Below are 45,110 nucleotides of genomic sequence, written 5' to 3'. Positions count from 1 at the left end.
CAGAGGCTTCTCGAAAACACAGGCGTTGGTAGCTCTTGCTCGCAAGCTCTGTCGAGTGGCGTTCGCCCTGATGAAGAACCAGAGCGAATATCGCTTAACCTGAAATTGCGGGGTTGCTACGCAACATAGAATCTCCCACATTGAAATGAGTGCTCTCGTGGGAGCGAGCCTGCTCGCGAATATCTGCCGCAACAAAAACTAGCGGACTGACACCTTCGCAGGCTTCACCACCGCCGGTTTCAATACCAGCCACAACGCCGCTGCAATCAATACCCCGCCATAGATGTGTGCCATCGACAGCGGCTCATCCAGCAACAACGCCCCCCACAACACACCGAACGGCGGGATCATGAAGGTCACGGTCATCGATTTCACCGGGCCGATCGAGCTGAGCAGGCGGAAATAGATGATGTAGGCAAACGCGGTGCAACCCAGGCCCAAACCAAGCAGCGATAGCCAGACGTGCCAGCCACCCCAACTGACCGGCGGCGCAGTGATCGCGCTGTAGGCGAACAGCGGCAGCAGGAACAGTGTCGCGCCGAGCATACTGCCCAGTGCCGATAAGCGGCTGTCCAGCCCACCGGCCTGGTCCAGCCAGCGCCGAGCAAGGAATCCGGCAAAACCATAACAAGTCGTGGCCAACAGGCAGGCGACGGCGCCCATCAGCAGTTGCAGATCGAAGGCCACGGGGCCGGCGCGCGTCAGCACGCCGACGCCGAACAGGCCGAGGAACACGCCGCTCAGCTTGGCTGCGGTGAGTTGTTCGCTGAAGAACAGCCCGCCAATCAAGACGCCCATCAACGGCGTGGTGGCGTTGAAAATCGCAGAGTACCCGGCCGGCAGCACTTGCGCCGCCACCGAATACAGCGTCGCCGGAATGCCCGAGTTGATCACCCCCAGCAGCATCACGGTTTTCAGCTTGCCCTTGAAATCCCAGCTGATGCGCATCAGCCCAAGGATCACCAGCAGCCCGGCAGCGGCGATCGACACGCGAAAGAACCCGGTCGGGATCGTGCCGATCGCCGGGGCAATGATGCGCATGAACAGAAAACTCGCGCCCCAGATAGCGGCCAGCGACAACATGCGGAAAATATCGACAGGGCTCACGGCGGGCTCCTTCCTTGATCGGGACGAGAGTGTTGCCGAGCGTCAGGATCATGGCAACCGCTATTCGGGCATTTAATTCTGCCTGCCGAATGATCTGCCCGAGAAACCGCCTCGACAGTCGGCCCTGTATCGGTTTTGGCCGAAATTGCGCTTTTCCTGCGAGCCGTTCCGTGACTAAGCTCAGACCAACCGAATTCGCGTCGAGGTTTCATCTATGCCGCAGCAATGGCCAGCCACCGACATCGCCCGCATGATCCTCGCCGGCTTCGACGATTACCGCGAGCATTTCCGGCGGATCACCGACGGCGCGCGCGAGCGCTTCGAACAGGCGCGCTGGCAGGAGGCGCAGGCCGCGTCAGCGGCGCGGATCAGCCTCTATGAAGAAAAGGTCGGCGAAACCGTTGCCCGCCTGCGCGAGTACTTCGATGAAGAAACGCTGATGAACGTCAGCTGCTGGCCACTGGTGAAAAGCGCCTACATCAGTGTCATCGACCTGCGCTTCGACGATGAGCTGTCCGAGACCTGGTACAACTCGATTTTCTGCGGGCTGTTCAGCCATGATCTGATCAGCGACGGCTGCATGTTCATCCACACCACGCGGCCAAGCCTGCGCCGTGCGCGGGCCGCTCAAACCCGTATCTACAAGCCGCAGGGGCAGTTGTCCAAGATGCTCGCGGACATCTTTGCCGACTATCGCTTCAACGAGGATTACGCCGATTTGCCCGGTGACCTGCTGCGGCTCGAAGCACAGCTGCGCGAGAATCTGCCGGACTGGGTGTGCAAAGATCCGGAGTTGAGCGTAGAGCTGTTTTCCTCGGTGCTCTACCGCAACAAAGGCGCTTATCTGGTCGGGCGCATCTACACCCGCGACGAACAGTGGCCGCTGGTGATCCCGCTGCTGCACCGCGAAGGGCGCGGGATTCAGATCGATGCGTTGATTACCGACGAAGCCGATGTGTCGATCATCTTTTCCTTCACCCGTTCCTACTTCATGGTCGATGTTCCGGTACCGGCAGAGTTCATCGGCTTTCTGCGGCGTATTCTGCCGGGCAAGCACATCGCCGAACTGTACACCTCGATCGGTTTCTACAAGCACGGCAAATCCGAATTCTATCGCGCGCTCATCAACCACCTGGCCAACACCGACGACCGCTTCATCATGGCCCCGGGCGTGCGTGGCATGGTGATGAGCGTGTTTACCCTGCCGGGTTTCAACACCGTGTTCAAAATCATCAAGGACCGCTTTTCGCCGTCGAAGAACGTCGACCGCGCCACGGTGATCGAAAAATACCGGCTGGTGAAAAGCGTCGACCGGGTCGGACGCATGGCCGATACCCAAGAGTTTGCCGACTTTCGTTTCCCGCTGAGCAAGTTCGATCCGGCGTGCCTCGAGGAATTGCTCGAAGTCGCGCCGTCCACGGTCTCGGTCGACGGCGACACCGTGTTGATCCGCCACTGCTGGACCGAACGGCGCATGACCCCGCTCAACCTCTACCTGGAAAACGCCAACGACGCGCAAGTACGCGAGGCGCTGGAAGACTACGGCCTGGCGATCAAGCAACTGGCGGCGGCGAATATTTTTCCCGGCGACATGCTGCTGAAAAACTTCGGCGTGACCCGTCACGGGCGCGTGGTGTTTTACGACTACGACGAAATCTGCTTTCTGACTGAGGCCAACTTCCGCCACATTCCGGCACCGCGCACGCCGGAGGACGAAATGGCCTCCGAACCGTGGTACTCGATCGGGCCGCTGGATGTGTTTCCCGAAGAGTTTCCGCCGTTCCTATTCGCCGATTCCGGGCAGCGCAAGTTGTTCGATCAGTTGCACGGCGAGTTGTACGACGCCGATTACTGGAAGGGCTTGCAGGAAGCGATTCGGGCGGGGAAGGTCATCGACGTCTTCCCATATCGGCGTAAGGGCCGCGATAGCGAATAACGGCCCAGTGCAGGAGCTGCCGAAGGCTGCGATCTTTTGATCTTGATCTTCAAAAGCAACGTCAAAAGATCGCAGCCTTCGGCAGCTCCTACAGGGGAAGCAGGTCAACCGCAGGCAAATCTGCCACAATCCGCCCCCTGCACTAATAGACGACCGAATTGCCTACCCGATGACCGACGAATCGCCTTCCATCGACAAACTGCTGAAAAACCTCGATCACGCCATGCTCGCCGACCGTCACCGGCTGCGGCGGCAGTTGCTTGAGCTGCGCAAGAAACCCGACGAGGCCAAACTGGCCCAGTGGGTGGCGCGGATGCAGGCGTCCTGTGATCAGGTGCTGGCGCGCCGTGCCAGCCTGCCGGTGATTCGTTACGACGACAGCTTGCCGATCGCGGCCAAGCGCGACGAGATCAAAAAAGCCCTGGAGCAACATCAGGTGCTGATCATCGCCGGCGAAACCGGCTCGGGCAAAACCACCCAGTTGCCGAAAATCTGTCTGGAAATCGGTCGCGGCCAGCACGGTCTGATCGGCCATACCCAGCCGCGCCGGATCGCCGCGCGCAGCGTGGCCAGTCGTGTCGCCGAAGAGCTCGGCACACCGCTCGGCGCACTGGTCGGCTACCAGGTGCGCTTCGAAGATCAGAGCGACGCCAACACCCTGATCAAGCTGATGACCGACGGTATTCTGCTGGCCGAAACCCAGAACGACCGCTACCTCGAACGCTACGACACGATCATCGTCGACGAAGCCCACGAACGCAGCCTCAACATCGACTTCCTGCTCGGTTACCTGAAAACCCTGCTGCCGCGTCGTCCGGATCTGAAAGTCATCATCACTTCGGCGACCATCGATCTGGAGCGCTTTTCCAGGCATTTCGATGATGCGCCGATCGTTGAAGTGTCGGGCCGTACCTTCCCGGTGGACACCTGGTATCGCCCGCTGACCCTGGAGCAGGACGAGGAGGGTAACCGGGTCGAGGATGACCTGACCGTCGATCAGGCGATCCTCGCCACTCTCGACGAAATCGCCGCCTACGAGCGCAGTGAACGCCGCAGTCCCGGCGATGTGCTGGTGTTTTTGCCCGGCGAGCGTGAGATTCGCGACGCCGCCGACATGCTGCGCAAGGCTCAGCTCAGGCACACTGAAATCCTGCCGCTGTACGCGCGCCTGTCGCCGGCCGAGCAGCAGCGGATTTTCCAGTCGCACCCGGGGCGCCGCGTGGTGCTGGCGACCAACGTTGCCGAGACCTCGCTGACCGTGCCGGGCATTCGTTACGTGATCGACAGCGGCACCGCACGCATCAGCCGCTACAGCTACCGCGCCAAGGTTCAGCGTCTGCCGATCGAGGCGATTTCCCAGGCCAGCGCCAATCAGCGCAAGGGCCGCTGCGGGCGGGTCGAGCCGGGTATCTGCGTGCGTTTGTACAGCGAGGAGGATTTCCTCGGTCGCCCGGAATTTACCGATCCGGAAATTCTGCGCACCAACCTCGCTGCCGTCATCTTGCAGATGCTGCACCTGCGTCTCGGCGAGATCACTGCGTTTCCGTTTATCGAACCGCCGGATGGCAAGGCGATCAGTGACGGTTTCAACCTGCTGCAAGAGCTTTCGGCGGTGGATCGCAACAGTCAGCTGACGCCGCTTGGCCGGCAATTGGCGCGCCTTCCAGTCGATCCGCGTATGGGCCGCATGCTCCTGGAAGCGGCCAGGCTTGGCAGTCTGCAGGAAGTGCTGATCGTCGCCAGCGCCATGTCGATTCAGGACCCGCGCGAGCGTCCGCCGGAGCGCCAGCAAGCGGCGGATCAGGCCCACGCGCAATGGAAGGATCCTGATTCGGACTTCGCTGGATTGGTCAATCTGTGGCGTGGTTTTGAAGAGCAGCGTCAGGCGCTGACCGCCAACCCGCTGCGCAACTGGTGCCGGAAGAATTTCCTCAATTACCTGCGTCTGCGCGAGTGGCGTGATTCGCATCGTCAGTTGAGCCTGATCTGCCGCGACATGCAGTTGAGCCTGAATAAAGAGCCGGCGGACTATCCGAAACTGCACAAAGCGGTGCTGGTCGGCCTGCTCAGCCAGATCGGCCAGAAAACCGAAGACGGCGATTACCTCGGCGCGCGGCAGCGGCGCTTCTGGATTCATCCGTCGTCGGGCATCGGCAAGAAGCGTCCGCAATGGCTGATGACCGCCGAACTGGTGGAAACCACCAAGCTTTACGCGCGCATGGTCGCCAAGATCGACGCCGACTGGATCGAGCCGCTGGCCGGACACCTGATCAAGAAAAACCACTTCGAGCCGCACTGGGAAAAGAAGCGCGGCCAGGTCGTGGCCTACGAACAGATCACCCTGTTCGGCCTGATCGTCGTCGGTCGCCGCCCGGTGCATTACGGCCCGGTCGATCCGGTGGTGTCCCGCGAGTTGTTTATCCGTGAAGGGCTGGTGCGCGGCGAAATCCAATCGCGGGCCAAATGCCTGAGCGCCAATCAGAAACTGCTCGAGCAGCTCGACGAATTGGAAGCCAAGGCTCGTCGGCGCGATATTCTCGCCGACGAGGAAACCCTCTACGCCTTCTACGATGCGCGTTTGCCGGCGGAGATCCACCAGACCGCGACCTTCGACAGTTGGTATCGCATCAACAGCCAGAAAGACCCGCAGTTGTTGATCATGCGCGAAGAGGATGTGCTGGCGCGCGAGGCCAGTGAAGTCACCGCCCGCGATTACCCGGACACGCTGCACATTGGCGATCTGGAGTTGGCACTGACTTACCACTTCGAACCGAATCACCCGCGCGATGGTGTGACCTTGCGCGTGCCGGCGCCGCTGCTGCCGATGCTGCCGCCGGAACGTCTGGAATGGCTGGTGCCGGGGCTGATCGAGGCCAAATGCATTGCGTTGGTGCGCAACCTGCCCAAAGCCCTGCGCAAGAACTTCGTGCCGGTGCCGGACTTCATCAAAGCCGCGTTGCAGCGCATGACTTTTGGCGAAGGATCCTTGCCGCAAGCGCTCGGTCGCGAGCTGCTGCGCATGACCGGCGCGCGGGTCAGCGATGAAGCGTGGGCGGAAGCGGCGCAGCAGGTTGAAAGCCATCTGCGCATGAACCTGGAGATCGTCGACGGCGAGGGCAAGTTCCTTGGCGAAGGTCGCGATCTGGCTGAGCTGACCGCACGCTTCGCCGAGGCCAGTCAAGCGGTGTTGGCTGTGCCACAAAGTGCAAAAAGCCAGCAACCGGTTGAGGCGAAAGTCTTCGCGCCAGTGGCGCAAAAGACTCAGCAGAAGATTGCCGGGCTATCGATGACGGTGTATCCAGCGCTGGTGGAAGAGGGCGGCACGGTCAAGGAAGGGCGTTTCTCCACGCCGGCTGAAGCCGAGTTCCAGCATCGCCGAGCCTTGCAGCGCCTGCTGATGCAGCAACTGGCCGAGCCGGCGAAATTTCTCCGTGGCAAGCTGCCGGGGCAGACCGAGTTGGGCCTGCTCTATCGCGAGCTGGGTCGGGTCGATGCGCTGATCGAAGACATTCTGCTGGCCAGCCTCGACAGCTGCATTCTCGAAGGCGAAGACCCGTTGCCCCGCGACGGCAGCGGGCTGGCGGCATTGGCCGAGCGCAAGCGCGGCAGCTGGACCGAGCACGCCGAGCGCGTCGCGCGGTTGACGTTGGAAATCCTCAAGATCTGGCACGGTCTGCAAAAACGCTTCAAGGGCAAGATCGATCTGGCGCAAGCGGTGGCGTTGAATGACATCAAGCAGCAGATCGGCAATCTGGTCTATCCGGGCTTCGTTCGTGAGACGCCGATGCAGTGGCTCAAAGAGTTGCCGCGTTACCTCAAAGCGGTCGAGCAGCGTTTCGAGAAGCTCGGCGCGCAGGTGCAGAAGGACCGGGTCTGGAGCGGTGAACTGGCCAGTCTGTGGGCGCAGTACCAGACCCGCGCCGCCAAGCATGCACAGGAAGGCAAACGCGATCCGCAGCTGGAGTTGTATCGCTGGTGGCTGGAGGAATATCGCGTGTCGCTGTTCGCCCAGCAGCTGGGGACGAAAGTGCCGATCTCCGACAAGCGCCTGAGCAAACAGTGGAGCCAGGTCGAGCCCTGACTTCGCGCCTTGCATCAATCCTGTAGGAGCTGCCGAAGGCTGCGATCTTTTGATCTTGATCTTAAAAAGCAAAATCAAAAGATCGCAGCCTTCGGCAGCTCCTACAGGGATCGCGTTGAGCAGGAGAAAGGCGCCAAAATTCTGGGTTTATGGCAAACTTCGCCACCATAACCCGCCGTTTTGCGGCCCAAAGCCTTTCGGTCGTGTCGCGCTGCGGAATAAAACGATGCCAGGTTTGCGTCCCCCGGATGGGAATAGACCCTTTGCGTGTTGGTACGACGGTTCCAGCACTTTCTGCCTGAACAGATTAGAGAAACGACCATGCATAACGTCGTCATCAGCGGCACCGGCCTGTACACACCGGCCAACAGCATCTCCAACGAAGAGCTGGTGCAGTCTTTCAATACCTACGTCGCCCAGTTCAACGCGGACAACGCCGAGGCGATCGCCAGCGGTGAAGTCCAGGCCCTGACCGAATCCAGCGCTGCGTTCATCGAAAAAGCCTCGGGCATCAAGAGCCGTTTTGTCATGGACAAGGACGGCATCCTCGATCCGCAACGCATGGCCCCGCGCCTGCCCGAGCGTTCCAACGAAGAATGGTCGGTGCTTTGCCAGATGGCCGTCGGTGCGGCTGAACAAGCCTTGCAACGGGCCGGCAAGACCGCCGCCGACATCGACGGCGTGATCGTCGCCTGCTCCAACCTGCAACGCGCTTACCCTGCCATCGCCATCGAAGTCCAGGAGGCATTGGGCATTCAAGGCTTCGGTTTCGACATGAACGTTGCTTGCTCATCGGCCACGTTCGGCATCCAGGCCGCCGCCAACAGCGTGCAACTGGGCCAGGCGCGGGCGATTCTGATGGTCAACCCGGAAGTCTGCACCGGTCACCTGAACTTCCGTGACCGCGACAGCCACTTCATCTTCGGCGATGCCGCAACTGCTGTGATCATCGAGCGCGCTGATCTGGCCACGTCCAGGTACCAGTTCGACGTGGTCAGCACCAAACTGCTGACCAAGTTCTCCAACAACATCCGCAACAACTTCGGCTTCCTCAATCGGGCGGCAGAAGAAGGTATCGGCGCCCGCGACAAGCTGTTCGTCCAGGAAGGCCGCAAGGTGTTCAAGGACGTGTGCCCGATGGTCGCCGAGCTGATTGGCGAACATCTGGAGGAGAACCGGCTCAACGTCGGCGATGTGAAGCGTTTCTGGCTGCACCAGGCCAACTTGAGCATGAACCATCTGATCGTGCGCAAGCTGCTCGGCCGCGAAGCCACCGAAGAAGAAGCGCCGGTGATTCTCGACAGCTACGCCAACACCAGCTCGGCCGGCTCGGTCATTGCCTTCCACAAGTATCAGGATGATCTGGCCTCAGGGTCGCTGGCGGTGCTCAGCTCGTTCGGCGCTGGTTACTCGATTGGTAGCGTGTTGCTGCGTAAGCGCTGATATAGGTTAATTTCCCCTTAATCGCGTCGATCTTTCCTACATTCGAAGCGGCTGAAACGCTGTAATTTTTCGGACATCGCGGCAGGTGCACACCTGCCGCGTTCATTTTCGAAGTCCGGACAAGGGGATTGATGGATGGCGGCTGACGACACCCAACTGCTCACGCGCTTGCTGGCGGGAGAGCAAAAAGCTTTCAAGGAACTGGTCACCACGTATCAGAGCGCCATGCGCGCGGTGGCATACGCCATTGTCGGCCAGCGTCATGTCGAAGAAGTGGTGCAGGATGCCTGGCTCTCGGTGGTGCGCCATCTCGCCAGCTTCGAGGGCCGTTCCAGCCTCAAGACCTGGCTGCTGACCATCACCGCCAATTCGGCCAAGAGCCGCTACAAGCTCAATCGCCGGGAAGTCCTGCTCGACGACCTGCCCGCGCCCCACGGCAGCATCGACGACGATCGGTTTTCTTCGAGCGACGGTCACTGGCTTATCGCGCCATTTGCCTGGCACCAGGACACGCCCGAAGCGCTGCTGACCGAGAGCGAGCTGCGCGAATGCCTCGAACACACGTTACTCAGTCTTTCCGAGCTGCAGAGCAGTGTCTTGCTGTTACGCGAACGCCAGGGCCTGGAGCTGGAAGAAATCTGTAATCTTCTGGAGATCTCGCTCTCCAATGTCCGCGTGCTGCTGCACCGGGCACGCTTGAAGGTCTTTGCGACCGTGGAACATTTTGAGGAGACAGGAGAATGTTGACCTGCAAGGAGCAAGTGGCACGATCCAGCGATTATCTCGACGGCCAACTAAGCTTTCGCGAGGCGCTGATGGTGCGTCATCACCTGCTGTTCTGCCGCAACTGCCGGCGTTTCATTCGTCAGATGCGCTTGATGCAGGCGACGCTGAAAGCAATGCCGGAACGCCCGGATGAAGATGTCGATGCACTGGCCGAACGCCTCGCGGCGCAACGCCGAAAAGATAACCCCCTGTAGGAGCTGTCGAGTGAACCGAGGCTGCGATCTTTTGATCTTGTTTTCAGGATCAAGATCAAAAGATCGCAGCCTTCGGCAGCTCCTACAGGGGGTTTTTGCATCCTGCAGAAATAACCCGGTGCGATTGAAACGAACGGATGATGGGGATCGTCCCGCCCGCACCGGGGTGGAGCAGCGGCAAGCTTCAAGCTTCAAGCTGCAAGTAAAGGCATCCACTCCCAGCTTGTAGCTTGTAGCTTGTAGCTTGCAGCTTGTAGCCGCCCTTCTTAGAACTTCGCTTCAGCATCCAGCTGCAGGGTGTTTGCGTCTGCGTCACGCTGGCCACGGCTGGCGAAGTCGGCCTTGGTCAGGAAGTACGTGGCGCCGACAGCGAAGTTCTTGTCGATGTCGTAACCAACCTTGAACTTGTGCCCGCGCGAACCGGTGGTGCCGTTGGCGAAGTCGGAGTCGGTGAAGGCGCCGACCACAGCGTTGCGCTGCACGTCGCGATAGTTGTAGTCGAGGTTGAAACCGAAGACCTTCGACTTGGCGCCGAGCAACCATGCAGTGTCCTGATCGGTCACGGCGTCGTTGTTCTTCACGTACTGACCGTAGAACGACAGCGGCATCGGCAGCCCACCGATGTCGACCTGGCTGAACCCTTCATACAGACGGAATTCGTTGTCGGCCGAGTTGCCGTTGACGGCCAGGGCGCACGGTGTGGAAGTGCCGGTGCAACGGCTGTCTTCATCGTTCTGGTAGGCGTAGACACTGCCGCCGACGGTCAGTTTCAGGTTGTCGGTGATGTTGAAGCGGCTGCCCAACTGGCCAGCGGTCAGGCGCAGGTCGTGGCGGAATTGCACGCCGTCGCCGTCGACGTTGTCCTTGAGGTTGTAGTTACCCAGGCTGCCGAACAGTTCGGCGCTGCTGCCCAGCGGATATTTGTAGGTAACGGCCAAGCCTTCCGGGTTGATGTCGCTGTCCCAGATCACGTCGCCCATGCTGACCCACGGTTGCAGCATCTTGCCGCCGATGATGTGCAGGTTCTTGATCTGATCAGGGTGGTAATCGATGTAGCCGAGGTCGAGCCAGATCTGCTTCTTGTCGAAGTAGTTGTCCTGGTCCTGGTTGGTCGAACGGGCGTCATCGCCGCCGCCGGTGGCGATGCGGATGCCGGTGTCGACTTGCGGGTTGATCTCGGTGTATGCGCCCAGACGGGCACGAATACGCTGGCGGTCCTTGTCGCGGCCACCGTTGTTCGGCTCGCCGTCGATCTTGATGGTTTCCTGACGGATGCGCACGTCGCCCTTGAACTGGGTCTTGGCCGCCCAGGCCAGTTTCTGATCGAACACGCTCTGTTCGTTGGCCTTCTTCGCAACGGCCGCTACTTGTTCGTTGGTTTCCTGCTGCGCCTGCCGGGCGATTTGCTGATCCTTCTGATCCTTGGCCAGTTCTGTTTGCAGCTCGATGTACTGCGCCTGGGAAATCGACCCGTTGGCCTTGAGCATGTCGAGCAGTTTGGCGTCGACTGCAGCACTGGCCGGAACGCTCATGGCCAGCAACAAGCCGCCGCACAGGGCCGCTGCAGTTTTCGTGGAAGCAAGACGCATAGCAATCTCCGAAGATGAAAGGGGATGGCTGAACCATCCTGGGCACAACCGACACGAAGGCCGGAAAACTGTGTCCGGGCTAGAACCCGGCGCTCTAAAAACAGGCGCCAGTATCGCGATCGTTTATGACAGAGCGGTGGCACAGTGATGGCAGGTTGATGACGATGCGTAACAGGCGTGAACTATTGATTCAGAGCGCTGTCGGCCAATTGAGCGTGTGCAACGGGTCGCGATCAGCGATACTCGCCGGGCTTTCTCGCCAAGCTGTGGAGTGCCAGTGGATGCCGTTGCAACGCCTGCAAAACCTGTCAGAAATCGCCCCGGCCACTTGGGATGCGCTGGTCCCGGACAACCAGCCGTTTCTGCGCCACGCCTTTCTCAGCGCGCTGGAAGACAGCGGCAGTGTCGGGCCGCATTCGGGCTGGCAGCCGGAGCATTTGCTGCACATCGAAGACAAGCGACTGATCGCCGCTTTACCGAGTTATCGCAAATGGCATTCCTTCGGTGAGTACGTGTTCGATCATGGCTGGGCCGACGCTTGTGCCCGTGCCGGTATCGATTACTACCCCAAGCTTCTGACGGCTGTACCGTTCAGTCCGGTCAGCGGTCCGCGCTTGTTGGCGGCGAAGGTCGAGGACGGTTTCGAACTGCTGAAAAGCCTGCCGGGCTATCTGGAGATCGAAGAGCTCTCCAGCGCGCATATCAATTTCACCGATCCGTTTACCGACGCGGCGATGGCCGGGCAAGCGGGCTGGCTGCAACGTATCGGTTGTCAGTATCACTGGCACAATCGCGGTTACCGCGACTTTAAGGATTTCCTCGACGTCCTCAGTTCACGCAAGCGAAAGCAGATGCGCAAGGAGCGTGACCAGGTGGCGGGGCAGGGTTTCGAGTTTGAATGGTTGCAAGGACGCGAACTGGACGAGGCGCAGTGGGATTTTGTTTACGCCTGCTATGCCAATACCTACGCGGTTCGGCGTCAGGCGCCGTACCTGACGCGCGAGTTCTTCAACCTGTTGGCCGAACGCATGCCCGAGTCGATCCGCGTGGTGCTGGCCAAACAGGGCTCACGGCCGGTGGCGATGGCTTTCAGTCTGGTCGGTGGCGACAGTTTTTACGGGCGCTACTGGGGGTGTCTGGCCGAGTTCGATCGGCTGCATTTCGAGACGTGTTTTTATCAAGGCATGGATTACGCGATTGCCCACGGCATCCAGCGCTTCGACGCCGGGGCTCAGGGCGAGCACAAATTGATTCGCGGTTTTGAGCCGGTCATCACTCATTCCTGGCATTACCTGCGCCATCCGGGGTTGAAAGCGGCGGTGAAGGATTTCCTTCAGCAAGAGCGCGCCGGCGTGTTGGCCTATGCCGAAGAAGCCCGCACCGCTTTGCCTTATCGCCAGACATAAAGCAAAAGATCGCAGCCTTCGGCAGCTCCTACAGGAACCGGTGTAGGAGCTGCCGAAGGCTGCGATCTTTTGATCCTGAAGGCTCAGTCGATGCCGACAAAGCCTCCGGTCTGGTGCGCCCACAGCCGCGCGTACAGACCACGATGCGCGAGCAGTTCGGCGTGAGTGCCGCTCTCGGCAATCTTGCCGTTCTCCAGCACCACGAGTCGATCCATGCGCGCAATGGTCGAGAGGCGGTGGGCAATGGCGATCACGGTTTTGCCCTGCATCAAGGTCTCGAGGCTTTCCTGAATCGCTGCTTCGACTTCCGAGTCCAGGGCCGAGGTGGCTTCGTCCATGATCAGGATCGGCGCGTCCTTGAGCAGCACCCGCGCAATGGCGATGCGCTGACGCTGACCGCCAGACAGCTTCACCCCGCGCTCGCCGACGTGCGCATCAAAACCGGTGCGGCCTTCAGCGTCGGACAGCAGTGGAATGAACTCATCGGCGCGAGCTTTGTGCACGGCATCCCACAGCTCGGCGTCGGTCGCGTCGGGCTTGCCGTAGAGCAAGTTGTCGCGAATCGAGCGGTGCAGTAGCGAGGTGTCCTGAGTGATCATGCCGATCCGCGCACGCAGGCTTTCCTGGCCGACTTCAGCGATGTTCTGCCCATCGATGAGAATGCGTCCGCCCTCGACGTCGTACAGGCGCAGCAACAGGTTGACCAGGGTCGATTTGCCGGCGCCGGACGGCCCGATCAGACCGATTTTTTCACCCGGTTTGATGGTCAGGTTGAGGTCGCCGATGATGCCTTTCTTCTTGCCGTAATGAAAATCGACGTGCTCGAAACGCACTTCGCCCGAGGCCACGGCCAGCGGTTTGGCTTGCGCGTGGTCGGTGACGCTGACCGGTTGCGAAATGGTGCGCAAACCGTCCTGGACCATGCCGATGTTTTCGAAAATGCCGGTGACAACCCACATGATCCAGCCGGACATGTTGACGATGCGGATCACCAGGCCGGTGGCCAGAGCGATCGCGCCGACGGTGATCAGCGATTGCGTCCACAGCCACAACGCCAGCGCCGTGGTGCCGACGATCAGCAGGCCATTCATGGTGGTAATCGCCACGTCCATGCTGGTGACCACACGCCCGGCCATCTGCGCTTTGACAGTCTGTTCTTCGATGGCTTCCCTGGCGTAGTGCTGTTCGAAGTTGGTGTGCGCGAACAGTTTCAGCGTGGCGATGTTGGTGTAGCCGTCGACGATGCGCCCCATCAGTTTCGAACGCGCATCCGAGGCTTCCACCGAGCGCTCTTTCACGCGCGGCACGAAGTAGTACAGCGCGCCGATGTAGGCGACGATCCAGGTCAGCAGCGGAATCATCAGGCGCCAGTCGGCCTCGGCGAACAACACCAGCGAACTGATCGCATAGATCACCACGTGCCACAGCGCGTCGACCGCTTGCACGGCCGAGTCACGCAGTGAATTTCCGGTCTGCATGATGCGCTGGGCGATGCGTCCGGCGAAGTCGTTCTGAAAGAAATTCAGGCTCTGCTTGAGCACGTAGCTGTGGTTCTGCCAGCGGATCATGCTGGTCATGCCAGGGCTCAGGGTCTGGTGTACCAGCAAGTCGTGAAGGCCGAAAAAAATCGGCCGCAGCACCAGCGCGACCACCAGCATCCAGGTCAATTCGAGGGCGTGGTCGCTGAAGAAATTCGGGTTGGGCGTACCCTGCGCCAGATCGATGATGCGGCTCAGATAGCTGAACAGCGCCACCTCGATCAAAGCGGCAAACAGGCCGACCACGAGCAGCGCGGCGAAGCTCGGCCAGACCTGCTTCAGGTAATAGGTGTAGAAGGGCCAGACGCGATCCGGCGGGGACGCCGTCGGGGCGTCGCGGAAGATATCGATCAGTTGTTCGAAACGGCGATAGAGCATCAGATAACCGCCCGGAATCCGGGCTCTCCTTTTATCAGTGCGAGCGGCGCAGGCTCAGCCCGGCGCCGCTCGATATGCCCGGCGAACTCAGTCGATGCGCTTGGCCGACTTGATGATCACAGGGTCGACAGGCACGTTCTGCATGCCTTGCTTGGTGGTGGTCTGCGAGTTGACGATGATGTCTACAACGTCCATGCCCTTGACCACTTTGGCGAACACCGCGTAACCGGCGTCGCGACCCGGATCGAGGAAGGCGTTGTCGGCAACGTTGATGAAGAACTGGCTGGTCGCCGAATCAGGGTTGGAAGTGCGCGCCATCGACAGGGTGCCGCGAACGTTGTGCAGGCCATTGCTGGCTTCGTTCTTGATCGACGCCTTGGTTTCTTTTTGTTGCATCTGTTGGGTGAACCCGCCGCCCTGAGCCATGAAGCCCGGGATCACACGGTGGAAAATGGTGTTGTTGTAGAAGCCGCTGTCGACGTATTCAAGGAAGTTCTTGGTGCTGACCGGCGCCTTGACCGGGTCCAGTTCGATTTCGATCTGGCCGTTGGTGGTGTCCAGCAGCACGTGGGGCGCCTTGGCCGGGGTAGCAGCCATCAGGTTGGCGGCAAACAGTACGGAGCCGGCGGCGAGGGCGAGTTTTTTCAGCATGGGTCAGTGATCCTGAGGGTGAAGGTCGGCTGTGGCCAGAAACGCCAGCAGCGTGTGATTGAAGCGTTCGGGTTGATCGAGCGGGGTGGCATGGCGCGAGTCGGCGATGACCACCAGCCGCGCATCGGGCAACAGTTTTACATAGGTTTGTTTCAAAGCCACCGGTGTGTAGTCACGATCGGCGCTGATGACGAGCGTTGGACAGGACACCCGGGAAAGTCGTTCCTGAACGCCCCAGCCGACAATCGCATCGAAGCTGGCGAGATAAGCACGTTTGTCGTTTTTTGCCCAGCGTTCGGCCATTTTCCGTCGCAGATCGGCCTGTTCCGGTTTGGGAAAAAGTTTGCTGCCCAGGGCTTTGCCGATGGTTTCGAGACTGAGCAGACGCATCAGGCTCCAACGTTTGAACCACTGCCAGTAATCGTTGCGCGTGCGCAGTTTGACTTGGGGAGCACTGTTGACGATGGTCAGGCTCTTGAGAATCTGCGGCTGATCGACGGCGAGCTGAAAACCGATCATCCCGCCCATCGACAGCCCGACGTAGTGCACCGGGCCCAGGTGCAAGTGTTCGATCAAGGCATACAGATCGGCGCTGAACGCGGCGATGCTGTAGCGCTCGCGGGGTTTGTCCGAGCGCCCGTGGCCGCGAATGTCCGGGACGATCACCCGGTACTGCGCGGCCAGTGCCGGAATCTGCATCTCCCAGTCCAGCGTGCTCGAGCCGAGCCCGTGAACCAGCAGCAACGGCGTACCTTGGCCATATTCCTCGTAGTGCAGGTTGCAACCTTCATGCTCGAAATACGCCATCGGTGAACTCCGTGTCAGGCTTGTTCGGGGGCGGCAAACGGCGCGTCCAGCGGCAAGGTGTCGAAGGTGCGCAACAATTCGATGAGAATTTGCGTGGCCGGGCCCAGTGGTTTGTCCTTGTTCGAATACAGGTAGAAGCTGGAGTTGCGACTGCCGCCCCGATCCAACGGTAGCAGCTTGAGCGAACCATCCTTGAGTTCCCGGTCGATCATGTGCCGGGGCAGCCAGGCAAAGCCCAGACCGCTGCTGACAAACGTCGCGGCGGTGGCGAGGCTGCCCACCGTCCAGCGCTGTTCGGCGCCGAGCCAGCCGACATCGCGCGGCTGCTGGCGACCGGAGTCGCGGATCACCACTTGCATCTGGGTTTCCAGATCCTGAAAGCTCAATTCGCGGTTGAGCCGATGCAGCGGGTGGTCAGGGTGGGCGACGGCGACGAACTCGACATCGCTCAATTCCGCGCCCAGGTAGCCCGGAATGCTCAGGCCGGTAATGGCCAGATCCGCCACGCCTTCGAGCAGCACTTCCTCGACGCCCGACAACACTTCCTCGCGCAGCCGCACCCGGCAGCCGCGACTCTGCGGCATGAACGCGGTCAGTGCACGGACAATCCGCGCGCTCGGATAAGCCGCATCGACCACCAGCCGCACCTCGGCTTCCCAGCCTTGCTCCATGTGATGGGCGAGGTCTTCCAATTGACTGGCTTGTTTCACCAGTTGCCGTGAACGGCGCAGCAGTACGCCGCCGGCTTCGGTGAGCACGGCTTTGCGCCCGTCGATGCGCAGCAACGGCACGCCGAGCTGATCCTGCATGCGGGCGACGGTGTAGCTCACCGACGATTGCGAACGGTGCAGGGCCTCGGCGGCCTGGGCGAAACCGCCGTGGTCGACCACGGCCTGCAACGTTCGCCATTGATCAAGGGTTACGCGGGGCGCTTTCATCAATAGCTCCTCTTGTCCTAAGCTGGCCGTCCCTCATGGAGACTGCCGAATGAAAAAATTCTGTTGTGTGGTGCTGGCGCTGCTGCCGTTGACGGCTTTTGCCTATCCGATCGATGTGCAGAAAGACCTCAACGGCATGAAGATCGACTACGAGACCTTTGACACCGACAACGACATCGGCTCGATCCGCGTGGCCAATTACGGCGACGTCGATGCGACCTGCAAAGCGGTGTTCAGCAACGGCCCGGAAGCGCCGCGCACGCGCAGCATCGATGTCCCGGCCGGCAAACATAAAAACGCCACGGCCAAGTTCACTCGCGAGATCATCAAGCTGCGGATCAAACTGACCTGCACCCCGAAATGAACGGTATTCCCCTGTGGGAGCGAGCCTGCTCGCGAAAGCGGTGTACCAGTCAAAGATGTGTCGACTGACAATGCGCTTTCGCGAGCAGGCTCGCTCCCACAGGGGATGTGGGTTTAGCTTATAAACGAATTTATCGATGGGTTACAGCGGATATTTGCGCTTTTTCATCGATTCAACTCTGTTTAACCTTCACTCCATCGACTTACAACATTCTCGGATGGAGGCTACACACCATGTCCCGCGTTCTGATCATCGAAAGCAGCGCCCGCCAGCAAGACTCGGTTTCTCGTCAACTGACCCAGACCTTCATCGCTCAGTGGAAAGCCGCGCACCCTGCCGATCAGATCACCGTGCGTGACCTTGCCGTAAACCCGGTGCCGCACCTGGATGCCAATTTGCTGGGCGGCTGGATGAAACCCGCCGAACAGCGCAGCGACAGCGAACAAGCATCGCTGGCCCGCTCCAACGAATTGACTGATGAGCTGCTCGCCGCCGATGTGCTGGTGATGGCGGCACCGATGTACAACTTTGCCATCCCAAGCACGCTGAAGGCCTGGCTCGACCATGTGCTGCGTGCCGGTGTGACCTTCAAGTACACCGAAACCGGCCCGCAGGGCCTGCTCAGCGGCAAGCGTGCCTTTGTGCTGACTGCTCGCGGTGGTGTGTACGCCGGCGGCCCGGCTGACCATCAGGAACCGTATCTGCGTCAGGTCATGGGTTTCATTGGCATCAATGACGTGACCTTTATCCATGCCGAGGGCATGAACCTGGGCGGTGACTTCCAGGAGAAGGGCCTGAATCAGGCCAACGCCAAATTGTCTCAGGTCGCTTGATCGGTTAATCGCCAGATAATCGCTGGATGGTCTAGTGACCTGGCGCAACCCCTTCAAGGTTCCACGCGCATCGAACCTCCCTTTGCACTTTTGCTCCTGAGTGCTGTAGCCCGATTGAACGCTTTAGCGAGATCGGGCTTTTTTTTGTCTGTATTTTTTTGAACGACGCGAAACTCCTTGTGGGAGCGAGCCTGCTCGCGAAAGCGGTGTATCAGAAAAGTATCTGCCGTCTGACACGCTCCTTTCGCGAGCAGGCTCGCTCCCACCGGAATTTTTGTGTTTCCGGCTATTCGCAGTGAGCGGCAAAACCCGCTATCGTCGCCGCCATCCGATTTTCGAGGCGAGCATGGGCTATCTACTTTTTGTCACGCTGATCCAGGCGTTCTCCTTCAGTCTGATCGGCGAGTACCTGGCCGGTCATGTCGACAGCTATTTCGCGGTGCTGGTGCGTGTGGTGCTGGCCGGGCTGGTGTTTATTCCGTTGACGCGCTGGCGTTCGGTAGAGCCGGCGTTCATGCGTGGCATGTTGCTGATCGGCGCGTTGCAGTTTGGTGTGACTTACGTCTGCCTGTACCTGAGCTTCCGCGTGCTGACGGTGCCGGAGGTGTTGCTGTTCACCATTCTCACGCCGTTGCATGTGACGTTGATCGAGGACGCGCTGAACCGCCGCTTCAATCCATGGGCGCTGATTGCCGCGCTGGTGGCGGTGGGCGGTGCGGCGGTGATTCGGTTTGATCGGATCAACCCGGACTTCTTCATGGGTTTCCTGTTGTTGCAACTGGCCAACTTCACCTATGCCGCCGGGCAGGTGTTGTACAAGCATCTGGTGGCGAAACATCCGAGTGATCTGCCGCATTACCGGCGCTTTGGCTACTTCTATCTCGGCGCGTTGGCGGTGGTGTTGCCAGCGTTCCTGCTGTTCGGCAAGTCGAATTTTCTGCCTGAAGCGCCGTTGCAATGGGCGGTGCTGCTGTTCCTCGGGCTGGTGTCGACGGCGTTGGGCCTGTACTGGTGGAACAAGGGCGCGTGCATGGTCAACGGCGGTACGCTGGCGGTGATGAATAACCTGCATGTGCCGGTGGGGTTGTTGTTGAATTTGCTGATCTGGAATCAGCATGAGGAACTGGGGAGATTGTTCCTCGGCGGCAGTGTGATTTTGATGGCGGTGTGGATCAGCCGGTTAGGCATTAGGCGAACCGCATAACCCGTGTAGGAGCTGCCGAAGGCTGCGATCTTTAGACTTTCAAGATCAAAAGATCGCAGCCTTCGGCAGCTCCTACAGGGAAATTGTGGGTTACATCAGATGTTTCTCCGGCTCCGGAATATTTGCCGAGCCCAACACCGCCGGCAGCAACCCCGCGCGCAAATCCCCGCCACTCGGCTGTTGATACAGACTCAGGCCAAACTCCGGCAACACCGCCAGCAGATAATCGAAAATATCCCCCTGAATCCGCTCGTAATCGGCCCACACCGTGGTGCGGGTGAAGCAGTAGATTTCCAGCGGGATGCCTTGGGCGGTGGTCTGCATCTGCCTGACCATGCAGGTCATGTTCGGCTGAATCTCCGGATGACTCTTCAGATAGGCCAACGCATAGGCGCGAAAGGTGCCGATATTGGTCATGCGCCGACGGTTCGCCGACATCGCCGCAACGTTGCCCTGTGCCTCGTTCCACGCCTTGAGCTCGGCTTTCTTGCGGCCCATGTAGTCGGTAAGCAGGTGCACCTGCGAGAGCTTTTCTTCCTCGTCATCGCGGATGAAACGCACGCCGCTGGCATCGATGAACAGGCTGCGCTTGATCCGCCGACCGCCGGACTGCTGCATGCCCCGCCAGTTCTTGAACGACTCGGACATCAGCCGCCAGGTCGGGATCGAGACGATGGTCTTGTCGAAGTTCTGCACCTTGACCGTGTGCAGGGTGATGTCGACCACGTCGCCGTCGGCGCCGACTTGCGGCATTTCGATCCAGTCGCCGACCCGCAGCATGTCGTTGCTGGTCAACTGCACGCTGGCGACGAATGACAGCAGGGTGTCCTTGTAGACCAACAGGATCACCGCCGACATCGCACCCAGACCCGAGAGCAGCAACAGCGGCGAGCGGTCGATCAGGGTGGCAACGATGATGATCGCGCCGAACACATACAAGACCATTTTCGCCAGCTGCACGTAGCCTTTGATCGACCGGGTGCGGGCGTGCTCGGTGCGCGCGTAGATGTCGAGCAAGGCGTTGAGCAGGGCGCTGACCGCCAGCAACAGGAACAATATGGTGAAGGCCAGCGCAACGTTGCCGAGGAAATTCATTGCGGTTTTGCTCAGTTCCGGCACCAGATGCAGACCGAACTGAATCACCAGCGACGGCGTCATCTGTGCCAGCCGTTGAAACACCTTGTTATGACGAAAATCATTGAGCCAGTGCAGGGCCGGCTGGCGGCCGAGCATGCGGCTGGCATGCAGAATCAGGTACCGCGCCACTCGTCCGAGTACCAGCGCAACCACCAGCAACACCAGCAGCGCCAGTCCCGATTGCAGCAGCGGGTGCTCTTCGAGCGTGCCCCAGAGGTTCTGGGCTTTGAGCCAGAGCTGTTTGATATCCATAAGCGAAACGTTTCTTCTGTGAGGCGCGAGGGGTCGATTAGAGCATTTAAGACGCTGTGTATTGCAGCGGGTGACAAATCGGGCAACAAAAAAACCACTGATTGTCGCCGTTTGCATAAAGAAACTCGGCCTGAGCGCTCGAAACCGGTAACCTATGCAGCTGTTTTTTTGCATATCTTCGAGGTAGCACCCGTGTTTTCCCAATTCGCCCTGCACGAACGCCTGCTTAAAGCCGTGGCCGAGCTGAAATTTGTCGAGCCAACGCCTGTGCAAGCCGCGGCCATCCCGCTGGCGCTCCAGGGGCGTGATCTGCGGGTGACGGCGCAAACCGGTAGCGGCAAAACCGCCGCTTTCGTTCTGCCGATCCTTAATCGCCTGATCGGCCCGGCGAAGATTCGCGTCAGCATCAAGACCCTGATCCTGCTGCCGACCCGTGAACTGGCCCAGCAGACCTTGAAGGAAGTTGAACGCTTTTCGCAGTTCACCTTCATCAAGTCCGGCCTGATCACCGGCGGTGAAGACTTCAAGGTCCAGGCCGCAATGCTGCGCAAAGTGCCCGACATCCTCATCGGCACCCCGGGGCGGATGATCGAGCAGCTCAACGCCGGCAACCTCGACCTGAAAGAAGTCGAAGTGCTGGTGCTCGACGAAGCCGACCGTATGCTCGACATGGGCTTCGCCGAAGATGTGCAGCGTCTGGTCGACGAATGCCCGAACCGTCAGCAGACCATGCTGTTCTCCGCCACCACCGGCGGTTCGGGCCTGCGCGAGATGATCGCCAAGGTGCTGAACAACCCTGAGCACTTGCAGCTCAACGCAGTGAGCCAGCTGAACTCGACCACTCGTCAGCAGATCATCACTGCCGACCACAATCAGCACAAAGAGCAGATTGTGAACTGGCTGCTGGCCAATGAGACCTACCAGAAGGCCATCGTCTTCACCAACACCCGCGCCATGGCCGACCGCATCTACGGGCGCCTCGTGGCCCAGGAATACAAAGCATTCGTGCTGCACGGCGAAAAAGACCAGAAGGATCGCAAACTGGCGATCGATCGTCTGAAGCAGGGCGGCGTGAAGATCCTCGTCGCGACCGACGTCGCGGCCCGAGGTCTGGACGTCGACGGTCTGGATCTGGTGATCAACTTCGACATGCCACGCAGCGGCGACGAATACGTGCACCGCATCGGTCGTACCGGCCGTGTCGGCAACGACGGTCTGGCGATCTCGCTGATCTGCCATGGCGACTGGAACCTGATGTCGAGCATCGAGCGCTACCTCAAGCAGAGCTTCGAGCGGCGCACCATCAAGGAAGTCAAAGGTACCTACGGCGGGCCGAAGAAGGTCAAGGCCTCGGGTAAAGCCGTTGGCGTGAAGAAGAAAAAGACTGACGCCAAAGGCGACAAGAAGAAAACCGCCGCCAAGACGCCGACCAAGCGCAAGAGCGTCAACCGTCCGAAGCCGGATTCTCTGGTGAGCAGCGACGGCATGGCGCCGCTCAAGCGCCGCAAGCCGGCCGCGCCTGCGGCTGAGTAACGGGTTTTACGCGCATAAAAAAACCGGACATTGTCCGGTTTTTTTTCGTCCTCAACTATCTGCTTTTTTCTCCGCCGCTCCCAGTTCCTTCAAACGCTGATCGATCAACTGGCACTTGTCCGGCAGATCGGCGCTGGCCGTGCCCAGCTTCATGTTCTGCAACTCGGCGTTGATCTCCTTGGCCTTGTCCGGATTCTGCTCGGTGAGTTTCGCGACTTCCTTGGCCAGTTGATCGCGTTTGATCGTCGCCTCTTCAGGCGTACAGGCCCAGACGGGCAGGGCGCAGGCGAGGGCGGCGGCGAGGGACAGCTTGATCAGGGTTTTCATGGGCAGGCCTCGGTTGCGGTTAAGGCGGGTTAACCGGTTGAGGGCTGAAGCGTGGCAAAAGTTCAGAAACTGTGACTTCAGCGCTGCGCTCATTCGGCATGGCAGCAACTCGACTTAGTCGCACCTTCATACCGATCATGATGGCGCACCCATTCCATGATCTCGTCTTCATTCCTGCCCTTGGGCGTCAGATCAAGGTAATGGTAGGCGCCAACCAACATGTCCAGACCGCGCGCATAAGTGGAATAGGTGTGGAATATGTCGCCATCTACGTTGCGATAAAACACGCTCAGCCCCGGCATTTCTTCCTCGACGCTGTCGGTTTTTTCGTAGTTGTATGTAGCCTTTCCTTCAGCGACGTCTTCAGCCCGGGCGCAGACGCCGAAGTCGTAATTGAAGTCGCAACCCTCTGAAGATATCCAGTCGAACTTCCAGCCCATGCGTTGTTTGAACGCCTGAAACTCGTTGAACGGTGCGTGGGAAACCGCCACGACCGCGACATCGTGATGGGCCAGGTGCTGGTTGGCGCCGTCGATGTGATCGCTGAGGAACGAGCAGCCCTGGCAGCCTTGCTCCCAGCCCTTGGCGAACATGAAGTGGTAGATGATCAACTGGCTGTTCTTGCCGAACAGATCGTTGAGCTTCAATTCGCCGTTGGGGCCTTGAAAGTGGTAGTCCTTGTCGACTTTCACCCACGGCAAGGCGCGGCGCTCGGCGCTGAGGCGATCGCGTTCTCGGGTGAAGGCTTTTTCGTGGGCCAGATGCTGTTGACGGGCGGCGAGCCATTCTTCGCGTGATACCACCGGATGGTTTGCAACGTTCATGACGATGTCTCCTGCGGGATTGAACCGGCTGTTTCAGACTAGTCGTTCAACCTGCGGGAAAATCGACAGACCGCCGGTCGGTCGGCGCGAAAATATGCGGCTGAACGGCTGCGCGGCGCTTGGGTCACAACCTTTGAACGCGGTACAAATTTCCCGCATCGGAGGTTGAATCAGGATGACGACTTATAACTGGGATTTGATTGAACGTTTGCTGCGCGAGGCTCAAAACAGCGCCGGTGAAAGTTATGCTCCTCGAAAATACGCCGAGGACTACGCCGCCGAAAAGGCCAATGCCGGTGAGCCGATCGACAATCTGGACCATCTGAAAACGCTGGCCTGTGAGTATGAAAGTCTGCTGCTTGACCGTGGTTACTTCGAGCCGCGTCCGGATCATGAAGGCAACACCGGCAACAATTTCATTCTGACGCTGCGCGGTTCCAGCCTGTTGAGCCTGATCGACAGCAGCATTCCCGGCAATGACCACCCGCGCCAAGTGCTGGATGAGCAGGAGGATGCGCTGGATAAGCTGACGTTTGATGAAGTGGCGTCAAAAGCCCAAATCGCTTGAGCCACGGGAAATTTCCCTGTGGGAGCGAGCCTGCTCGCGAATACGGTCTGTCAGTGACATTTGAACTGTCTGACACACCGCATTCGCGAGCAGGCTCGCTCCCACAGGAGGTAATTGATGTCTTCAAGGTTTTTGCGCGGCCTTTAGACACTTCAGGTCATTGAAGTCCTTGCGCACTCCCTCGATTTTCTTCAACAAACGCTCACGCTGCTGCGGCGTGCTCTCGGCCATCAAGTCGACGAATAGCGAGCGGGCCTGCGCTTCGGTGTTGGTATAGGCCTTGCGGTAATCGGCTGTCCACAAGCGCTCGCGATTGACCAGAAGCGTCTCGATACGTTGTGGGAATTCCGGGCTCTGGCGTTGCGCAACGGCGGCGCTGAACTGTTGCTGCCAATGGGCGCGGTTGGCAATCCATTGAGTATTCTGATCGCCCAAAGCGTTGCTCCAGGCCGCGACGCGTTGTTTCTGCGTGTCGCTCAACGGGCCAAGCCAGTCGGTCAGACGTTTCTCCATGCGCTCGCCGCGTTCTTTGATCTGTTGCGCCAACGGTGGTTTGACGTATTCCTGCTGGCGTTTGCGCAGGTCTTTGGCAAAGGCGTCGTTCATCTCCGCCACCTGTTTATCGTCCAGGCCTTGCAGCAGCTCGATGGCCGACGGAGTGATTTCCCGGGCGGTTTCGGCGATCGCCTGTTTGGCCTCGGCGGTGCGCTCCTGCAGAGCGGCGTCAGTGACCTGGTTGCTCTCGACCATAGCCTGCAAGCGATCCAGCCAATCGAGGTAGCCCGGTAACTGCGTGGTGCAGTGCCAGCTCAGATGTTCCTTGAGCCGTTCGTTGAACCAGTCTTTCTGCTCGCCGTTCATGTCCACGTAATCGCCGAGCGACCACGGGATGATCACGTCGAGGTTGCGGTAGGCGAGGCCCACACGGCTGCAGGCGCCGAGGGCGAGGGTGAAGACGAGCAGGGCGGCGATCTGTTTGAACCAGCGAGACATGGGCAAATCCTTGCGAGAGCCTGGCGTCGGAAATCTGATTCTTATGTGATGCAGGAAGCGCGCGGCAGTTCAGCCGATCAATAGAACGAGCGTACGGCCTTGAGCGTGACCAGGCCATCGCACTCGCTGTTGTGCCCGGAATAGGCCGAGCAATCGCTGCCGCTGAGGCTGGAGTTGCTGTAGATCAGATCGAGATCGACGCCCATGAATGGCCGCGAGAGTTTCACCGACCAATCGGTGAAGCTGCTGACATAACCTCCGTCCACTGCCACTGGCGTATTCAGCTGGTGAGTGGTGTATTTCATGCTGACGCCGATGCCGAACGGCTGATTGCCGCCGAGGTCGGCAAACAGGGTGTTGTTCTGTTTGTCCGGGTCGTTGCTCAGGGCGATGCCGAAACGGCTGCCGAGTAAGGTGAGGCCGCCGAACAGCTCCTGGCTGTCGAGGGTTTCCACGCGGGGATAGCTGTAGTGAATCATGCCGACCTCATAGCCCAGCACCTGATCGAAAGGCTGCTTGAAGCCGACGTAGGAATCGATCTCGAGGGTCTTGCCCGGCGTGATGCCCATGCTCGGCGCGTACTGGCCGAAATACACGCCGCTGTCGTGGCTGAGGTCGAGGCCGCCGTGGAACGAGCCGACCGCCGCCGGTTTGACCAGCCCCTGGGCCATGCTCCGGCTTGGGGTGGTGCCGAGCTTGAGGTCGAAGTCGCCCAGTTCCCGCTGGAAAACCTGCGCGTGCGCGCTCGCGCCTGCTAGCAGGCCGACGAACAATAAACAGGGAAATAGGCGCATGCGTCACTCCATGAACCGCGAGCGCAGGGCGGGTGGCCTGCTGAAACGCTTGATCTAGACGCGTGCAAGGATACCGGCGAATGCTTGGCTTTGATGGCCGTTCGTCGATTTTCGGGGATTTTTTGTTTAAAGCGAGGGGGATTGCGCGGTGCCAGTCCAGGCGCTTGGAAGCTCAAAGCGCCTCTGGACGGGGTAAAACCGGTGTTACTTCTTGCCCAGGCTGATCTGCTTGGACGGGCCGAATGTCTGGCCACTGACGCCTTTGGCAATTTGCTGAATCTCGCCGCCGGACTTGAGAAACGCTGCGATCTGATCGTTGATCGATTCGCTGGTTTCAACGGCTGGAGCTGGCTTTGCTTTGCTGGTGGATGCTTTTACACGCATGGCGGCCATTAACCTTTAAAAAAGTAACTCGGCCAGGCATCGTACAGGAATAACTTGACAATAGCTTGGTAAATATCCCCCGGAATAACCTACCCCAGCGCTGCATTATTGCCGGCTAATATTCGTAATAGGCGGCTAACCTGCTGTTTTGAATCAGAACATTTGTAGCGGATGAGCAAACGCGCACCGCAGTGAGCCGCTTGAGCGGACTGACGAGTGGCACCTTCCCGAGCCCTGACCCAGGCAAATCAATACGTTGCCGCTGATTGGCAGGTGCGAGGATCTGCCACCCGACGTTCGCGGCAAAACCGGGTAGAATGCCGCCCACGTATTGAGGGTTCTGGAAATGGCTTTAGTCGGGCGTTACAACAGTTTGCAAGTGGTTAAACACACTAACTTCGGTTTATATCTGGACGGCGGTGCCGACGGCGAAATTCTTTTGCCCAACCGTTATATTCCCAAAGATATTCCCAGCGAAGATGAAGACTGGCTCAACGTATTTATCTATCTGGACAGCGAAGACAAACTTCTCGCCACCACGGAAAAACCCAAGGTTCAGGTCGGCGAGTTCGCCAGCCTGAAAGTGGTTGAAGTCAACAGCATCGGGGTGTTCCTCGACTGGGGCTTACCGAAAGATCTGTTGCTGCCGTACTCGGAAGAAAAGCGCCAGATGACCGCTGGCGAGTACTGCGTGGTGCACGTCTACCTCGACAAACACACCCGCCGCATCACCGCTACCGCGCGGCTTGACCGTTATCTGGACAAGACCCCGGCTAGCTACAGTCCGGGCCAGGAAGTCGACCTGCTGGTGGCCGAAGCTACCGACATGGGTTTCAAGGCGATCATCAACAACAAGCACTGGGGCTTGATCCACAAGAACGAAATCTTCAAGTTCATGCGCTCGGGCATGCGCGAGAAAGGCTTCATCAAGGAAGTGCGCGCCGACGGCAAGATCAGCCTGAGCCTGCAACCGGTTGGTCAGGAAGCGGCGAGCAGCCTGAGCTCGAAGATCCTCGGCAAGTTGCGCGAAAACGACGGCACCCTGGCGGTCAGCGACAAGAGTGATCCGGCATTGATCAGCAGCCTGTTCGGCGTCAGCAAGGGCAACTTCAAAAAGGCCATCGGCTCGCTGTACAAGGAAGGCAAGATCGTCATCCACGCCGACCGCATTGAACTGACCTGACTCACCGCAGGCCCATGCAGGAGCTGCCGAAGGCTGCGATCTTCTGATCTGTTTCATACAAGATCAAGATCAACAGATCGCAGCCTTCGGCAGCTCCTACATATAGAGGGAAGGCAAATGAAAAAGCCGCTGATCGCATACGTCGCCACGCTGCTGACGTTTCTGCTGCTCGACGGCATCTGGCTCGGGCTGCTGATGGCGCCGACCTACCGCGAACTGCTCGGTTCGCTGATGCTGGAAAAGCCGCTGTTGGTTCCCGCAGCAGTTTTTTATTGCCTGTATGTGGTTGGCTGCGTGGTGTTTGTGGTGTTGCCGGCGCTGAGTTGGCAGCGCGCGGCGAAGCTGGGCGCGCTGTTGGGGCTGGTGGCCTATGGCACTTATGACCTGACCAACTGGGCCACCTTGCGCGGCTGGTCGGAGCAGGTGAGTTTGCTGGACTGGGCGTGGGGAACGCTGGCGACGGCGGTTGCCTGTACGGTGGGTTATTTGCTGGCGAAGCGATTCTCCTGAACTGATCCGATAAAGAGGCAGATCTTGCCGGCCTCTTCGCGAGCAGGCTCGCTCCCACAATGACTCCCTGTCGTGAACAACCCCCTGTGGGAGCGAGCCTGCTCGCGAACGACGGTGCAGCCGTCAGCCATTCAGCGCTGACGTCACTGACCAATTGAATTTTTTTCCAGACGCCTTTCTCTGCACATCTGGTTGATAATCCCCGACACTGTTTTCTGACCATTGGATGGCCTGCCATGTTGTGTCTTTTCGAGGTGATGCGGTGAGTGCCGAGCGGCGCAATGCCGACGGTTTTGCCCTGCAAGTGATGATCGGCCTGTGCCTGATCTGGGGTGTACAGCAAGTTCTGATCAAGTGGGCAGCAACGGACATCGCACCGGTGATGCAGGCGGCGGGGCGCTCGGGGATTTCGGCGTTACTGGTTGGTCTGCTCATCTGCTGGAAGGGCGGCTGGGATCAGGTCGGCAGCACGTGGCGCGGCGGTTTGCTGGCCGGTGTGCTGTTTGGTCTGGAGTTCCTGTTCATCGCCGAAGGCCTGCAACTGACCACCGCCGCGCACATGTCGGTGTTCCTTTACACCGCGCCGATTTTTACCGCGCTGGGTGTGCATTTTCTGTTGGCCAGTGAGCGCCTGCGACCATTGCAATGGCTGGGGATTCTGCTGGCCTTCATCGGCATCGCGATTGCCTTCGCCGGCGGCGTGTCGTGGGACAATCTCGACCGGCGCATGCTGTTGGGCGATGCCTTTGGCGTGCTGGCCGGCGCCTGTTGGGGCGCAACCACCGTGGTGGTGCGCGCTTCGCGGCTGTCGGAGGCGCCGGTGACGCTGACCCTGTTTTATCAGCTGCTGGTCGGTTTCCTTGGCTTGCTGCTGATCGCACTGTTCAGCGGCCAGATCACCCATGTCAGCCTGAGCACCGTGGCGGTGGCCAGCGTTTTGTTCCAGGGCCTGGTGGTGTCGTTCTTCAGTTACCTGGTGTGGTTCTGGCTGCTGCGCCGTTATCTGGCAGCCAATCTCGCGGTGTTCTCGTTCATGACGCCTTTGTTCGGCGTGACTTTCGGCGTCTTGCTGCTCGGCGAAGAGTTAAGCCTGAACTTCGTCATCGGCGCGGTGCTGGTGCTGCTCGGCATCACCTTCGTCAGCGCCGAGCAGTGGCTGCGTCGGCGTTTGCGCAAAGCGTTGGGCCAGTAGCCTTCGTCCGCATCGCCAACGCGCCGGCGATCAGCAAGCCCGCGCCAGCGATCAGCAGCGCCGGCTGCAAACCGCCACTGAAATGGCTGCTCAGCGCCGCCAGCAACGGGCCGCTGAGCTGGCCGACGGCGAAGCACGCGGTCAGCATCCCGGCATTGCGCTGGGTGGCGTGGGGCGCCAGCTCCCGCGAGCGCTGCATGACCAGCTGCATACAAGCCAGAAACGGTGTGCCGCAAAGGATCACGCCCAGTGCCAGGCCGAGACCGCTGCTCAGCAGGCAGGCAAATACACCGGCGGCTTGCAGCCACAACGTCGCCATCAGCCAGTGCCGCGTGGTCTCGGGATCATGCCGACGCAAGCTCACCAGCCACACGCCGATCGCCGCGCCCAGACCGAAGCACGGCCAGAACAGATCGGCCTGCCACTGACCATCAAACTGCGCGTTGGCCATTTGCGCAAGAAACGTTGCCGGGATGATGTAGCCGATACCGTACAGCGCATACACCAGCGCCAGCCGACCAATGCCACGATTCGCTTGGGACATGGGGGCCGTATCCGTCGCCAAGGTCAGCGTAGGCTGCGGTAAAAACCGCCAGACCCCGAGCATCATCAGCAACGCGGCGGCGGCATATATCAGCCACAACGTCGCCGACGTCTGCTGCAACCGATGTGAGACCAGCGCCAGCAACCCCGTCAGAAAAATTCCCAAACCCGGTCCGGCAAAGACCAGAGCGCCCCAACGCGGACGACCCGCTGCCGCTGCCAATGGCTGGCTCAGTGACGTGATCATCACCAATACCCAGGCACTCGCCACACCGGTACCAAAGCGCAGCATCAGGTGCGACCAGAAACCATTGGCCCAAAACGACGCCAGGGTCAGCAGCACGCATAGCCAGAGCCCACCGTGCAGGCGCCTCTGCACTTGCGGCGGACGGTGCGCAAATATCGCATCCACTGCACCGACCAGATAGCCGAGGTAATTGGCCGCAGCAATCAGACCTGCAGCCGTGAGATCAATCTGACCCTCGCTGAGCAAGTGCGGCATTTGTGGTGTGAGGGCGAAACGGCCGATGCCCATGGCCATCATCAGGGCAACGAAACAGGCGGATAAGCGAATCAGCGGCGACATGGTCGGGCTTCCGTCAGAGGAACAATGACCGTCAGGCTAGGACTGATTGACTTTCTTTAAAATTGAATAATAGTGAGTAACTTGTTCTGTTCAGGAGAAGGCAGGTGGAATTCAGCCAATTGCGGATTTTTCAGGCGGTTGCCGAAGAAGGCTCGATCACCCGCGCCGCCGAGCGTCTGCATCGGGTACCGTCGAATCTGTCGACACGCCTTAAACAGCTTGAGGAACAATTGGGTGTCGAGTTGTTCGTCCGTGAACGCCAGCGTTTGCAATTGTCCCCGGCGGGGAAAGTCTTGCTCGACTACACCGGCAAACTGTTCGCCCTGCGCGATCAGGCCAGTGCGGCGGTAATGGGCGGCCAACCGGCGGGGGATTTTGTGCTCGGCACCATGTACAGCACGGCGGCGATCCATCTGCCGGCGCTCCTGGCGCGGTATCACAAGCAATACCCGATGGTGAACCTGCAGGTGCAATCGGCGCCGAGCGGTGAGCTGCTCGAAGGCTTGCTCACCGGCCGCCTCGACGCGGCTTTGGTGGACGGGCCGCTGGAACTGGCCGGGCTCGATGGCGTGCCGCTGTGTGAGGAGCGTCTGGTGTTGATCACTGAGATCGACCATCCGCCGGTGCGCAGCGCGCGGGACGTGGAGGGGCGCTCGGTGTTCACCTTTCGCCAGGGCTGCTCTTATCGCATGCGTCTGGAGGCGTGGTTCGCGCACTACCATGCGGCGATGGGCCGGCCGATGGAGATCGAGTCGTATCAGGGCATGCTCGCCTGCGTGATCGCCGGCAGCGGTGTGGCGTTGATGGCCGAGTCGATGCTCGCCAGTCTGCCGGGCCGCGAGAGTGTCGCGGTGCATCCACTGGCCGAGCCGTTCGCGGGTGCGACAACGTGGCTTATGTGGCGCAAGGGCATGACCGGAGCCAATCTGAATGCCTGGATTGACGTGCAGCAAGCCGTCTATCCCGTGGCTTTGCCCGAAGAACGTGAAACCGCGTGAACCTGTAGCAACGAATTCTGTTCAATTCAGTAACAGATCATTGCTGATTTGGCCGAGCATTGCGTAGGACTTCGGACTATTATCAGTGCGAAGCAGCCTCAGAATTCCGGCCGCTCAGCACCACCCTGAAGGGGGCATGACGATGAAAGAGAAAATTCAAAACTGGCTGCACGATCTGGGCGTTGCCCTTGGTTTGATCGAACCGCCTCTGCAACCGGTACCGATTCGCACGGACGACGAACAGCGTCGGCGCCAGCCACGTCGGCGTTAAGACCTCCACTCAAAGATTTCAAGATCGCAGCCGTCGGCAGTTTCTACAAATACCCTGTAGGAGGTGCCGAAGGCTGCGATCTTTTGCTTTTCGCCAGGCGAAAAAAAACGGGCGTGGCCACCGACGCCACACCCGCTGAAGAAAACATCAAGTCGTTACATCACAGTCAGACCGCAGTTGCGACCGCAGACGGGCGTCGAGACATCAGGCTGACCACGACGAAACTCACCAGACCGACCGCCAGGCTGTAATAGATCGGCGTATTGGCATCCAGACCATCCTTGAACATGAACAGCAGGGCCGTCACGAAGCCCAGCCCCATGCTGGCGATCGCGCCCGCAGTGGTGGCGCGTTTCCAGAAAATCGCCCCGATCAGTGGAATCAGCATGCCGCCGACCAGCAGGTTGTAGGCAAGGGTGAGGGCACTGATCACGTCATTCACCACCAGAGCGATACCCAACACCACAACGCCGGTGAGCAGGGTGAACAGGCGATTCACGCCCAGACTCGATTGCTTGCCGCCACGCAATTTCGGCAGCAGGTCTTCGGTCAGAGTGGTAGCGGCGGCGAGCAGGCCGGCACTGGCAGTAGACATCATCGCCGCCAGGGCGGCAGCGATCACCAGCCCACGGATACCATCAGGCAGCGACAGTTTGACGATGGCCGCGAAGGCGTTGTTGACGTTGTCCAGATCCGGGATCAACACGTGTGCGGCCATACCGATCAGCGCGCAAGCCAGGCCGTAAAGGATGCAGTAGATGCCGGCGATGCTGCCGGCGTATTGCGCGACCCTGGCGGTCTTGACGGTGAACACCCGTTGCCAGATGTCCTGACCGATCAGGATGCCGAAGAAGTAGATCATGAAGTAGGTGATGATCGTGTCCCAGCCGATCGTGGTGAAGTTGAACGCCGTGGCTGGCAGTTTCAGCACCAGTTCGTCCCAACCGCCGACGCGATACAGGCAGATCGGCAACAGGATGAACATCAGGCCGACGGTTTTGATGATGAACTGGACAATGTCGGTCAGGGTCAGCGACCACATGCCGCCAATCGCCGAGTAGATCACCACCACGCCACCGCCGAGCAGTACCGAAATCCAGAACGGCAGGCCGAACAACACTTGCAGCACGGTGCCGATGGCGAGGATCGAGGTCACGCCGATCATCAGCGCATAGGCCAGCATGATGGCCGCACTCGCCGAACGGGCCATCGGGTTGTAGCGTTTTTCCAGCACTTGGGTAACGGTATAGATCTTCAGTTTCAGCAGCGGTTTGGCGAGGAACAGGTTCAGCGCAACGATGCCGCAACCCAGTGCCGCGCACAGCCAGAAACCGGAAATGCCGTGCACGTAGCCCAAGCGTACGGTGCCGACGGTGGACGCACCGCCGAGCACGGTCGCCGCCATGGTGCCCATGTACAGGCTCGGGCCGAGGTTGCGGCCGGCCACGAGAAAGTCCTCGTTGGTCTTGGCCTTGCGCATGCCGAAATAGCCGAGCAAGAGCATGCCGGCGGCGTAGATGAGGACGACGAATAAATCCAGGGCCATGATGGCGTGTCTCCGATTGTCTTTTTTATGTGGAACGCTGAATCAGGTTTTACTGTGGCGAGGGAGCTTGCTCCCGCTGGGCTGCGAAGCGGCCCCAAATCCTGCAACCGAGTTTCTTTAATGAAACTCAACCGCTGCCTTGCGACTGCTGCGCAGTCGAGCGGGAGCAAGCTCCCTCGCCACAAAAAATCCAATCCTTCAAATTTTCTGTGCAGATCAGGCGGCCTGACGTAGTTCGGGGTGTATGGCTGCTTCGCTGCGCAAATCCTTCGGACCGAACACTTGCGCTGGCTCGGGGAACAGGCGCAAGAGTGTCAGGTACACCACCGAGGCCAGGCCGAGCGTCACCGGCAGGCTGATGTCGATGCCGCCGGCCATTTCGCCCAGCGGGCCGACGAACTGACCTGGCAGGTTGACGAAGCACAGGCCGACCAGCGCGCTGGGGATCCACGCGCCCAGGCCGCGCCAGTTCCAGCCGTGGTTGAACCAGTAGCGCCCGCCCTGTTCACCGCGGGTGAACACTTGCAGGTCGTCCGGGCAGTAGAAGCCGCGACGCACCAGCAGGCCGATGATCATGATCACCATCCACGGGGTGGTGCAGGTGATGATCAGCACGGCGAAGGTCGACACGCTCTGCACCAGGTTCGCCGCGAAACGGCCGATGAAGATGAAGGCGATGGACAACACGCCGATCAGCAGCGTCGCCTTGACCCGGGAGAGGACGCGCGGGAACACGCTGGACATGTCCAGCCCGGTGCCATACAGCGAGGTAGTGCCGGTGGACATACCGCCGATCACCGCAATCAGGCACACCGGCAGGAAGAACCAGCTCGGCGACACCGCCAGCAGGCCGCCGACGTAGTTGTTCGCCGCGATGTAGGCCGGGGCCTTGATCGCGACGATCGTCGCGGTGGCGAGGCCGAACAGAAACGGAATCAACGTCGCCAGTTGCGCCGCGATCACCGCCAGCATGATGCGGCCTTTCGGTGTTTCACGCGGGATGTAGCGTGACCAGTCGCCGAGGAACGCGCCGAAGGAAATCGGGTTGCTCATCGCCACCAGCGCGGCACCGATGAACGCCGCCCAGAACCCTGCCTGACCCAGCGCCACACTGCCCGCGTACTGGCTGTCGAAGGCGGGAGCGAAGGCGAAGATGCCGAGCAGGAACAACAGGCTCGCAGCCCACACGGCGATGCGGTTGACCCACAACATGAAGCGGAACCCGTAGATGCACACGGTCAGCACCAGCAGCGCGAACAGACCGTAAGCCAGGCCCAGGGTCAGGTCGGTTTCCGGCAGGTCGATCAGGCGTTTGGCGCCGCCGACCAGTGCATCGCCGGAACTCCACACCGACAGTGAGAAGAAGGCGATCGCCGTCAGCAATGACAGGAACGAGCCGACAATCCGCCCGTGCACGCCGAAGTGCGCACCGGAAGACACGGCGTTGTTGGTGCCGTTGAGCGGGCCGAACAGGCCCATCGGCGCGAGGATCAGCGCACCGACCAGCACACCCAGGACAATCGCCCAGACGCCGGCCTGAAACGACAGGCCGAACAGCACCGGGAAACTGCCGAGCACAGCGGTGGCAAAGGTATTGGCGCCGCCGAAGATCAAGCGAAACAGGTCGCTGGGTCGGGCGTCGCGCTCATGATCCGGGATCTGTTCGACCCCGTTTGTTTCGATGCGGCTAAGGCTTTGTTCGTTGTTGTTGTTATTCATGATCTGCTCCGATCATCCGGCGCGCTCATCGTGCGTGAGCGTCACCATTGGCTAAGGGGGTGGCAGCCCTTCCGGCATTGCGGACAAATGTTCGTGACAGGCCAGCCATAGGCCTTGTTGTTCTAGGCTCGACGCTTGTTGGCGGAAAACAATCGTCTCGCGCTCCTGGCTGAAGTGTTGCTCCCCTTGCATGCGCAGCTCGGTGGCCACGTCATGGATGAAAATCGCCACGTCACCCTGCAGGCTGACGAAGGCGTTGCTCGACGTGCACGACAGCACTTCGAAGCCATCCTCGGCACGCCAGCGATCCCACAACGCCTGATAGGTATCGCGCGACAGCAGCGGCTGGTCGAGGGTGTAGAAGACGAAGCTGGCATCGGCGCTGAACGCACCGAAGTAAGCTTCGCGATCGTTACGCGCAAACGCGGCGACCAGCTCAGCGGCCGCGTGCAATACCTGATCACGTTGGTGCATGACCCCGACCCTCAGCGATGAACCACGCCAGGCAGTACGCAGAGCATTTCGTACAGCAGGTTGGCGGCCAGCAGCGAGGTGTTGCCGGTGGTGTCATAAGCGGGCGAGACTTCTACCAGATCGCAGCCGATCAGGTCGAGGCCCTGACAGCCACGGACGATTTCAATCGCCTGAATGGTCGTCAGACCACCGATTTCCGGGGTGCCGGTGCCAGGTGCCCAGGCCGGGTCGATGCCATCGATGTCGAAGCTCAAATACACCGGACCGCCGCCGACTTTCTCGCGCACTTCGGCCATCAGCGGCGCCAGCGATTTGTGCCAGCACTCTTCGGCCTGCACCACGCGAAAGCCCTGATCGCGGCTCCAGTTGAAGTCGTCAGCGGTGTAACCCTGGGCACGCAGACCGATCTGCACCACGCGGTCGCAATCGAGCAGGCCTTCTTCGACGGCGCGACGGAACGTGGTGCCGTGGGCGATCTTCTCGCCGAACATGTGATCGTTCACGTCAGCGTGGGCATCGATGTGCACCAGGCCAACCTTGCCGTGCTTTTTATGAATGGCGCGCAGAATCGGCAGGGTGATGGTGTGGTCGCCACCCAGGGTCATCGGGATGACGTCGTGCTCGAGGATGTTGTCGTAGGCTTCTTCGATGATGCGCACGGCGTCGAGCAGGTTGAAGGTGTTGATCGCCACGTCACCGATGTCGGCAACCGACAGCGAGTCGAACGGCGCCGCGCCGGTGGCCATGTTGTAGGGGCGGATCATTACCGATTCGGTGCGGATGTCGCGCGGCCCGAAGCGGGTACCGGGGCGCAGCGAAGTGCCGATGTCCAGTGGCACGCCAACGAAGGCAGCGTCCAGGCCGGCAGCGGTCGGTACGTGGGGAAGTCGGAGCATGGTGGCGATGCCGCCGAAGCGCGGCATTTCGTTGCCGCCCAGTGGTTGGTGAAGAATCTTGTCCACGGGTAGGGCCTCATCGTCTTTGTTTTATTTATGCCGGCGCGCCGTTGAGCACAGGTTCGGACGCCGCTGTGGGGCCGATAATGCGAAATGTAGTGGCGGGGAAGAATCGCTACGGACAAAAACTTAGTTCAGATTTTTCTAAACTAATGGACACGCTGCAGATAGACTTCTCGCAATCGATGAACAACCCTGTAGGAGCTGCCGAAGGCTGCGATCTTTTGATCCTGATCTGAAAAAAGGTCAAAAGATCGCAGCCTTCGGCAGCTCCTACATTGCACGATGTGTGGACTCTCCATGGCCAACGCTTTACCCGACCTGAAACTGTTGCGCATCTTCGTCAGCGTCGTGCGCCATCAGGGTTTTGCCAACGCGCAGCAGGAACTCAACCTGTCGACTTCGGCGATCAGTACCTACATGAGCCAGCTCGAGGCCGCCCTCGGTCTGGTGCTGTGTCATCGCGGGCGCGGCGGGTTCAGCCTGACCAGCAAGGGCGAGCTGTTCCATCAGGAAACCCTGCGCCTGCTCGGCGAACTCGAAGGTTTCGAGCAGTACGCCGCTGCGCTCAAGGGCGAATTGCGCGGCACCCTCAACCTCGGCGTGATCGATTCCACGGTCAGCGACAAGGCCTTGCCCTTCGCCGAAGCCATCGGTGCCTACAGTCAGGAACACCCGGCGGTGCACTTGCACTTGTCGGTGATGAGCCCTTACGAGTTGCAGCTCGGTGTGCAGGACAATCGCCTGGATCTGGCCATCGGCGCGTTCTCCACGCGGATGAGCGGCCTGGTATACATGCCGCTGTACCGCGAGCAGCACTGGTTGTACTGCAGCAGTCGTCACCCGTTGTTCAACGAGCGGCGGATTCCCGAGCAGGTGATCACCCAGCAACGCATGGTCGGGCGCGGTTACTGGAGTCAGGCAGAACTGGCCCGGCACGGTTTCAAACACAGCGCCGCTACCGTGGAAAGTATGGAGGCGCAGCTGATTCTGGTGCTCTCCGGGGCCTACATCGGTTATCTGCCGGAACACTACGCGCAGGCCTGGGCCGACAAGGGCGACTTGCGCGTTCTGCTGCCGGCGACCTTCGGTTATCAGGCGCCTTTTTCGATGATCATGCGCCGCGGTCGCAGCCGCGAACCGCTGATCCAGACCTTCCGTGATTTGCTCAAAGCCCAGCTCAATCAGGCTTAGCTTGCAGGAAAACAAGTATGTCCAGACCCCAATGCCCGCGCTGCCTGCGCCCTCAGACCCATTGCCTGTGCTCGCTGATTCCGCGCCTCGACAGCCGCACGCGGGTGTTGCTGCTGCAGCATCCAAGCGAAGTCAGTCACGCGCTCAATACTGCGCGATTGGCGGCGCTGGGGCTGAGCAATGCCGAGCTGATTGTCGGCGAGGTGTTCGACGACTTGCCAACGCTATTGAACCGACCGGGCTATCAGGCGCGGTTGCTGTTCCCGGCTGACGATGCGCAGCCGCTGCAGGCTTACGCACCGAATGATCAGCCACTGTTGCTGGTAGTTCCCGATGGCACCTGGCGCAAGGCGCGCAAAATGCTGCACCTCAATCCGCTGCTGGCGGCGCTGCCACGGGTGACACCGGCCGAAGGCGGCGTGTCGCGCTATCGCCTGCGCAAGGCGCCGGGCCCCGGGGCTTTGTCAACGGTTGAGGCGATTGCGCAGGCGCTGGAAACCCTCGAAGCGCCTACGACGTTTGCACCGCTACTCAAGCCGTTTGAAGCGCTGATCGAAGGGCAGATTGCGGCGATGGGGGAGGAGACCTATCGCAAAAATCATGGGCACTGAGCACCTGTGGCGAGGGAGCTTGCTCCCGCTGGGCTGCGAAGCAGACCCGACTACATTCACAACGATGTATCGGATTTTCGAATAGTGAAAAGGGAGCGCTTCGCACTCCAGCGGCAGCAAGCTCCCTCGCCACAGGGTGAATCAAGCCCGGCTCAGCGCTCACGCATCGCCTCGGTCCGCGCTTTCAACACCGGTTTAAGCAGGTAATCCAGCACACTTTTCTCTCCGGTAATAATGTCCACCGTCGCCACCATCCCCGGGATGATCAGCAGCGGTTTCACCTCCCCGCCCAAATGGTTTTTATCCGTGCGCACTTGGATCAGATAAAAACTGTTGCCCTTGTCATCGGTAATCGTATCGGCGCCGATCAGCTCAAGTTTGGCGCTCAGCCCGCCATAGATCGTGTAATCGTAGGCACTGAACTTGACCATGGCTTTCTGGCCCGGATGCAGGAACGCGACGTCCTGTGGGCGCACACGGGCTTCGATCAGCAGGTTGTCTTCCAGCGGCACGATTTCGACCATGTCGCTGCCCGGCTGAACCACGCCGCCGATGGTGTTGACCTTCATCTGCTTGATCACCCCGCGCACCGGTGAGGTCACCGTAGTGCGGCTCACGCGGTCATCGATGGCGATGCTCGACGCAGTGATCTTCGACAGGTCGGTGCGTTTCTCGTTCAGCTCCTTGGCCGCCTCGGAGCGGAAGGTCTGTTCCGATTCGTCGATCTTGCTGCGGATCTCGGCGATGGCCGATTCGGCGCGGGGAATCGCCAGCGTCGTGGCGTTCAGCGAACCACGGATCTCCACGGCGCTGCGTCTGAGCCGGAGGATTTCCACCGGGGACACGGCGCCGGTTTTCACCAGCGGCTCGGACATGTTCATCTCTTGTTGCAGCAACGCGAGACTCGAGCTGAACTGGCCTTGCTTGGAGCGAAATTCCGCCAGCTCCTGGGTTTTCTGCCGCAACTGTTCGCTGAGAGTGCGCTGCTCACTGGCCAGCCGGCGCTGACGCTGCTCGTACAGCGAGCGTTCGTCTTCGGCCACTTGCGGTGCCTTGGCGATCACTTCGGCGGAGAGCTTGAAGGGGCGTCCCTCGGCCTCTGCTGACAAACGTTCGACCTGGGCCGTCAGGGCATAACGGTCGGCCTCGCTTTCGCCCTTGTTCGAGCGAAACCGCGTGTCGTCGAGGCGCAGCAGGGTGTCACCCTTGCTGACCATCTGACCTTCGCGAACAAAAATCTCGGTGACAATGCCGCCCTCCAGGTTCTGGATCACCTGAACCTTGCTCGACGGAATCGCTTTGCCTTCGCCCATGGTCACTTCTTCGAGCACGGCGAATTTGGCCCAGACCAGCGCGGCGATCAACAGCGCCGCCGCCAGCCACACGGTAATCCGCGATTTGCGCGGCGAATCCTGCAGTGCCGCGCCGGCGGTTTCCGGCATGAACTCGGCCTCGGCGCTTTTGCCGAAACTGTCGAAGTAGCCGCGATCTTTTGAAGATGAAGCTGACATGCGGCGATACTCCTCAATTAAAACAAACCAAGCCAACCCAACCCTGTGGCGAGGGAGCTTGCTCCTGCTGGGTTGCGAAGCAGCCCCAAAGATCTTGTGGGCGCTGCGCACCCAAGCGGGAGCAAGCTCCCTCGCACAGACAGCAAGTGGCCAAAGCTTTTGTGCTGACATTCAGACTGCCGCCGAGCCGACACGGCCCTTGCGCAGTGCATCGATGACCGCTTCTTTCGGACCGTCAGCGACGACCCGGCCGTTGTCCAGCACCAGCAACCGGTCCACCAGGCTCAGCATCGAGGTGCGGTGTGTCACCAGCAGCAGGGTTTTGCCTTGCACCCAGCCATGCAGTTTCTGCCGCAGCGCATCTTCGCTGCTGTTGTCCATGGCGCTGGTGGGTTCGTCGAGCAGCATGATCGGCGGATCGAGCAACAGCGCCCGCGCCAGTAACACCGCCTGACGCTGGCCGCCGGAGAGCAACTGCCCGCGTTCGCCCACTGGCCGGTCGAAGCCTTGCGGATGCTGCCGGGCGAGTTCGATGACGCCGGTCAGTTCGGCGACTTCGAGCATGCGCGAGTCGCTGATGTAGCGCGCGCCCAGGGTCAGGTTGTCTCGCAGGCTGCCGGCCAGCAGCGGCAGATCATGGGCGACATAACCGATCTGCTGGCGCAGGTCGGCGACATCCAGTTGCCGCAGATCGAGGCCGTCGAGCAGCAACTGGCCTTCCTCGGCTTCGTAAAACCCCATGACCAACCGCGCCAGCGTGCTTTTGCCTGAACCGCTGCGGCCGATGATGCCGACCCGTTCGCCGGGCTTCAGACTGAAGCTGACCTCGCTCAGCGCCGGCGCATTCTGGCCGTTGTAGTGAAAGGTCACGCCGCTGACATCCAGCGCGCCTTGCAGCTGCGTGCGTTCCAGTGGCCGTTGCTTACCGTCGCGCTCCTGCGGCAGGGCCATCAGCGCGTCGGTGCTTTTCATGGTCAGTTGCGCTTGCTGGTAGCGGGTGATCAGCCCGGCAATCTGCCCCAGCGGCGCTAGCACGCGGCTGCCGAGCATGTAGGTGGCGACCAGTGCGCCGACGCTGAGATTGCCGGCGATGATGCTATAGACCCCGGCAACAATCGTCGCCATTGCGGAAAGCTGCTGGATGAACAGCGTGCCGTTGGTGGCCAATGCCGAAAGATTGCGCGCATGGCTGTCGAGGCGGGTGAGAGCGCCGTGGGTGCTTTCCCATTTGTGCTGACGCTCGCTTTCCGCGCCGCAGGCCTTGAGGGTTTCCAGGCCGCCGAGGGTCTCGATCAGCAGCGCCTGACGCTCCGCGCCGAGGCTCAGACTCTTTTGCACGGTGTCGCGCAAGCGCACTTGAATCGCCATGGCGAAGATGATGGTGATCGGAAACGCCAGCAGCGGAATCACCACCAGCCAGCCGCCGAGCAGGCCGATCACTAACAGCATCAATACCACGAAGGGCAGGTCGATCAGGCTGGTCAGGGTCACGGCGGTGAGAAATTCGCGCAGGCCCTGGAAGTCATGAATGCTCTGGGCAAATCCGCCGATGGTCGCCGGCCGGGCTTTCATCGACATGCCGGTGATGCGTTCAAATAAAGTCGCGGAAAGGATCACATCGGTTTTTTTGCCAGCGGTGTCGAGCAGGTGCGCGCGCACCACGCGCAATACCAGTTCGAAACCGGTGCCGATCAGCAGCCCGACTGACAGTACCCACAACGTTGAGGTCGCCTGATTCGGCACCACGCGGTCGTAGGTCTGCATGACGAACAACGGCACCATCAGGCCTAAAAGGTTGATCAGAAAACTGGCCAGAATCGCATCGCTGTACAGCCATTTCGACAGCTTCAGGGTGTCGCGAAACCACGCATGCACCCGTGGCACCAGCGGCGAACGCAAATCCTCTAGTTCGTGGCGCGGGCGGGCGAACAAGGCCTGGCCACTGTAGTGTTCGCTGAGTTCTTCGCGAGTGACCCATTGCTCGCCGCCGTCGGCTTCACTGGGCAGGATCAGCGCCTTGCCTTCATCGCCAAACCGCCGCAGTACCGCGGTGCGACCATCGTTGAGCAGCAACAGGATCGGCAGGTTCAGCGTTGAAATATCTTTCAGGTCACGGCGCAACAACCGCGCCTGTAATCCGGCGCGCGCCGCTGCACGGGGCAGCAGATCGAGGCTCAGGCGTTGTTTGTTCAGGGGCAGCCCGGCACTCAGGCTGGCACGACTGACCGTTGCGCCATGCAGCTTGCAGAGGATCAACAGACCGTCGAGTAACGGATCATCGAAGCTCAAGCGAGGATCGACCCCGGCGGCGCCGGGTTCCATGCTGGTCATAGTGATTGCCTCTCCTGAAGACGACTCGATAACTCTGTAGCGAGGGAGCTTGCTCCCGCTGGGTTGCGCAGCGGCCCCGGATTGATTGATCGTTCCCATGCGCAGCAAAGGAATGCCTCTAGGGACGCTCCGCGTCCAGTCACGCGGAGCGTCACGGGCTGCATTCCCACGCGGAGCGTGGGAATGATCAGGATCAAAAGATCGCAGCCTTCGGCAGCTCCTACACAGGATCTATTTCAGTTCCGGCAGGCGCGCCTCGTTTTTCACTTCGCTCGAGGCGATCGCATCAGCCGGCAGCACCACCCGCTGTTTGCTCAGCAACTGGCCCATGTTCGCCAGCACGCGGTACATCGAGTATTCCTCGGTGTAGCGGATTTCGGTGTAGCGACGGTTGGCGTTGTACAGCTCGTTTTCGCTGTCGAGCAGGTCGAGCAGGGTGCGTTGGCCGAGGCCGAACTGATCCTGGTAGGCCGCGCGCACGCGTTTGGTGGTTTCGGCGTATTCGCGGGCGGTCGGCGTTTGCTTCTTCGCGTTTTCCATGGCGTTCCAGGCCAGACGAATATTCTCGTTGAGCTGACGCAGGGCGTTGTTACGGATGTCCATCGCCTGGTTGATGTCGTGGGCGTTGGCGGCCAGACGCGCCTTGTCGCTGCCGCCACGGAACAGGTTGTAGTTCATCACCACGCCCACGCGCCATTCGTTGTCGTGACCTTCATCGCCCTGCACGTTGTTGTTGGCGCCGACTGCCGCTTCAGCGTCGAAGCGCGGGTAGAACGGCGACTTGGCCACTTCGTACTGACTTTCGGCGGACTGCACGTCGGCCTGCGCCGATTTCAGGTAGGGGTTGTTGTCGACCATGCTTTGCTGCGCTTCACGCAGGTCGGTGGGCAATTCACCACGGGTCGAGGCCGGGGTTTCCAGTTCATCGGGCATGCGTCCGACCACGCTGTAGAAATTCGATTCGGCGTCGGCCAGATCGACTTCGGCGGTGTCGAGGTTGTTCTGTGCCAGGGCTCGACGGGCGACCGATTGATCGGAGTCGGCCGTGCTGCCGATGCCGCGCTCGGTGCGCAGGCCGATCTGATCGTTGACCCGCAAGTGCGCCTGCAGGTTGTTCTTGGCCAGCGTCACCAGCTCACGACGCTTGAGCACTTCGAGGTAGACCTCGATGGTGCGCAGGGCCAGATCCTGTGCGGTGCCTTGCGCGTAGTAGGCGCGCGAGTTGGACACGCCCTTGGTGCGCTCGACCTCGTTGGCGGTGTTGAAACCGTCGAAGAGCATCTGCCGCAGGCGCAATTCGGACTGGGTGTAATTGAGGATTTCGGTGTTGTGATTGCCGAAAGCGCGAGTGTTGGTGTTGTCGCTGTAACCGCGACCGTAGGCAGCGTTCAAATCCACGGAGGGGTAGAACCCGCCCTTGGCGACTTTGACCTGTTCATCCGCTGACAGGCGAGCGTCCACGCGCGAAGCCAGTTCCGGGTGGGTTGCGATGGTGCTTTGAATCGCCTCGGTGAGGTTCATGGCCTGGGCTTGGGAAGTGCAAGCCATGGCCAGCAAAACCGCGCTGCAGAGGGGGGTTAAAACGCGCATGGGTGCATCTCCCTGGATCTTGATGTTGTGTTACCGTCGCCAAATATTTGACGTAAATTTAGGGTGTAAGCGTTTCACTCTTGTAACAACAGAGCTAAGAACATCCTGAAGCGTAGCTAAGAAAAAATTTTCATAAGGCTTATGCCAAAAAAAACTTATGCGGTTTGTAAAAACCAGCACATTGTTCAGCTCGAAAGCCTTTGTTTCATGCGCTTTAGGGAGCTCTGAAAGGCTTGAGGAAAGTTCCATTCACTTTGCGATAGACCGCGAAGTACTGCTGAAGGGGAGGGACGCGCAACGGCCAATGAGCGACATTTTTTTGTCACTCAAGTGATTCGCGGTCGTTACGTAGCGCTAGTGGGTCGACGGGCTGAACAGGGTTGGCAAGTGCTTGATGGCGCTGACAATTCTCTTCGCACGAAGCCTGCGAAACGAACTGTCGAGGGTGCGAGCGTCGCCCCCGGCAACCCGATTGAGCCATGGGCTGCTTCGCGAACCAGTGCCGACGGTGGTCGGCAGCGGAGGATTTCACATGGCAACGCTCATCGGTACGGTCACAAAAGTCATCGGTCAGGTATTCGCGCAAGCGGGCGATGGTATCAAGCGTCCGCTGTTCGAAGGCGATCGCCTGTACGCAGGCGACCAACTGATCACCGGCGCGGAAGGCGCGGTGGCGGTGAAACTGCAAAACGGCGAGGAATTGACCCTCGGTCGCGGCAGCAGCATCACCATGACCGGGCAGTTGCTGGCCGATCAGGCTGTTCCCGTGAATGTCGACGAAGCCCAGACCCCAAGCCAGGCGCAGTTGAGCGATGTCGAGCAGATCCAGAAGGCCATCGCCGCCGGTGAAGACCCGAGCAAGACTGCCGAAGCCACCGCTGCCGGCCCCAACGCGCCTACCGGCAATACCGGTGAGCTGGGCGGCGGGCATAGCTTCGTTCTACTGACCGAAGTCGGCGGCCGAGTCGATCCGGTGATCGGTTTCCCAACCGCGGGTTTCAATGGCATTCCCGAATTTCCCGATTATCGCCGCGACGCGGACAACGACAATGGCGACGACAACGACGCACCGATCGTGGTGCCACCGCCACCGGTCAACAACCCGGTCAACCTCAATGGCCTCGGCACGGCAGGCGGCGAACTCAACCTCAACGAAGCCAATCTGCCCGATGGTTCGGCGGCCAATCCTGGCGCACTGACGCAAAGCGGTAGCTTCACCGTTTCGGCGCCGGACGGTTTGAGCAGCCTGAGCATCGGCGGCATCAACGTGATCGTCGGCGGCGTGCCGATCGGCTTTCCGCAATCGATCACTACGCAGCTCGGCAACACGCTGACCATCACCGGCTACAACCCGGCGACCGGCACGGTCAGCTACAGCTACACCCTCACCGGCAACGAGACCCATGCCGCCGGCGGCGGCGTCAACAACCTCAGCGAACAGTTCACCGTGATCGCCACCGACAGCAACGGCGACAGCGCCACCGGCACCCTGGATGTGAACATCACCGACGACGTGCCCAAAGCGTTTGATGACGCCAACGGCGTTGCCTCGGAAACCTTGCTGACCCTGACCGGCAACGTCCTCACCAATGACATACAAGGCGCTGACCGTGTGCCCACCGGCCCAGTCACGCCCGGCACCTTCACCGGTACTTACGGCACTTTGGTTCTGAACGCTGACGGCACCTACACCTACACCCTCAATACCAACGACGCCGATTTCAAAAACCTGCACGGCGGTGGTAACGGCACTGAAACTTTCGCCTACACCATCACCGATGCCGACGGCGATACCAGCAGCGCCAATCTGGTTTTGCAGATCCACAAT

At 60.2% G+C, this 45,110-nt stretch carries 39 protein-coding genes and 1 pseudogene; 20 read left to right on the top strand and 20 right to left on the bottom strand.

What is annotated here, in order from left to right; all coding sequences use genetic code 11:
- A pseudogene (locus tag VNV36_RS20180) lies at positions 1-129 on the top strand (IS110 family transposase); the annotation flags it as partial.
- A gap of 69 nt (positions 130-198) precedes the next feature.
- Here the strand turns inward: VNV36_RS20180 and VNV36_RS20175 are convergent.
- Positions 199-1,107, bottom strand: coding sequence for a DMT family transporter (locus tag VNV36_RS20175; RefSeq protein ID WP_325719848.1), 909 nt, complete (start codon positions 1,105-1,107; stop codon positions 199-201).
- Between the two features lie 214 nt (positions 1,108-1,321).
- On the opposite strand from VNV36_RS20175, the gene aceK reads away from it, so the two are divergent.
- The 5 genes from aceK to VNV36_RS20150 all read left to right on the top strand — a co-directional run bounded on the left by aceK (position 1,322) and on the right by VNV36_RS20150 (position 9,547).
- A complete protein-coding gene (aceK, locus tag VNV36_RS20170; protein WP_325719846.1) occupies positions 1,322-3,043 on the top strand; it encodes a bifunctional isocitrate dehydrogenase kinase/phosphatase in 1,722 nt (573 codons plus the stop codon).
- 169 nt (positions 3,044-3,212) lie between these two features.
- A complete protein-coding gene (hrpA, locus tag VNV36_RS20165) occupies positions 3,213-7,124 on the top strand; it encodes an ATP-dependent RNA helicase HrpA (RefSeq protein WP_325719844.1) in 3,912 nt (1,303 codons plus the stop codon).
- A 321-nt stretch (positions 7,125-7,445) separates the two neighbouring features.
- On the top strand, positions 7,446-8,567 hold the full coding sequence (locus tag VNV36_RS20160; protein ID WP_325719842.1) for a beta-ketoacyl-ACP synthase III: 1,122 nt from the start codon (positions 7,446-7,448) through the stop codon (positions 8,565-8,567).
- 135 nt (positions 8,568-8,702) lie between these two features.
- A complete protein-coding gene (locus VNV36_RS20155) occupies positions 8,703-9,314 on the top strand; it encodes an RNA polymerase sigma factor (protein ID WP_325719840.1) in 612 nt (203 codons plus the stop codon).
- On the top strand, positions 9,308-9,547 hold the full coding sequence (locus VNV36_RS20150; protein ID WP_325719838.1) for an anti-sigma factor family protein: 240 nt from the start codon (positions 9,308-9,310) through the stop codon (positions 9,545-9,547). The genes VNV36_RS20155 and VNV36_RS20150 overlap by 7 nt, the downstream gene beginning before the upstream one ends.
- Before the next feature lie 266 nt (positions 9,548-9,813).
- Here the strand turns inward: VNV36_RS20150 and VNV36_RS20145 are convergent, their stop codons facing one another.
- Complete coding sequence (locus VNV36_RS20145; protein WP_325719836.1) at positions 9,814-11,136, bottom strand: putative porin; 1,323 nt, start codon at positions 11,134-11,136, stop codon at positions 9,814-9,816.
- 281 nt (positions 11,137-11,417) lie between these two features.
- On the opposite strand from VNV36_RS20145, the gene VNV36_RS20140 reads away from it, so the two are divergent.
- Positions 11,418-12,542 (top strand): GNAT family N-acetyltransferase, encoded by a 1,125-nt coding sequence (locus VNV36_RS20140; RefSeq protein ID WP_325719835.1) that lies wholly within the window; start codon positions 11,418-11,420, stop codon positions 12,540-12,542.
- An 83-nt stretch (positions 12,543-12,625) separates the two neighbouring features.
- On the opposite strand, the gene VNV36_RS20135 is transcribed toward VNV36_RS20140, so the two are convergent.
- The 4 genes from VNV36_RS20135 to VNV36_RS20120 form a co-directional block, all read right to left on the bottom strand.
- Entirely contained in the window at positions 12,626-14,458 is a 1,833-nt protein-coding gene (locus tag VNV36_RS20135; RefSeq protein ID WP_325719833.1) for an ABC transporter ATP-binding protein, read from the bottom strand.
- Positions 14,459-14,545: 87 nt separating this feature from the next.
- Complete coding sequence (locus VNV36_RS20130) at positions 14,546-15,109, bottom strand: peptidylprolyl isomerase (RefSeq protein ID WP_325719831.1); 564 nt, start codon at positions 15,107-15,109, stop codon at positions 14,546-14,548.
- Between the two features lie 3 nt (positions 15,110-15,112).
- On the bottom strand, positions 15,113-15,916 hold the full coding sequence (locus tag VNV36_RS20125) for an alpha/beta fold hydrolase (RefSeq protein ID WP_325719829.1): 804 nt from the start codon (positions 15,914-15,916) through the stop codon (positions 15,113-15,115).
- A gap of 14 nt (positions 15,917-15,930) precedes the next feature.
- Complete coding sequence (locus VNV36_RS20120) at positions 15,931-16,854, bottom strand: PA3225 family LysR-type transcriptional regulator (RefSeq protein ID WP_016771199.1); 924 nt, start codon at positions 16,852-16,854, stop codon at positions 15,931-15,933.
- Positions 16,855-16,903: 49 nt separating this feature from the next.
- On the opposite strand from VNV36_RS20120, the gene VNV36_RS20115 reads away from it, so the two are divergent.
- The 3 genes from VNV36_RS20115 to VNV36_RS20105 all read left to right on the top strand — a co-directional run bounded on the left by VNV36_RS20115 (position 16,904) and on the right by VNV36_RS20105 (position 19,255).
- Positions 16,904-17,218, top strand: a complete 315-nt coding sequence (locus VNV36_RS20115) for a 3-phosphoglycerate kinase (protein ID WP_236430809.1) — start codon at positions 16,904-16,906, stop codon at positions 17,216-17,218.
- Between the two features lie 233 nt (positions 17,219-17,451).
- Entirely contained in the window at positions 17,452-18,051 is a 600-nt protein-coding gene (locus VNV36_RS20110) for an FMN-dependent NADH-azoreductase (RefSeq protein ID WP_325719823.1), read from the top strand.
- Positions 18,052-18,397: 346 nt separating this feature from the next.
- Positions 18,398-19,255, top strand: a complete 858-nt coding sequence (locus tag VNV36_RS20105) for a carboxylate/amino acid/amine transporter (protein WP_325719850.1) — start codon at positions 18,398-18,400, stop codon at positions 19,253-19,255.
- 90 nt (positions 19,256-19,345) lie between these two features.
- Here VNV36_RS20105 and VNV36_RS20100 read toward each other — a convergent pair whose 3' ends face one another.
- A complete protein-coding gene (locus VNV36_RS20100; RefSeq protein ID WP_325719821.1) occupies positions 19,346-20,644 on the bottom strand; it encodes a mechanosensitive ion channel family protein in 1,299 nt (432 codons plus the stop codon).
- 192 nt (positions 20,645-20,836) lie between these two features.
- Between VNV36_RS20100 and VNV36_RS20095 the strand changes: the two genes are divergently transcribed.
- A complete protein-coding gene (locus tag VNV36_RS20095) occupies positions 20,837-22,177 on the top strand; it encodes a DEAD/DEAH box helicase (RefSeq protein WP_325719818.1) in 1,341 nt (446 codons plus the stop codon).
- A 51-nt stretch (positions 22,178-22,228) separates the two neighbouring features.
- Here VNV36_RS20095 and VNV36_RS20090 read toward each other — a convergent pair whose 3' ends face one another.
- Both VNV36_RS20090 and VNV36_RS20085 read right to left on the bottom strand, forming a co-directional pair.
- Positions 22,229-22,504 (bottom strand): hypothetical protein, encoded by a 276-nt coding sequence (locus VNV36_RS20090; protein WP_325719816.1) that lies wholly within the window; start codon positions 22,502-22,504, stop codon positions 22,229-22,231.
- 89 nt (positions 22,505-22,593) lie between these two features.
- Entirely contained in the window at positions 22,594-23,328 is a 735-nt protein-coding gene (locus tag VNV36_RS20085; RefSeq protein ID WP_325719814.1) for a DUF899 domain-containing protein, read from the bottom strand.
- 175 nt (positions 23,329-23,503) lie between these two features.
- On the opposite strand from VNV36_RS20085, the gene VNV36_RS20080 reads away from it, so the two are divergent.
- Positions 23,504-23,896: a transcriptional regulator gene (locus VNV36_RS20080; protein ID WP_325719812.1), complete on the top strand. Its 393-nt coding sequence runs from the start codon at positions 23,504-23,506 to the stop codon at positions 23,894-23,896.
- A gap of 123 nt (positions 23,897-24,019) precedes the next feature.
- Here the strand turns inward: VNV36_RS20080 and VNV36_RS20075 are convergent, their stop codons facing one another.
- The 3 genes from VNV36_RS20075 to VNV36_RS20065 form a co-directional block, all read right to left on the bottom strand.
- Positions 24,020-24,889 (bottom strand): DUF6279 family lipoprotein, encoded by an 870-nt coding sequence (locus tag VNV36_RS20075; protein ID WP_325719810.1) that lies wholly within the window; start codon positions 24,887-24,889, stop codon positions 24,020-24,022.
- A 77-nt stretch (positions 24,890-24,966) separates the two neighbouring features.
- A complete protein-coding gene (locus tag VNV36_RS20070) occupies positions 24,967-25,683 on the bottom strand; it encodes a TorF family putative porin (protein ID WP_325719807.1) in 717 nt (238 codons plus the stop codon).
- 204 nt (positions 25,684-25,887) lie between these two features.
- Positions 25,888-26,076, bottom strand: coding sequence for a PFL_1563 family small protein (locus VNV36_RS20065; RefSeq protein ID WP_016985943.1), 189 nt, complete (start codon positions 26,074-26,076; stop codon positions 25,888-25,890).
- Between the two features lie 337 nt (positions 26,077-26,413).
- Here VNV36_RS20065 and VNV36_RS20060 point away from each other — a divergent pair, with 337 nt between their 5' ends.
- The 3 genes from VNV36_RS20060 (at position 26,414) to VNV36_RS20050 (ending at position 28,952) form a co-directional block, all read left to right on the top strand.
- Positions 26,414-27,250 carry a CvfB family protein gene (locus VNV36_RS20060; RefSeq protein WP_325719804.1) on the top strand — a complete coding sequence of 279 codons (837 nt, stop codon included), beginning with the start codon at positions 26,414-26,416 and terminating at the stop codon, positions 27,248-27,250.
- Between the two features lie 117 nt (positions 27,251-27,367).
- Positions 27,368-27,760 carry a DUF2177 family protein gene (locus tag VNV36_RS20055; RefSeq protein WP_325719802.1) on the top strand — a complete coding sequence of 131 codons (393 nt, stop codon included), beginning with the start codon at positions 27,368-27,370 and terminating at the stop codon, positions 27,758-27,760.
- 262 nt (positions 27,761-28,022) lie between these two features.
- Entirely contained in the window at positions 28,023-28,952 is a 930-nt protein-coding gene (locus tag VNV36_RS20050) for a DMT family transporter (protein WP_325719800.1), read from the top strand.
- On the opposite strand, the gene VNV36_RS20045 is transcribed toward VNV36_RS20050, so the two are convergent.
- Complete coding sequence (locus VNV36_RS20045; protein ID WP_325719798.1) at positions 28,900-30,081, bottom strand: MFS transporter; 1,182 nt, start codon at positions 30,079-30,081, stop codon at positions 28,900-28,902. The genes VNV36_RS20050 and VNV36_RS20045 overlap by 53 nt on opposite strands.
- Before the next feature lie 104 nt (positions 30,082-30,185).
- Between VNV36_RS20045 and ptrR the strand changes: the two genes are divergently transcribed.
- The gene (ptrR, locus tag VNV36_RS20040; protein ID WP_325719796.1) at positions 30,186-31,079 is read left to right on the top strand and encodes a putrescine utilization regulator PtrR; all 894 of its coding nucleotides are present in this window, start codon (positions 30,186-30,188) and stop codon (positions 31,077-31,079) included.
- Between the two features lie 142 nt (positions 31,080-31,221).
- The gene (locus VNV36_RS20035; RefSeq protein ID WP_003184145.1) at positions 31,222-31,350 is read left to right on the top strand and encodes a PA1414 family protein; all 129 of its coding nucleotides are present in this window, start codon (positions 31,222-31,224) and stop codon (positions 31,348-31,350) included.
- 166 nt (positions 31,351-31,516) lie between these two features.
- Here VNV36_RS20035 and VNV36_RS20030 read toward each other — a convergent pair whose 3' ends face one another.
- The 4 genes from VNV36_RS20030 to speB form a co-directional block, all read right to left on the bottom strand.
- Positions 31,517-32,896 (bottom strand): sodium:solute symporter family protein, encoded by a 1,380-nt coding sequence (locus VNV36_RS20030; RefSeq protein WP_325719794.1) that lies wholly within the window; start codon positions 32,894-32,896, stop codon positions 31,517-31,519.
- Positions 32,897-33,112: 216 nt separating this feature from the next.
- Positions 33,113-34,615, bottom strand: coding sequence for a purine-cytosine permease family protein (locus tag VNV36_RS20025; protein WP_325719792.1), 1,503 nt, complete (start codon positions 34,613-34,615; stop codon positions 33,113-33,115).
- Positions 34,616-34,666: 51 nt separating this feature from the next.
- The gene (locus VNV36_RS20020; RefSeq protein WP_325719790.1) at positions 34,667-35,089 is read right to left on the bottom strand and encodes a YybH family protein; all 423 of its coding nucleotides are present in this window, start codon (positions 35,087-35,089) and stop codon (positions 34,667-34,669) included.
- Positions 35,090-35,100: 11 nt separating this feature from the next.
- A complete protein-coding gene (gene speB, locus VNV36_RS20015) occupies positions 35,101-36,051 on the bottom strand; it encodes an agmatinase (RefSeq protein ID WP_325719788.1) in 951 nt (316 codons plus the stop codon).
- 294 nt (positions 36,052-36,345) lie between these two features.
- Between speB and VNV36_RS20010 the strand changes: the two genes are divergently transcribed.
- Positions 36,346-37,239, top strand: a complete 894-nt coding sequence (locus VNV36_RS20010) for a LysR family transcriptional regulator (RefSeq protein ID WP_090282283.1) — start codon at positions 36,346-36,348, stop codon at positions 37,237-37,239.
- Between the two features lie 17 nt (positions 37,240-37,256).
- Positions 37,257-37,850: a tRNA-uridine aminocarboxypropyltransferase gene (locus VNV36_RS20005; protein ID WP_325719785.1), complete on the top strand. Its 594-nt coding sequence runs from the start codon at positions 37,257-37,259 to the stop codon at positions 37,848-37,850.
- A 152-nt stretch (positions 37,851-38,002) separates the two neighbouring features.
- Here the strand turns inward: VNV36_RS20005 and VNV36_RS20000 are convergent, their stop codons facing one another.
- The 3 genes from VNV36_RS20000 to VNV36_RS19990 all read right to left on the bottom strand — a co-directional run bounded on the left by VNV36_RS20000 (position 38,003) and on the right by VNV36_RS19990 (position 43,282).
- Positions 38,003-39,361, bottom strand: a complete 1,359-nt coding sequence (locus VNV36_RS20000; protein WP_325719783.1) for an HlyD family type I secretion periplasmic adaptor subunit — start codon at positions 39,359-39,361, stop codon at positions 38,003-38,005.
- 171 nt (positions 39,362-39,532) lie between these two features.
- Positions 39,533-41,692, bottom strand: a complete 2,160-nt coding sequence (locus VNV36_RS19995; protein WP_325719781.1) for a type I secretion system permease/ATPase — start codon at positions 41,690-41,692, stop codon at positions 39,533-39,535.
- A gap of 231 nt (positions 41,693-41,923) precedes the next feature.
- On the bottom strand, positions 41,924-43,282 hold the full coding sequence (locus VNV36_RS19990) for a TolC family outer membrane protein (RefSeq protein ID WP_325719779.1): 1,359 nt from the start codon (positions 43,280-43,282) through the stop codon (positions 41,924-41,926).
- 532 nt (positions 43,283-43,814) lie between these two features.
- Here VNV36_RS19990 and VNV36_RS19985 point away from each other — a divergent pair.
- Positions 43,815-45,110: retention module-containing protein (locus VNV36_RS19985; RefSeq protein WP_325719777.1), on the top strand; the 1,296-nt coding region annotated here is incomplete at its 3' end.

Origin of the sequence: Pseudomonas sp., from assembly GCF_035554175.1 — a bacterium.
In the GTDB taxonomy this organism is placed as follows: domain Bacteria; phylum Pseudomonadota; class Gammaproteobacteria; order Pseudomonadales; family Pseudomonadaceae; genus Aquipseudomonas.
This window is presented reverse-complemented; position numbering and strand designations above follow the sequence as displayed.

Bases quoted from the DNA above. Each gene is read 5' to 3' on its own strand.
- VNV36_RS20130 (WP_325719831.1), bottom strand. From the start codon at position 15,109: ATGCTGAAAAAACTCGCCCTCGCCGCCGGCTCCGTACTGTTTGCCGCC.
- VNV36_RS20000 (WP_325719783.1), bottom strand. From the start codon at position 39,361: ATGTCAGCTTCATCTTCAAAAGATCGCGGCTACTTCGACAGTTTCGGC.
- VNV36_RS20065 (WP_016985943.1), bottom strand. From the start codon at position 26,076: ATGGCCGCCATGCGTGTAAAAGCATCCACCAGCAAAGCAAAGCCAGCT.
- VNV36_RS20055 (WP_325719802.1), top strand. From the start codon at position 27,368: ATGAAAAAGCCGCTGATCGCATACGTCGCCACGCTGCTGACGTTTCTG.
- VNV36_RS20045 (WP_325719798.1), bottom strand. From the start codon at position 30,081: ATGTCGCCGCTGATTCGCTTATCCGCCTGTTTCGTTGCCCTGATGATG.
- VNV36_RS20005 (WP_325719785.1), top strand. From the start codon at position 37,257: ATGTCCAGACCCCAATGCCCGCGCTGCCTGCGCCCTCAGACCCATTGC.
- VNV36_RS20155 (WP_325719840.1), top strand. From the start codon at position 8,703: ATGGCGGCTGACGACACCCAACTGCTCACGCGCTTGCTGGCGGGAGAG.
- VNV36_RS20025 (WP_325719792.1), bottom strand. From the start codon at position 34,615: ATGAATAACAACAACAACGAACAAAGCCTTAGCCGCATCGAAACAAAC.
- VNV36_RS20140 (WP_325719835.1), top strand. From the start codon at position 11,418: ATGCCGTTGCAACGCCTGCAAAACCTGTCAGAAATCGCCCCGGCCACT.
- VNV36_RS20085 (WP_325719814.1), bottom strand. From the start codon at position 23,328: ATGAACGTTGCAAACCATCCGGTGGTATCACGCGAAGAATGGCTCGCC.
- hrpA (WP_325719844.1), top strand. From the start codon at position 3,213: ATGACCGACGAATCGCCTTCCATCGACAAACTGCTGAAAAACCTCGAT.
- VNV36_RS20010 (WP_090282283.1), top strand. From the start codon at position 36,346: ATGGCCAACGCTTTACCCGACCTGAAACTGTTGCGCATCTTCGTCAGC.
- VNV36_RS20080 (WP_325719812.1), top strand. From the start codon at position 23,504: ATGACGACTTATAACTGGGATTTGATTGAACGTTTGCTGCGCGAGGCT.
- aceK (WP_325719846.1), top strand. From the start codon at position 1,322: ATGCCGCAGCAATGGCCAGCCACCGACATCGCCCGCATGATCCTCGCC.
- VNV36_RS20145 (WP_325719836.1), bottom strand. From the start codon at position 11,136: ATGCGTCTTGCTTCCACGAAAACTGCAGCGGCCCTGTGCGGCGGCTTG.
- VNV36_RS20160 (WP_325719842.1), top strand. From the start codon at position 7,446: ATGCATAACGTCGTCATCAGCGGCACCGGCCTGTACACACCGGCCAAC.
- VNV36_RS20110 (WP_325719823.1), top strand. From the start codon at position 17,452: ATGTCCCGCGTTCTGATCATCGAAAGCAGCGCCCGCCAGCAAGACTCG.
- VNV36_RS20105 (WP_325719850.1), top strand. From the start codon at position 18,398: ATGGGCTATCTACTTTTTGTCACGCTGATCCAGGCGTTCTCCTTCAGT.
- VNV36_RS20090 (WP_325719816.1), bottom strand. From the start codon at position 22,504: ATGAAAACCCTGATCAAGCTGTCCCTCGCCGCCGCCCTCGCCTGCGCC.
- VNV36_RS20075 (WP_325719810.1), bottom strand. From the start codon at position 24,889: ATGTCTCGCTGGTTCAAACAGATCGCCGCCCTGCTCGTCTTCACCCTC.
- VNV36_RS20135 (WP_325719833.1), bottom strand. From the start codon at position 14,458: ATGCTCTATCGCCGTTTCGAACAACTGATCGATATCTTCCGCGACGCC.
- VNV36_RS20100 (WP_325719821.1), bottom strand. From the start codon at position 20,644: ATGGATATCAAACAGCTCTGGCTCAAAGCCCAGAACCTCTGGGGCACG.
- VNV36_RS20120 (WP_016771199.1), bottom strand. From the start codon at position 16,854: ATGAAAGCGCCCCGCGTAACCCTTGATCAATGGCGAACGTTGCAGGCC.
- VNV36_RS20070 (WP_325719807.1), bottom strand. From the start codon at position 25,683: ATGCGCCTATTTCCCTGTTTATTGTTCGTCGGCCTGCTAGCAGGCGCG.
- VNV36_RS20150 (WP_325719838.1), top strand. From the start codon at position 9,308: ATGTTGACCTGCAAGGAGCAAGTGGCACGATCCAGCGATTATCTCGAC.
- VNV36_RS20035 (WP_003184145.1), top strand. From the start codon at position 31,222: ATGAAAGAGAAAATTCAAAACTGGCTGCACGATCTGGGCGTTGCCCTT.
- VNV36_RS20030 (WP_325719794.1), bottom strand. From the start codon at position 32,896: ATGGCCCTGGATTTATTCGTCGTCCTCATCTACGCCGCCGGCATGCTC.
- VNV36_RS19995 (WP_325719781.1), bottom strand. From the start codon at position 41,692: ATGACCAGCATGGAACCCGGCGCCGCCGGGGTCGATCCTCGCTTGAGC.
- VNV36_RS19990 (WP_325719779.1), bottom strand. From the start codon at position 43,282: ATGCGCGTTTTAACCCCCCTCTGCAGCGCGGTTTTGCTGGCCATGGCT.
- VNV36_RS20115 (WP_236430809.1), top strand. From the start codon at position 16,904: ATGAAAAAATTCTGTTGTGTGGTGCTGGCGCTGCTGCCGTTGACGGCT.
- VNV36_RS20020 (WP_325719790.1), bottom strand. From the start codon at position 35,089: ATGCACCAACGTGATCAGGTATTGCACGCGGCCGCTGAGCTGGTCGCC.
- VNV36_RS20125 (WP_325719829.1), bottom strand. From the start codon at position 15,916: ATGGCGTATTTCGAGCATGAAGGTTGCAACCTGCACTACGAGGAATAT.
- VNV36_RS20060 (WP_325719804.1), top strand. From the start codon at position 26,414: ATGGCTTTAGTCGGGCGTTACAACAGTTTGCAAGTGGTTAAACACACT.